The 57,671-nt window shown below is 73.1% G+C and carries 3 protein-coding genes and 5 pseudogenes (2 of these 8 running past the window's edge); all 8 read right to left on the bottom strand.

From position 1 onward, the window contains the following. Positions 1-1,257: the start of an SDR family NAD(P)-dependent oxidoreductase gene (locus ACZ4WQ_RS36225; RefSeq protein ID WP_398375211.1), read on the bottom strand. It extends 28,443 nt beyond the left edge of the window; only the first 1,257 of its 29,700 coding nucleotides appear in the window; it begins with the start codon at positions 1,255-1,257; its stop codon lies off the left edge, out of view. Positions 1,258-1,411: 154 nt separating this feature from the next. Beyond that, on the bottom strand, positions 1,412-2,467 hold the full coding sequence (locus ACZ4WQ_RS36220) for a DegT/DnrJ/EryC1/StrS family aminotransferase (RefSeq protein WP_358849045.1): 1,056 nt from the start codon (positions 2,465-2,467) through the stop codon (positions 1,412-1,414). A 113-nt stretch (positions 2,468-2,580) separates the two neighbouring features. After that, positions 2,581-13,260 (bottom strand): annotated as a pseudogene (locus tag ACZ4WQ_RS36215) (type I polyketide synthase); the annotation flags it as partial. Positions 13,261-13,519: 259 nt separating this feature from the next. Then, a pseudogene (locus tag ACZ4WQ_RS36210) lies at positions 13,520-18,724 on the bottom strand (type I polyketide synthase); the annotation flags it as partial. Then, positions 18,713-18,763 (bottom strand): annotated as a pseudogene (locus ACZ4WQ_RS36205) (hypothetical protein); the annotation flags it as partial. The pseudogenes ACZ4WQ_RS36210 and ACZ4WQ_RS36205, both read right to left, overlap by 12 nt. A gap of 1 nt (position 18,764) precedes the next feature. Next, positions 18,765-19,187, bottom strand: a pseudogene (locus ACZ4WQ_RS36200) (acyl carrier protein); the annotation flags it as partial. A gap of 401 nt (positions 19,188-19,588) precedes the next feature. Beyond that, a pseudogene (locus ACZ4WQ_RS36195) lies at positions 19,589-29,489 on the bottom strand (SDR family NAD(P)-dependent oxidoreductase); the annotation flags it as partial. A gap of 85 nt (positions 29,490-29,574) precedes the next feature. Then, on the bottom strand, positions 29,575-57,671 hold the 3' portion of the coding sequence (locus tag ACZ4WQ_RS36190) for a type I polyketide synthase (protein WP_398374973.1). It continues 4,501 nt past the right edge of the window; the window shows 28,097 of its 32,598 coding nt (coding positions 4,502-32,598); its start codon lies beyond the right edge, outside the window — the gene reads right to left on this strand; it ends in the stop codon at positions 29,575-29,577.

Raw genomic sequence — 57,671 nt, 5'->3', positions numbered from 1 at the left:
CGCCACGGCGGGCGTGGTGGACCCGATGGGCGCGGCGTCCGATACGACGAGGTGGCAGTTGGTGCCGCCCATGCCGAACGAGGACACCCCGGCGAGGATCGGCCCGTCGTGGCCGGGCCAGGGGCGCGCCTCAGACACCACGTCGAGGCGCCACTCGTCGAAGCGGATCCGCGGGTTGGGCCGCTCGAAGTTCAGGCTCGCGGGCAGTGTCCCGTGGTGGAGCGAGAGGGCGACCTTCAGCAGCCCGACGATGCCCGCCGCGCCCTCCAGGTGGCCGACGTTGGTCTTCGCGGAGCCGACCAGCAGCGGCTCGTCGGCGGGGCGGCCGTCCCCGTACACCGCGCCGAGGGCCTCGGCCTCGACGGGGTCGCCGACGCGGGTGCCCGTGCCGTGCAGCTCCACGTACCGTACGGCGGTCGGGTCGGCGCCAGCGCGGCGGCAGGCCGCGCGCAGCACGGCCTGCTGTGCCCGCGGGTCGGGGATGGTCAGGGCCTCGCCGCCGCCGTCGTTGTTGACCGCGCCGCCTTCGATGACGCAGTAGATCTCATCGCCGTCGGCCACGGCCCGCGCCAGTGGCTTGAGCAGGACGAGCCCGCCGCCCTCGCCGCGGACATAGCCGCCTGCGCGCTCGTCGAAGGTGAAACACCGGCCGTCCGGGGACAGTCCGCCGAACCGCGCCGCGGCCTGTGTGCTGTCGGGCGTGAGGTTCAGCTGGACGCCGCCGGCCAGCGCGGCGCGGGACTCGCCGCGGCGCAGGCTTTCGCAGGCGAGGTGGACGGCGACGAGGGACGACGACTGGCCGGTGTCGACCACCAGACTGGGGCCGCGCAGGCCGAGGAAGTAGGAGACGCGGTTGGCGATGATGCCGCGGTTCAGTCCGGTGAGAGTGTGGTGGCCGATGCCCTCGATGCCCCGGCGCCGGTCCAGGGTGCTGTAGTCGTCGGCGGTCACGCCGACGAACACGCCGATGTCGCCGCCGTGGACGGAGTCCGGTGGCAGTCCGGCGTCCTCGAGCACCTCCCAGCCCAGCTCCAGCATGAGGCGCTGTTGCGGGTCCATCGCCCGGGCCTCCCGTGGGGAGATCCCGAAGAACTCGGCGTCGAATCGGTCGACGTCCTCCAGATAGCCGCCGTGGCCGCGGTGGCCACCGTGGCGGCCGCGGGGTGGCTCGGACACCGCGCTCACCCCGTCGCGGAGCAGCTCCCAGAACCGCGCGGGGTCCGGCGCGGACGGCAGTCGGCAGGACAGCCCGATCACCGCGATGGCGTGTTCCCGGTGCGTACCGGGGCGGTCGGCAGGACTGGACTCGGATGGACTCAACGCTCCGCTCCCCACGCACAAGTTGTCTCGTCCGGCCCGGTGCCGGCGCGGTGCCGACCCCGTGTCGGCCCGGTGTGCCCGGCAGGCCGGGTCAGCGCCCGTAGAACTCCACGACCTTGCCGATGATGTAGTCCTGGTCCGCTTCGGTCAGTCCGGTGTGGGTGGGCAGACACAGCCCGTCCGCGGTGAAGCGGCCGGCGTTCAGGGAGGCCCAGTCCGGATCGAAGTAGAGGGGCTGCCTGCTCATCGGCTGGAAGAACCGCCTGGTCTCAATGGACTCTTCGGCCAGAAACGCGCACAGTTCATCGCGGCGTTCGGCCCGTAGGTCGTACATCCACAGCACATCCCGCGGCGGCATGCGGGTGATTTCCCGGATATCCCGGAGTCCGGCGTCGTAATACGCCTCGATCTTCCTGCGCTGGGCCAGGAATTCATCTATCTGCTCCAGCTGCCCGAGGGCGACCGCGGCCTGTAGATTGGTCATGCGGAAGTTGTAGGCCAGCTTTTTGTGCAGGAAGTCGTGCTCGGGGCCGATGGCCATCCCGCGCAGATGCGCCATCTGCTCGGCGAGCCTGCGGTCGTCGGTCAGACAGACGCCGCCCTCACCGGAGGTGATGATCTTGTTGGCGAACAGGGAGAAGCACGCCACGTCGCCGACCGGCCGGATGCCGTGCGCCTCGGCGCAGTCCTCGACCACCCGCAGGTTGTAGTCGAACGCGATCCTCGTGATCACGTCCATGTCGCAGCGACGCCCGTGCACATGGACGGGCATGACGGCCTTGGTGCGCGGCGTGATCCTGGACTCGATGAGAGCCGTGTCGATGTTGAGGTCGTCGCCGCAGTCGACGAATACGGGCGTCGCGCCCGTGTAGGTGACCGCCCACGCGGACGCGACGAAGGTGAATTCGGGGACCAGCACCTCGTCGCCGGGGCCCACGCCGAGGGCGCGCAGCGCCAGGGTGAGCGCGGCCGTACCCGAGGAGCAGGACACTCCGTGCGCCACGCCGTTGTAGCGCGCGAATTCGGCTTCGAACTGCCGGACATAGGGCCCCGCGGCCGATATCCACCCGGAACTGATGGCCTCGGTGACGTACTTCAATTCCGCGCCCACCAGATTTGGTTTCGCGGCCTGATATCTGAAGGTCATGCCATTCCTCATTCAGCCGGGGGCCGAGGGCACGGTCGCTCACTTCACTGTATCGGCGCCCCAATTCAGAATCACTAAGGGAAGTACCAGAGCCCTTCGGCCCGGGGTCCGCTTCACTCCCCCGTGGCGATCCAGTCCTCGATGGCACGCGCGGTGTCCGCCGCCTTTTCCTCGATCACCGAGAAGTGATTGGCCGCTATGGGCCGTACGGTGTGCGAGGGGTCGAGCGGGGAACTGCGCCAGCGGTCGAACTCGGCCTCGCCACCGGGGAACGCCTCCGCGCACTGGAGGAACAGGACGGGCACCGGCACCGGGTCGTACTCCAGGTGTGCGGCGATCTCGAACCAGTGGGCCATGCCGGACAGCCTCGCGCTGTGGAACACCCCGAACTCCGACTCGGACCGGAAGATCTGGTCCAGCAGCCCGCCGACGAGAGTGCCCTGCGACTCCACACCGGTGGGCCGGAAGGTGTCCATCATGACGACCGACTCCGGCAGGCGTGCGCCGGTCCGTGCGAGATGGCCCGTGACGGAGTAGGCGAGCGCGCCCGCCGAGGAGTGGCCGACCAGGACGAAGGGGTCGTGGTCGGCGGCCTGCTCGATGCTCGCCGCCAGCGTACGGAGGGCGACCTCGGCCGTGGCGGGCAGGCTCTCCCCCGCGGCGTAGCCGGGCAGCGGGATCGCCGACACGGGGCGGGTGCCGCGGAAGTGGGCGGCCAGCCGGGCGTACTGGTGCACACCGCCGTTGACGACCGTCGAGCTGAGGCAGATCAGTCGGGGTGTGGCGGGCCCGTCGGCGAGGGACACCGGCCGGGCCATGTGCCGGGGGTCGTCCGGCAGGTCGTAGGTGGGCCGGATTTTGGCGATCGCCTGAAGCATATGGAATCCGTCGCCCACCTTGTCCGCGATGACCGCGGCGCGGAACATCGCGCTGACGGTGTCCTGCCCGCCGGGCGCCTCCTCCCGAGTGGCCGGCTGGGGGCCGGTTCCGCCGTGACCGGCGAACTCGTGCCGCACCCAGCGGGCGAGTTCGGCGGGTGTCTTCTTGTCGAACACCAGCATCGGGGACAGCCGCAGCCCGGTCAGCTCGGTGAGCCTGTTGCGCAGCTCTATCGCACTGAGCGAGTCGAATCCCAGCTCCAGGAAGTCGCGTTCGGGGTGGACGGCCGCGGCCTCGCCGTGGCCCAGGAGCGCGGCCGCGTGGCCGCGCACCAGTTCCTGTACGGCGGTGTCCTGCTCGTCCTCGCTGAGCCCGGCGAGGTGCCTGCGCAGCCAGTCCGGGCCGGTGTTCTCCGCGCCGGCGGCGGTGGCGGTACGGCGCACCGGTGGCACCAGTCCGCGCATCAGCGGCGGCAGTTTGTCGGCGTGGGCGCGCAGGGTCGCCATGTCCATCCGGACGGGCACCGGGTTGGCGTGCCGCAGCGGGATCGCGGCGTCGAACAGGGCCAGGCCCTGTGCCACGGACAGCGGTGGCAGGCCCGTCCGCGCGCTGCGCCGCAGCTCCGTGCCGGCCAGGGTGCCGGTCATCCCGGCGCTCTCCTCCCACGCGCCCCACGCCAGGGAGGTCGCGGCCTGGCCGCGCGCGGCGCGGTGTGCGGCCAGGGCGTCCAGGAAGGCGTTCGCCGCCGCGTAGTTGCCCTGCCCGGCCGCGCCGCTGACCCCGGCCAGTGAGGAGAACAGGACGAAGGCGGCCAGGTCGAGGTCGCGGGTCAGCTCGTGCAGATGCCACGCCGCGTCCACCTTCGGCCGCAGCACGGCGCTCAGCCGCTCGGGCGTCAGCGCCCCCACCACACCGTCATCGAGCACACCCGCCGCGTGCACCACCGCCGTGAGCGGATGCTCCGCCGGGATCGACGCCAGCACCCCCGCCACCGCGTCACGATCCGACACATCACACGCCACCACCGACACCTCGGCGCCCAGCGCCGACAGCTCCGACCGCAGCTCCCCCGCACCCGGAGCGTCCGGCCCGCGACGGCTCGTCAGCAGGAGTCGGCTCACTCCGTGTCCGGTCACCAGGTGGCGGGCCAGTTCGCTGCCCAGGCCGCCGGTCCCGCCGGTGATCAGTACCGTGCCCGAGCCGTCCCACGGGTGGGTGGCGTCCTCCTCCGGGGCCGGCCGGGCGAGGCGCCCGACGCGCAGCACGCCGTCCCGCACGACGGCCTGCGGCTCGCCCGACGCCAGCAGGACGGGCAGGTGGGCGGAGAGCGTTCGAGGGTCCTCCGCCGATGTGCCGTGTGCCGCGCCGAGGTCGAGCAGGACGAACCGGCCGGGGTTCTCCGACTGGGCCGAGCGCACCAGCCCCCACACCGCGGCCGCGGCGAGGTCCGCCACGGGTGCTCCGTCGTCGGCGGCGACCGCGCCCCGGCTCACGAACACCAGCCGGGAGTCGGCGAACCGGTCCTCGGCCAGCCAGGCCTGGATCAGTTCGAGGGCCTGCGCGACGGCTCGGTGGACCTCGGCAACATCCATGGGCCCGGACGGGCCGACCGCGACCGACACCACGTCCGGTACCGGCTCGAGCGACGTGAGCCCCGCCGCCGTGGCGTCCGTCAGCTCGACGACGCCCGTGGCGCCCTCCGCGGCCTCGCCGTGCGGGACGGCAGCCCACTCCAGTCGGAACAGGTCGCGTGCCACCGCGGCGTCGCCGCCCCCGGCCATCGCGTCCGGGGACACCGGGCGCAGCACCAGTGAGTCCACCGAGAGCACCGGAGCACCGGCCGGATCGTTCGCCGTGAGCGCCACCGTGTCGGTGCCGACCGCGGCGAGCCGGACGCGCAGTATGGAGGCGCCACCGGCGTGCAGCGACACTCCGTTCCAGGAGAACGGAAGCCGGCCGGCCCCGCCCGCCCCCAGGTCCACGAAGGACACCGCGTGCAGGGCGGCGTCCAGCAGCGCCGGATGCAGTCCGAACGAGGCCGCGTCCTGCGCCTCCTCCGGCAGGGCGGCCTCCGCGAACACCTCGTCGCCGCGCCGCCACACCGCCCGCAGCCCCTGGAAGACCGGCCCGTATCCGAATCCCTCCGCGGCGGTGCGCTCGTAGAAGCCGTCCACCTCGACGGGCTCGGCGCCCGGCGGGGGCCACGCCGCGCTGTCCGGCCCGCCATCCGGGGCGGCGTACGGCTCCTCCGGGGCCAAAGTGCCGGTGGCGTGCCGGGTCCACGGCTGGTCGGGCGCCTCCGCAGGGCGCGAGTACAGGCTCAGCTCCCGGCGGCCCGACGCGTCGGGTGCGCCCGCCCACAGCTGTACGACGGCCGTGTCCCGCTCCCCGAGGGCCAGCGGTGCGGCCAGGGTGAGCTCCTCGACCCGGGAGCAGCCGACCTGGTCGCCCGCGCGGGTGGCGAGCTCCAGGAAGCCGGTGCCCGGGAAGAGCGCCGTGCCGCCCACCACATGGTCGGCCAGCCACGGGTGGGTGCGCACCGACAGGCGGCCGGTGAAGAGGACGCCCTGCGAGTCGGCGAGTTCCACCTCGGCGCCGAGCAGGGGGTGCCGGGCGGCCGTCAGGCCGAGACCGGAGACGTCGTGGGCCCCGGGGAGCGCCGCCGACCAGTAGCGCTCGCGCTGGAAGGCGTACGTCGGCAGCTCCACGCGGCGCGCGCCGGTGCCCTGGAAGTACGCCTCCCACCGCACATCGGCGCCCGCGGCGTGCAGCCCGGCCAGCGCCGCGACGACCGTGGCCGTCTCGCCGCGGTCCTTGCGGCAGACGGGCACCACGACCGCCTCCGAGGTCCGCTCGCCCAGGATCTCCCGGGCCAGCGCGGACAGGACCGCGTCCGGACCGATCTCGACGAAGATGCCCACCCCCTGATCGCCGAGTCGGCGCACGGCGTCGTCGAACCGCACGGCCTCCCGTGCGTGCCGCGCCCAGTGGCCGGGCGAGCACAGCTCCTCCGCCGTGGCCGGGTGGCCGGTCAGGGTGGACACGAGCGGGATCCGCGGGGCCTGGTAGTCGAGGGATTCGGCGACCCGCCGGAACTCCTCCAGCATCGGCTCCATGAGGGGCGAGTGGAAGGCGTGGCTGACCGACAGCCGCCGGGTCTTGCGGCCCTCGGCGGTGAACCGCGCGGCGAGTTCCAGCACCACGTCCTCGGCTCCGGCGATCACCACCGAGCGCGGGCCGTTGACGGCGGCGACGGACACGCGGTCGGCGCGGTCGGCCAGCAGGGGCATCACCTCCTCCTCGGTGGCCTGGAGCGACACCATCGCGCCGCCGGTGGGCAGCGCCTGCATCAGCCGGCCACGCGCGGCCACCAGGGCGCAGGCGTCGGCGAGGGACAGCACACCCGCGGCATGGGCGGCCGCGATCTCGCCGATGGAGTGGCCCGCCACCTGGTCCGGGGTGACACCCCAGGACTCCAGCAGCCGGAACAGCGCGACTTCGAGGGCGAAAAGGGCGGGCTGGGTGTACGCGGTCCGGTCGAGCTCGGCCGCCTCGGGGGTGTCCGGCTCGGCGAACACCACCTCCCGCAGCGGCCGGTCCAGAAGGGTGTCCAGATGCGCGAACACCGCGTCCAGGGCCCGCGCGAACTCGGGGAAGCGGTCGTACAGCTCCCGGCCCATGCCGGGCCGCTGTGAGCCCTGGCCGGCGAACAGGAACGCGGTCCTGCCGCCGCCGCGGGCCGTGCCCCGGGCCAGCTCCGCCACACCGTCGCCGGTGGCCAGCAGGGCCACGCGGTGTTCGAGCGCCGAGCGGCTCGTCACCAGCGAGTACGCCACGTCCAGCGGCCGGAGGCCGGGGTGGTGTTCCAGGTGTCGCAACAGCCGGTCGGTCTGGACGCGCAGGGCCTCCTCGGTGGCGCCGGAGACGAACCAGGGCGCCGGCCGGTCGGACGCCGTGGTGACGTCGCCGGGTCCGCGCTCCAGGGTCGGGGCCGGTGCCGGGGCCTCTTCGAGGATCACATGCGCGTTGGTGCCGCTGATCCCGAACGACGAGATGCCCGCCCTGCGGGACCTGTCGCCCCCCGGCCAGGGCACCGGTTCGGTGAGCAGCCGCACCGCCCCCGTCGACCAGTCCACGTGCGAGGACGGCGCGTCCACGTGCAGGGTCCTGGGCAGCATGCCGTGCCGGAGCGCCATCGCCATCTTGATGACCCCGGCGATGCCTGCGGCCGCCTGGGCGTGGCCGAAGTTGGACTTGACCGATCCCAGCCACACCGGCGGCGCCTCGGCGGGCCGGCGGCCATATGTCGCGAGCAGGGCCTGGGCCTCGATCGGGTCGCCCAGGGGTGTTCCCGTGCCGTGCCCCTCCACGGCGTCCACATCCGCGGCCGACAGCCCGGCGTCGGCCAGCGCCTGGCGGATCACCCGCTGCTGGGACGGGCCGTTCGGCGCCGTCAGGCCGTTCGACGCGCCGTCCTGGTTGACGGCCGAGCCGCGCAGAACGGCCACCACCTCATGCCCGTTGCGCCGGGCGTCCGACAGCCGCTCCAGGGCGATCAGCCCCGCCCCCTCGGCCCAGCCGGTGCCGTCCGCGGACTCCGAGAACGCCTTGCAGCGGCCGTCGGCGGCCAGCCCGCCCTGCGCGTTGAAGGCCAGGAACGGCCCGGGGTTGGCCATCACCGCCACGCCACCGGCCAGGGCCAGGGAACACTCGCCCGAGCGCAGCGCCCGCGCGGCCCAGTGCAGTGCCACCAGCGAGGCCGAGCAGGCCGTGTCCACCGTCACCGCGGGGCCTTCCAGGCCGAGGGTGTACGACAGCCGGCCGGAGATCACGCTGGTGGCCTCGCCCGTGAGATAGCGGCCCTGAAGCTCCGGGGGCGGGGTGTAGCCGCTCCCGGCGGCGCCGATGAACACGCCGGTGTCGCTGCCGCGCAGACCGGCAGGGTCGATGCCCGCCCGCTCCAGGGCCTCCCAGGCGACTTCCAGCAGCAGGCGCTGCTGCGGATCGGTGGCCAGCGCCTCGCGCGGGGAAATGCCGAAGAAGCCCGCGTCGAAGTGGCCCGCGCCGGTGAGGAATCCGCCCTCCCGCACATGGTCCCCCTCCAGGGGCCACCCGCGGTCCGCGGGGAACGGGGACAGCGCGTCCCGGCCGTCGGCCACCAGCCGCCACAGGTCCTCCGGCGAGGCGACGTCCCCGGGGTAGCGGCAGCCCATGCCCACGACCACGATCGGGTCGTCGGCCGTGTCGCGGGGGTCCGCGCGATGGTGGCCCGCGGGCGCGGACGTCTCCTCCTCGCCGCCGAACAGCTCGGCGAGCAGGTGGTCCGTGAGGACGAGCGGAGTGGGGTAGTCGAAGACGAGGGTGGACGGCAGGCTCAGGCCGGTGACGGCGTCCAGCACGTTGCGCAGCTCCACCGCGGTCAAGGAGTCGAACCCGAGCTCCCGGAAGGCGCGGTCGGCGCCGATCGCGTCCGCGTCGGCGTGTCCCAGCACGGCCGCGGCCTGATCGCGGACCAGGCCGAGCAGCAACTCGGTGCGCCCGGCGTCCGGCAGGCTCTCCAACTCCTCCCGGAACGCGGCGACGGCCGACCGCTCCCCCTGCCGCGCCGCCAGGGCCCGTTCGACGACGCCCCGGACCTCGGGCAGACCGGACAGCAGGGGGCTGGGCCGGGCCGACAGGAAGGAGGGGGCGAAGCGCTCCCAGTCGACATCGGCCACGGTCACGGCCGCGTCCTGCCCGGTCACCGCGTCCCGCAGCGCGCTGATGGCCAGGTCGGGCGCGAGAAGGCCGAGCCCGCGGCGCAGCAGATACTCGGACATCGCGTCCTCGGTGGCCATTCCGGCCCCGGCCCAGGCGCCCCAGGCCACCGAGGTGGCGGTGGCGCCGCGAGCCCGCCTGGCCTCGGCCAGGGCGTCCAGGTACGCATTGGCCGCCCCGTACGCGCTCTGCCCACCGCTCCCCCATACCCCGGCGATGGAGGAGAACAGCACGAACAGATCCAGGGGCCGGTCGCCGAGCAGCGCGTCGAGGTTGGCGGCGCCCGCCACCTTGGCGGACAGGATGTCGGCCACATCCGCGGGGACCGTCTCCGCCACCGGGACCGACCTGCCGACACCGGCCGTGTGGACGACACCGGTCAGCGGGGTGTCGGCGGGGATGTCGGCCAACACGGCGGCAAGCGCCGGGCGGTCCGCCACATCGCAGGCCACGACCGAGACCTGGCAGCCCGCCTCCTCCAGCTCCGCCGCCAGCCGGGCCGCGCCCGGCGCGTCCGCCCCGCGACGGCTCGTCAGCACCAGACGCTCGGCCCCGCTGCGGGCCAGCCAGCGCGCCACTTCCGCGCCCAGCGCCCCGGTGCCGCCGGTCACCAGCACGGTTCCCGTCACAGAGAAGCCCGGCTCCTCGCGCTCGGTACGGCCGGGTGCCAGCCTGCGGCCGAACAGGCCGGACGCACGGATCGCCACCTGGTCCTCGCCGGGCCCGTCGCCGTCACCATCGCCGACGGGCCCGGCGGCCAGCACCCCGGCCAGCCGCCGGGCGGCCCGCGGGTCGATCTCCTCGGGCAGGTCGACCAGGCCGCCCCAGCGTCGCGGGTGCTCCAGCGCGGCCACCCGGCCGAAGCCCCACACCTGGGCCTGGACGGGGCAGGCCACCCGGTCCGAACGGCCGATCGACACCGCGCCCCGGGTCACACACCACAGCGGCGCCTCGATCCCGGCGTCGCCGAGTGCCTGCGTCAGGGCCACGGTCAGCGCCAGGCCGACGGGCACGGCGGGGTGGTCCGCGAGCGGCGACTCGTCCAGCGCGAGCAGGGAGAGCACCCCCGCGACGGGCGCCCCGTCCGTCGCCGACCGGGCCAGCCGCCCGGCCAGGGCCGTACGGTCCGCCTCGCTCGCTTCGAGGACAACAGCATCTGTTCCGAGGGCGGCGAGGACGGAGATCACCCACGCGTCCTCGGCACACCCCGCGGGTACCACCGCCAGCCAGATCCCGGAGGCGGCGTCCACCGCGGTATCGGCCAGTGGCGTCCACGCCACCCGGTAGCGCCAGCTGTCGACCAGCGAACGCTCCCGTCGCTGTCGGCGCCAGGACGACAGCGCGGGGACGACGGGGGTCAGCGCCGCGCCGTCGACGCGCAGGCTCGACGCCAGGGCTTCGACGTCCTCGCGCTCCACGGCGGTCCAGAACTCCGCGTCGGCCGGGTCCGCATGCGTCGCGCTCCGTGTGTCGGCTTCCTCCTCACCGGCGGCCTCGGGCCAGAAGCGCTCGCGCTGGAAGGCGTAGGTGGGCAGCTCGGCCCGGCGTGCCCCGGTGTTCGCGAAGAACGCAGGCCAGTCCACCGCGACCCCGGCGACATGCAGCCGCGCCACCGCGGTGAGCAGGGCGGTGTCCTCGTCCCGGCCCGCGCGGAGCGCCGGAACCACGACCGTGGCGCCGGACCGCTCCGGCAGGTTGTCCTGCACCATGGCGGAGAGCACGCCGTCGGGGCCGATTTCGAGGAAGGCGGTCACTCCCGCCGCGCCCATCGCGGCCACCCCGTCGGCGAACCGAACGCTCTCCCGCACATGCCGCACCCAGTACTCGGGCGAACACACCGATTCCGCCTGCGCGGGCGCGCCGGTGACATTGGAGATGAGCGGGATGCGCGGCGCCTGGAAGGACATCCCCGCCACCACCCGCCGGAACTCCTCCAGCATGGGCTCCATCAGCAGGGAGTGAAACGCATGGCTGACCGCCAGTCGTCTGGTCTTACGGCCGTCCTTCGCGAACCGCGCCGCGACCTCCGACACGGCGGAAGCGTCACCGGAAACGACGACCGAACGGGGCCCGTTCAGCGCCGCGATCGACACCCGCTCGCCCAGATACGGGATCACCTCGTCCTCGGTGGCCTGGAGCGACACCATCGCACCGCCCGCCGGCAGCGCCTGCATCAGCCGCGCCCGCGCCGCCACCAGCGTGCACGCCTCCTCCAGCGACAGCACACCGGCCACATGAGCGGCGGCCACCTCGCCCACCGAATGTCCCGCCAGGTGGTCGGGGCGCACGCCCCACGACTCCACCAGCCGGAACAGCGCCACCTCCAGGGCGAACAACGCGGGCTGCGCCCATCCCGTCTCGTCCAGCAGCGCGGCCTCGGCCGACCCGGTCTGCGCGAACATCACCTGGCGCAACGGACGGTCCAGGTGTGCGTCGAGGTGACCGAACACCTCGTCCAGGGCCTTCGCGAACACCGGGAACCGCTCGTACAGCTCCCGGCCCGTCCCCGCCCGCTGACTGCCCTGGCCTGAGAACAGCATGCCGAGCCCGCCGCCCGGCCGCGCCACGCCCCGGGCCGTCCGCGCCACACCGTCCGGGCCGGCCAGCAGCACGGCACGGTGCTCGAACGCCGGCCGGCCCGTCGCCAGCGAGAAGCCGACGTCCAGCGGGTCGGGGCCGGTGTCCGCCATGAGCGCTGTGACGCGCTCGATCTGACCGTCCAGCGCCTCCTCGGTCTTCGCCGACACCGGCCACGGGACGACGCGGGGCACATGGGTGCCCGGGTCCGGCTCCCGCTCGGCCGGTGGCGCCTGTTCGACGATGACATGCGCGTTGGTGCCGCTCATCCCGAACGACGAGATCCCCGCCCGACGCGGACGCCCGGTCTCCGGCCACTCGACCGGCTCGGTCAGCAGCTCCACCGCCCCCGCCGACCAGTCCACATGTGACGACGGCCGGTCGATGTGCAGCGTCCTGGGCAGTCTGCCGCACCGCAGCGCCATGACCATCTTGATGACGCCGGCCACCCCCGCCGCGGCCTGGGAGTGTCCGATGTTCGACTTGATCGACCCCAGCCACAGCGGGCGCTCGGCGTCCCGGTCCTGGCCGTAGGTGGCGAGGATCGCCTGGGCCTCGATGGGGTCGCCCAGTGTGGTGCCGGTGCCGTGCGCCTCCACCGCGTCCACGTCCGATGTCGTCAGCCGGGCGTTGTCGAGGGCCTGCCGGATGACGCGCTGCTGCGACGGGCCGTTGGGCGCCGTGAGCCCGTTGGAGGCCCCGTCCTGGTTCACCGCGGAGCCGCGTATGACCGCCAGCACCTGGTGGCCGTTGCGCTGTGCGTCGGACAGCCGCTCCAGTACGAGGATGCCGACGCCCTCCGACAGGCCGGTGCCGTCCGCGGCCTCGGCGAACGCCTTGCACCGGCCGTCCTCGGACAGCCCCCGCTGGGCGCTGAAGTCGATGATCACCCCGGGGGTGGACATCACCGTGACGCCGCCGGCCAGCGCCAGCGAGCACTCGCCCGTCCGCAGCGACTGCGCTGCCCAGTGCAGGGCGACCAGCGACGACGAGCACGCGGTGTCAAGGGTGACGGCGGGCCCCTCCAGCCCGTAGAAGTAGGACAGCCGCCCGGAGGCGATGGAGCCCGAGGCCCCGTCGACGCCGTAGTCGTGGTACATCAGCCCCATGAAGACGCCGGTCCGGCTGCCCTTCAGCGAGGCCGGGTCGATCGCCGCCCGCTCGACCGCCTCCCACGACGTCTCCAGCAGCAGCCGCTGCTGCGGATCCATCCGCAGGGCTTCGCGAGGCGAGATCCCGAAGAAGCCGGGGTCGAAGTCGGCCGCGTCGTAGAGGAAACCTCCCGAGCGCGTATACGACTTGCCCGGTACGCCCGGCTCCGGATCGTACAGCTCGGACAGGTCCCACCCCCGGCCCACCGGGAAGCCGGAGGGCCGGCCGCGGTCCGTGGGAAACGCCGAAATGGCATCGGTGCCCTCGGCGACCAACCGCCAGAGATCCTCCGGCGACATCACCCCGCCCGGGTAACGGCAGCTCATCCCGACGATCGCGACCGGCTCCTGCTCTCCCGCCTCCAGCGCGAGCACCCGCTGACGGGTCTGGTGCAGGTCCGTCGTCACCTTCCGGAGATATTCGAGAAGCTTTTCGTCGTCCATAAGAAGCCTTCACCCGTCTTCGGTCAGATGGTCGCCGGTCGTCGGCTCAGTGGAGGTCGAGCTCGTTGTCGATGAAGGCGAAGATCTCTTCCGCCGAGGACGAGCCGATCCGGGATTCCACGGAGACCGAATCGGGTTCGCCACCGGTCCACTTGAGCAGCAGGGATTGCAGTCGCACGGTGACGGCGCGGCGTCGGTCGTCGTCGGACACCGAAGACAGCAGCTGTTCCAGCCTGTCGATCTCGGTCAGGGTCGGATCCGCGGTGTCGGTGTCGTCGGTCAGCTGCGCCGCCAGGTACCCCGCGGCGGCCTGGGCGGTGGGGTAGTCGAAAATCAAGGTGGCGGGGAGCCGGAGCCCGGTCGCGGCGTTGAGCTGATTGCGCAGCTCCACGGCGGTCAGCGAGTCGAACCCGAGCTCGTTGAAGTTGCGGTCCGCCTCGACCGTGTCAGCTGACGCGTGGCCCAGAACGACGGCGACGTGGCCGCGCACCATGTCGATCAGCAGGTCCAGCCGCTCCTCGGGGCCGAGTCCGGCGAGCCGTCGTTTGAGTCCTTCGGCGTCGCCGCCGCCCGCGGCCTCCCGGCTCAGCCTGCGCGACATCGGGACCAACCCGCGCAACAACGCCGGGATCTCGCCCCTGCGGGTCCGCAGGGCGGCGGTGTCCACGGGTGAGGCCGTCACGGTCGCCGCACCGGAGACGAGCGCGGCGTCGAACGCCCGCAGCCCCTCCGCGGCCGACAGCGGCAGCAGGCCCTGACGCCGCAGCCGGGCACGGTCCACCTCGCCCAGCATGACGCCCATGCCGGTCTCCGACCACAGGCCGAAGGCCACCGAGGTGGCGGGCAGGCCCTCCGCCCGGCGGTGCTGGGCGAGCGCGTCGAGGAACACATTCGCGGCCGCGTAATTCGCCTGACCCGCCGCCGCCACCGAACCACCGATCGACGAGAACATCACAAACGCCGACAACGGCAGACCCCGCGTCAGCTCATGCAGATGCCAGGCTCCATCCGCCTTCGGCCGCAACACCATGTCCCACTGCTCCGGCGTCAACGACCCCACCAGGCCGCTGTCGCCGACACCCGCCGCGTGGATAACGGCGGTCAGCGGATGCCCGGAGGGGACGGAGGCCAGCAGCTCCTCGACCGCCGCCCGGTCCGCGACGTCACAGCCCGCCACGGTGACCGACGCACCCAACTCCACCAGCTCATCCCGCAGCGCCTCCGCACCCTCCGCCGCCAACCCCCGGCGCGAAACCAGCAACAGCTGCCGCACACCGTGCTCCACCACCAGATGACGGGCCACCACCGCACCGATCCCACCGGTACCGCCCGTCACCAACACCGTTCCCTCGCCGTCCAAAGGTGCGAGGCCCGGCTCCTCGACCGGCTCCATACGCCTCAGCCGGGGAACCAACACCTCGCCCTCGCGCCAGGCGACCTCCGGCTCACCGCACCCCAACACCGACGGCAACACCCCCGCCACATCCTGGTCCTGTGCCACATCCAGCAGCACAAAACGCCCCGGATTCTCCGCCTCCGCCGCACGCACCAACCCCCACACCGGAGCCTGCGACACCTCCACACACTCCCCCGACGACACCGCAACCCCACCCCGCGTCACCACCACCAACCGCCCACCACCCGCCAACACACCCCGCACCGCACCCAACACCCGGTCCACCACCGACCGCACCACCAACGGCACCCCACCCTGCACCGGACCACCACAGTCCAGCACCACCACCCCGCCGGCACCCTCGGCGTCCTCAGCCACCGCATCCCAGCCGACCCACGTCACCTCGCCACCCGGTTCCACCGCAACCGGACGCCACTCCACCTCCAACAACCCACCACCACCAGCCGCCGAACCCAACCGCTCGGCCGTCACCGGACGACTCACCATCGACCCCACCGACAACACCGGCCGACCACCCTCATCAGCCACCTCCAACCCCAAGCCATCCTTCACCGGATGCGTCAACCGCACCCGCAACCGCGTCGCACCCGACGCATGCAACGCCACCCGATTCCATACGAACGGGAGCAGCACCCCACCGGCTCCCTCGCCGCCGCCCACGGCCGCGCCGTCCTCACCCGTCGCCGCGGCGAGACTGTTCGCGTGCATGGCGGCGTCCAGGAGGGCGGGGTGCAGACCAAAGCGGCGCGCGTCCGCATGAGCCCCCTCTTCCAACGCCACCTCGGCAAAGATCTCGTCCCCACGCCGCCACGCCGCCCGCAACCCCCGGAACGCCGGGCCGTAGTGGTAGCCGGCGCCGTCGAGGAAGTCGTAGACACCCTCGACGTCCAGCTCGGTGGCTTCGGCGGGCGGCCATTGTGTGAGGTCGGCGGCCGGTGACAGCGACCCAGGAGCCACCGTCCCCTCCGCATGCATCACCCACTCCTCACCCTCACCCACCCGCGAAAACACCCGCACCGAACGCCGACCCCCGTCCCCCTCATCACCCACCACCACCTGCACCTGCACCCCACCCCGCTCCGGCACCACCAACGGAGCCCCCAACAACAACTCCTCCACCACCCCACAACCCACCTCATCCCCAGCCCGCACCACCAACTCCACAAACCCCGTACCAGGCAACAACACCGAACCCAACACATCATGATCAACCACCCACCGCTGCCCCTCCCGAGACAACCGACCCGTCAACACCACACCACCCGAACCCGCACACACCACCACCGCACCCAACACCGGATGCCCCACCCCACCCAACCCCAACGCCACCGGATCGCCGGAACCGGTCTCGCTGTCGAGCCAGTACCGCTGCCGCTGGAAGGCGTAGGTGGGCAGGTCCACGCGGCGCGCACCGGTGTCCGCGAACACGGCCGGCCAGTCCACGGCCACCCCGCCCATATGCGCGGTGGCCAGCGAAAGCACCATCCGGTCCCAGCCGCCCGCGTCGCGGCGCAGCGAGCCGGTGGCCACCGCTCGTACCTCGGCGCGGTCGATCGACTCCTGCACTCCGACCGTGAGCACCGGGTGGGCGCTGATCTCGACGAAGCCGCGGAACCCGTTGTCCAGCAAGGCCCGCACCGCGGGTTCGAACCGCACCGGCCGGCGCAGATTGCGGTACCAGTACCCGGCGTCCAGCCCGGCCGTGTCCTGCCATCCGTCGTCCACGGTGGAGTAGAAGGGGATGTCCGAGGACCGGGGGCGGATCGGTGCGAGGGCCTCGGCGAGCCGGCCGGCGATCTGTTCCACCTGTGCGGAGTGCGAGGCGTAGTCCACCTCGATGAGCCGGGCGCGGACACCGTCCTCCACCAGGGCCGCGTGCAGCTCCTCGACCGCCCCGCTCTCGCCGGAGACCACCACGGACGACGGTCCGTTCGCCGCCGCGATCGACACGGCGTCCGCGGAGTCGGCGGCCGAATCCGCGAGTCGCCGCTCGACCTCGTCCAGCGACAGGGGAACCGACATCATCCGCCCCTGTCCGGCCAGTTCCTCGGCGATGATCCTGCTGCGCAGGGCCACCACCCGCGCGCCGTCCTCGAGTGACAGCGCGCCCGCCACACAGGCGGCGGCGATCTCGCCCTGGGAGTGGCCCACCACCGCGCCCGGCTCGACACCACAGGAGCGCCACACCGCGGCCAGCGACACCATCACGGCCCACAACGCCGGCTGCACCACGTCCACCCGGTCGAGCGCGTCCTGATCGTCCAGGACTTCCGGCAACGACCAGTCCACGACCGTGGAGAGTGCCTTCTCGCACGCGAGCATCGTCTGTTGGAAGACGGCGGAGGTCTCCAGCAGATCCTTCGCCATGCCGGTCCACTGCGCGCCCTGGCCCGGGAACACGAACACGACCCTCGGTGCCTCGCGGGCGGCCCCGGCCACCAGCCCGGTGGCGGGTGCGCCGGCGGCCAGTGCGCCGAGCCCCTGTACGAACTCCTCCCGGTCCCGGCCGACCACGGCGGCGCGGTGCTCGAACCTGGTCCGGCCGGTGGCCAGCGAAAGCCCGACATCGGCGGGGGCGGGCCCGTCGCTCCCCGACACGGTGGCCAGCAGCCGGGCGGCCTGGGCGCGCAGCGCGTCCGGTGTCTTGCCGGAGAGCACCCAGGGCACCGCCACAGGCCGCTCCGGACGGGGGCTTACGTGTTCCTCCGCGGGCGGGCTCTGCTCCAGGATCACATGCACATTGGTGCCGCTCGCGCCGAACGCGGAGACACCCGCGCGGCGCAGATGTCCCGTCTCCGGCCAGACCACCGGCTCGGTCAGCAGCCTCACATCCCCGGCCGACCAGTCGACCTGCGTGGAGGGCGCGTCCACATGCAGCGTTCGGGGCAGCGTTCCGTGGCGCATGGCCATGACCATTTTGATCACCCCGGCGACCCCGGCGGCCGCCTGGGAGTGCCCGATGTTCGACTTGATGGACCCCAGCCACAGCGGGTGTTGGCCTTCCCGGTCCCGCCCATACGTCGCGAGCAGGGCCTGGGCCTCGATCGGATCGCCCAGTGTCGTGCCGGTGCCGTGTGCCTCCACCGCGTCGACGTCGGCGGCGGACAGGCCCGCGTTCGCCAGGGTCTGGCGGATCAGCCGCTGCTGCGCCGGGCCGTTCGGCGCGGTCTGTCCGCTGCTGCGGCCGTCCTGGTTGACGGCGCTGCCGCGGATCACGGCGAGCACCGGGTGGCCGTTGCGGCGCGCGTCGGACAGCCGCTCCAGGAGCAGCATTCCCGCGCCCTCGCTCCAGCCGGTGCCGTCGGCGGCGTCCGAGAAGGACTTGCAGCGGCCGTCGGGCGACAGTCCACGCTGCTGGGAGAAGACCATGAAGAGCTGGGGGGTCGCCATCACCGTGACGCCACCGACGAGCGCGAGACCGCACTCCTCCCGGCGCAGCGCCTGACAGGCCAGGTGGACGGCGGCGAGCGAGGACGAACACGCGGTGTCGATCGTGACGGAGGGACCCTCGAGACCGAGCGTGTAGGAGATCCCGCCGCTGAGCAGGCTGCCCCCCGAGGTGGTGCTGACGGCTTGGCCGAGTGCGTAGTCGTGGTGCATGGCACCGGTGAACACCCCGGTGGTGCCGCCTTTCAGGGACAGCGGATCGATACCGGCGCGCTCGAGCGCTTCCCAGGAGCACTCCAGCAGCAGCCGCTGCTGCGGGTCCATGTGCAGGGCCTCGACCGGGCTGATACCGAACGGGCCCGGGTCGAACTCCCCGCCGTCGTGCAGAAAGCCGCCCTCACGGGCGTAGAACTTCCCTGCCTTGCCCGGTTCCGGGTCATAGCCGCCGTCGATGTCCCAGCCGCGGTCGTCCGGGAAGTCCGACACCGCGTCGACGCCGTCGGCCACCAGCTGCCACAGCTCCTCGGGTGAGGTGATGCCGCCGGGGTAGCGGCAGCTCATCGCCACGATGGCCACGGGCTCCCGCGTCGCGCCGGAAAGCTTGGCGTTCTGCACCCGCAGCCGCTCGTTCTCCTTCAGCGACAGGCGAAGCGCACTGACCAGCTTCTCATCGGAGTCGGTCATGTCAGTTACCCTCTTCCCAGGTGGCACCCTCAAGGCCAAGGCTGTTGAACGCCATGTCGATCAGATCGTTCTTGTCCATCGCGTCGATCGAGTCGGGCTGGTCGGACCGCTCCGCGTCCTCGGCCCCGTCCCGCGGCGCGGCGGGGGCTCCGCCGAGTTCCAGCAGGGTCTCCAGCAGGCCGGCGTCGCGCAGCCTGCTGAGCGGGATGCCGTTCAGTACGCGGCGCACCCGCTCCTCGTGTCCCGCACCGTCGGTGTCGGCCGTCTCGGGTACGAGCTCCGAGCCCACGAACGCGGCGACGTCCTGTGCGGTGGGGTAGTCGAAGATCAAGGTGGCGGGGAGCCGGAGTCCGGTCGCGGCGTTGAGCTGATTGCGCAGCTCCACGGCGGTCAGCGAGTCGAACCCGAGTTCACCGAAGCCGCGGTCCGGCTCGATCATCTCGGCGGACCCGTGTCCGAGCACCATGGCGACGTGGCCACGCACCATGTCGGTCAGCACGCGCGCCCGCTCCGGTGCGTCCAGCCCGGCCAGCTGTCGCTTGAGGCCTTCGGCGTCGCCGCCGCCCGCGGCCTCCCGGCTCAGCCTGCGCGACACCGGGACCAACCCGCGCAACAACGCCGGGATCTCACCCTTGCGGGTCCGCAGGGCGGCGGTGTCCACACGTACGGCCGTCACGGCCGCCGCACCGGAGGCAAGCGCGGTATCGAACGCCCGCAGCCCCTCCGCGACCGACAGCGGCGGCAGACCCTGACGCCGCAGCCGGGCGATGTCCACCTCACTGAGTGCCTGCCCGGCACCCGCGCCGGACCACAGGCCGAAGGCCACCGAGGTGGCGGGCAGGCCCTCCGCCCGGCGGTGCTGGGCAAGCGCGTCGAGGAACACGTTCGCGGCCGCGTAGTTCGCCTGACCCGCCGCCGCCACCGAACCACCGATCGACGAGAACATCACAAACGCCGAGAGCGGCAGACCCCGCGTCAGCTCATGCAGATGCCACGCCCCGTCCGCCTTCGGCCGCAACACCATGTCCCACTGCTCCGGCGTCAACGACCCGACCAGACCGCTGTCGCCGACACCCGCCGCATGGACCACGACGGTCAGCGGATGCCCGGAGGGGACGGAGGCCAGCAGCTCCTCGACCGCCGCCCGGTCCGCGACGTCACAGCCCGCCACGGTGACCGACGCACCCAACTCCACCAGCTCATCCCGCAGCGCCTCCGCACCCTCCGCCGCCAACCCCCGGCGCGAAACCAGCAACAGCTGCCGCACACCGTGCTCCACCACCAGATGACGAGCCACCACCGCACCGATCCCACCGGTACCACCCGTCACCAACACCGTCCCCTCAGCGTCGCCGAACGACGGCACGCCTGCTTCCGCCGCCTCCCGACGCCTGAACCGAGGCACCAGCGCCGTGCCCTCGCGCCAGGCGACCTCCGGCTCACCGCACCCCAACACCGACGGCAACACCCCCGCCACATCCTGGTCCTCCGCCGCATCCAGCAGCACAAAACGCCCCGGATTCTCAGCCTCCGCCGCACGCACCAACCCCCACACCGGAGCCTGCGACACCTCCACACACTCCCCCGACGTCACCGCAACCCCACCCCGCGTCACCACCACCAACCGCCCACCGCCCGTCAACACACCCCGCACCGCACCCAACACCCGATCCACCACCGACCGCACCACCAACGGCACGTCCTCATCCCCCACGTCGGCACCACAATCCAGCACCACCACCTCGCCCTCGGCCACCTCATCACCCGGCTCCGCCCCCACCGGACGCCACTCCACCTCCAACAACCCACCACCACCAGCCATCGAACCCAACCGCTCGGCCGTCACCGGACGACTCACCATCGACCCCACCGACAACACCGGCCGACCACCCTCATCAGCCACCTCCAGCCCCAAGCCATCCTTCACCGGATGCGTCAACCGCACCCGCAACCGCGTCGCACCCGACGCATGCAACGCCACCCGATTCCACACGAAGGGCAGGTGTGTGCCGTCGCTGCTGCCACTTCGGTCGGCGAGCACCATGGGTGCGTGCATGGCGGCGTCCAGGAGCGCGGGGTGCAGACCAAAACGGCGCGCGTCCGCATGAGCCCCTTCCTCCAACGCCACCTCCGCAAAGATCTCGTCACCACGCCGCCACGCCGCCCGCAACCCCCGGAACACCGGGCCGTAGTGGAAGCCGAGGTCCCGGAGCCGGTCGTACGCGCCCGCCACATCGGCCTCGACCGCGCCGGCGGGCGGCCATTGTGTGAGGTCGGCGGCCGGTGACAGCGAGCCAGGAGCCACCGTCCCCTCCGCATGCATCACCCACTCCTCACCCTCACCCACCCGCGAAAACACCCGCACCGAACGCCGACCACCATCCCCCTCATCACCCACCACCACCTGCACCTGCACCCCACCCCGCTCCGGCACCACCAACGGAGCCCCCAACAACAACTCCTCCACCACCCCACAACCCACCTCATCCCCAGCCCGCACCACCAACTCCACAAACCCCGTACCAGGCAACAACACCGAACCCAACACATCATGATCAACCACCCACCGCTGCCCCTCCCGAGACAACCGACCCGTCAACACCACACCACCCGAACCCGCACACACCACCACCGCACCCAACACCGGATGCCCCACCCCACCCAACCCCAACGCCACCGGGTTGGCCGCGCCGCCGCGCCTCTTGGCCCAGTAGCGCTCGTGCTGGAACGGATAGGTGGGGAGGTCGATCCGCCGGGCGCCGCTGTCCGCGAAGAAGGCGGTCCAGTCCACCGGTGTGCCGTGGACATGCAGACGGCCGAGCGCGGTGAGCGCCGCGGCGGGCTCCGGCCGGTCCTTGCGTACGAGGGGGACGAACACCGCCGTATCGGAGGTCACCGACTCCTGGGCCACCCCGCTCAGCGACCCGTCCGGGCCCAGCTCCACGAAGCGCGAGACGCCCTGGTCCGCCAGGAAGCGGACGGTGTCGGCGAACCGTACGGTGGCCCGGACATGCCGCACCCAGTACTCGGCGGAGCACATGTCCTCCGGGCCCGCGGCCGCGCCGGTGACACTCGAGACGAGCGGGATCGTGGGCGTGTTGTACGTCAGGCTCTCGGCAACGGCCCGGAACCCCGCGAGCATCGGCTCCATCAGCACTGAGTGGAAGGCGTGCGACACCCGCAGCATGCGGGTCCTGCGCCCCTCGGCGCCGAATCGCGCGGCGATCTCCTCGACCACGCCCTGGTCTCCGGACATCACGACCGACCGGGGCCCGTTGACCGCGGCGATGCTCACCCGATCGCTGACCAGGGAGGACACCTCGTCCTCTGCCGCCTGGAGAGCCACCATCGTGCCGCCGAAGGGCAGTTCGGCCATCAGCCTGCCGCGCGCGGCCACCAGGGCACAGGCGTCCGCGAGGGACAGCACACCGGCCACATGCGCGGCGGCGATCTCCCCGATCGAGTGCCCCGCCACGTAGTCCGGTCGAAGCCCCCACGACTCCGCCAGCCGGAACTGGGCCACCTCGACGGCGAAGAGCGCGGCCTGGGCGAAGTCCGTGCGATCGAGCAGCTGGTCGTCCGAGCCCCACAGCACTTCCCGGAGCGGCCGGGGAAGGTGGCGGTCCAGCTCGTCGAGCACCTGTTCCAGCGCGGTGGCGAACGCCGGGTACCGGTCGGCCAGTTCCCGCCCCATCCCGAGCCGCTGGGAGCCCTGCCCGGCGAAGAGAAACGCGGTCGCGCCCCCCGTGCGCGTGTCGCCCACGAGCAGTCCTGCCGCGGTCTCGCCGTGGGACAGCGCGGTCAGCGCCCGCACGGCCTCCTCGGGATCCTCGGCGAGGACCACCGCGCGATGTTCGAACGCCGCGCGCGAGGTCGCCAGCGCGTACCCGATGTCCAGTGCGCGCGGGCCCGGGTCGGCCGAGCCGGCCACGAGGGGCAGCAGCCCGGCGGCCTGTGCCCGCAGCGCCTGCAGTGTCTTGGCCGACAGCAGCCACGGTACGACAACGGGGTCCGGCCGCTCTGCCGCGTCATGCCGCACGTCCGCGTCATGGCGTGGTGCGGGCTCATGTGCGGGCAGCGCCTGTTCCAGGATGACGTGTGCGTTCGTTCCGCTGATCCCGAAGGACGACACCGCCGCGCGGCGCGGTCCGCCGGTCTCCGGCCACGGCGTGGGATCGGTGAGCAGCGCCACGTCCCCGGCGGCCCAGTCCACATGGGTGGACGGCTGGTCCACGTGCAGGGTGCGCGGCAGCAGGCCGTGGTGCATCGCCTGCACCATCTTGACCACCCCGGCCACCCCGGCGGCCGCCTGGGTGTGGCCGATGTTCGACTTGATCGAGCCCAGCAGCAGCGGCCGGTCGGGGGCGCGGCCCTGCCCGTAGGTGGCGAGCAGGGCCTGGGCCTCGATCGGGTCGCCCAGGGTGGTGCCGGTGCCGTGTCCTTCCACGGCGTCGATGTCGGCGGGCGACAGCCCGGCGCTCGCGAGGGCCTGTCGGATGACCCGCCGCTGGGCCGGGCCGTTGGGCGCGGTCAGGCCGTTGGACGCGCCGTCCTGGTTGACGGCGGAGCCGCGGACCAGGGCGAGCACCGGGTGGCCGTTGCGGCGCGCGTCGGACAGCCGCTCCAGGACCAGGACGCCGACCCCCTCGGCCCAGCTCACCCCGTCGGCCGCGTCCGCGAAGGACTTGCACCGGCCGTTGGCGGCCAGGCCGCCCTGCGTTCCGAAGTCGAGGAAGGTCTCGGGGCCCGCCATCACCGTCACGCCGCCGGCCAGCGCCATGGAGCACTCGCCCTGCCGCAGCGCCTGGGCGGCCAGATGGAGGGTGACCAGCGACGAGGAGCAGGCGGTGTCCACCGTCAGCGCCGGTCCCTGGAAGCCGAAGGTGTAGGAGATCCGGCCGGAGAGCACGCTCCCCGAGGATCCGGTGCCGAGGAAACCCAGGGATTCCGGGGGGAAATCGGCGTCGCCGCTCGCGTAGTCGTGGTACATGATCCCGGCGAAGACACCGGTGTCGCTGCCGCGCAGGGACACCGGGTCGAGCCCGGCCCGTTCCAGTGCCTCCCAGGAGGTTTCCAGCAGCAGCCGCTGCTGGGGGTCCATGGCCAGGGCCTCGCGGGGCGAGATGCCGAAGAAGCCCGCGTCGAAGGCGCCCGCGTCCTCGAGGAAGCCGCCCTCCCGGGTGTAGGTGGTGCCCCGGTGTTCCGGGTCTGGGTCGTAGAGGGACTCCAGGTCCCAGCCCCGGTCCTCGGGGAACCCGGAGATCCCTTCCCGGTCCGCGGTGACGAGGTCCCACAGGTCGGCTGGCGACCGTACGCCGCCGGGATAGCGGCAGCTCATCGAGACGATGGCGATCGGGTCGTCGTCCGCGGGCGCGGCGGTGCGCAGCGGCCCGGCGCCCCCGGCGGTGTGCACCGCGCTGCCGGGCGCCACCAGCTCGTCGTGCAGATGCCCGGCGAGCTCGCGGATCGTCGGATAGTCGAAGATGAGGGTGGCGGACAGCCGCAGCCCGGTGGCCGCGTTGAGGGCGTTGCGCAGTTCGAGTGCGGTGAGCGAGTCGAAGCCGAGGTCCTTGAACGCCTGGTCCTCCTCGATCTGGGAGGTGGCCGCGTATCCGAGGACCGCGGCCACCTGGCCGCGCACCAGCTCGACCAGGATGCGGGGCCGTTCGCCCTCGGCCGCGCCGGCGAGCCGGGCCGCGAGCTCCGTCGGTTGGGGCGCGCCGCGGTGTGCCGCGCGGCGGGCCGGGCCCCGTACGAGATGGCGCAGGATCGGCGGGACGTCGGACAGGTGCTCCAGCATCGCGGTGTCGAGCCGGAACGGCGCCACCACGGCGCGGTCGGTGGCCATCGCGGCGTCGAGGAGTGCCATCCCCTGCTCGGCGGTGATCATCCGGGTGCCGAGGCGGCTCATCCGGTCGAGGTCGGTGTCGGTGAGGGTGGCGGTCATGCCGTCCTGGGGCGCCCAGGCGCCCCAGGCGAGGGAGACGGCGGGCAGTCCGCGGGCCCTGCGGTGCTGGGCGAGCGCGTCGAGGAAGGTGTTGGCGGCCGCGTAGTTCCCCTGGCCGAGTCCTCCGAGGAGGCCGGCGGCCGCGGAGAAGAGGACGAAGGCGGACAGCTCCCCGGTGAGCTCGTGCAGATTCCAGGCGGCGTCGACCTTGGGCCGCAGCACGGTGTCCATCCGCTCCGGGGTGAGCGATTCAATGGTCGCGTCGTCGAGCACTCCGGCCGTGTGCACCACGGCCGTGAGGGGGTGGTCGGCGGGTACGGAGTCGAGCAGGTCCGCGAGTGCGGCCCGGTCGGACACGTCGCACGCGGCGACGGTGACCTGTGCGCCCTCGGCGGCCAGCTCGTCACGCAGCCTGGTGGCGCCGGGCACATCGAGGCCGCGCCGACTCGTCAGCAGCAGATGGCGCACGCCGTGTCGGGTCACCAGGTGGCGCGCCACCAGGCTGCCGAGGCCGCCGGTGCCGCCGGTGATGAGTACGGTGCCCGCGGTATCGGCCCAGGGCGCCGCCGCCCCGCGCGGGGCGGCGAGCCGGGTCAGCCGTGCGGCGTGGAGCTCGCCGCCGCGCACGGCGATACGGGGTTCGCCGGACGCGAGCGCGCCGCGGAGCGCGGCGAGGCCGGCCGGGCCGTCCTCGGCGGCGGGCAGGTCGGCCAGGACGATCCGGCCCGGGTGTTCGGCCTGCGCCGAGGCCAGCAGACCCCACACCGGGGCGAGCGCGGGTGCCGGGATGTCCTCGTCGGGCAGGGCGGAGACGGCCTCGCGGGTGACCACCACGAGCCGGGAGGCGGTGAACCGTTCATCGGCGAGCCACCCCTTGACCAGCTCCAGCGTGTCGTACAGCGCCTCGCGCACCGCCGTCGGCAGGGCGAGGTCGCCGGGCGGCGTGGAGCGGTCGACGACGACGTGTTCGGGGGGCGGCGCTCCCCGGTCGACCGCCTCGGCGAGTTCGGCCAGGGTCGGGTAGCGGGTATCGGCGGCGCCGGCCAGCGTGGTTCCCTCCGGGCCGATCACCGCCCAGCCCTCGGCGGTCGGCGTCTGACCGGCGCCGACGGGTGTGGTGGTCACGGGCAGCCAGTCGACGCCGAACAGCGCGTCGCGGAGCGCGGGGTGCGACACGCCGTCCGCCGGGGACGCGGGCCGCAGCACCAGCGAACCGATGGTGGCGACCGGTTGGCCCGTCGCGTCGGCGGCCAGCACCGACACGCCGTCGGAGCCGTTGGGGGTCAGCCGTACCCGCAGCGCCGACGCGCCGACCGCGTGCAGCGCCACGTTCTGCCAGGCGAACGGGAGCCTGGCGCCCGGGCCCTGGTTCTGGCGCAGCCCGCCCACGGCGTGCAGGGCGGCGTCCAACAGCGCCGGGTGCACCCCGAAGGACTCGGCCGCGGCGTGGTGTTCCTGGTCCAGCTCGATATCGGCGAACACCTGGTCGCCCAGGCGCCACGCGGCGCGCAGGCCCCGGAACGCCGGACCGTAGTCGGAGCCGGATTCCGCGAGCCGGTCGTAGTAGCCGTCGAGGTCGATGGGGTCGGCGCCGGCCGGTGGCCACGCCGTGAGCGGTTCGGTCACGACCTGCCCGCCCGGCGCGAGCGTTCCCTCGGCGTGCCGGATCCACTCGGCGCCGTGGGGCGCGTCGTCGGGCCCGTCGTCCGGGCGCGCGTACACGGCCAGCGGCCTGCGGCCGGTCTCGTCCGGACCGCTCACCAGGATCTGTAGCCGGACGCCGCCGCCCTCGGGCAGCGGTACGGGCGCCTGGATGGTGAGCTCTTCCAGCAGCGAGCAGCCGACCTGGTGTCCGGCGTGCAGGGCCAGTTCGACGAAGGCCGTGCCCGGGAACAGCACCGAGCCCGTGATCACGTGGTCGGCCAGCCAGGGGGTGGAGCGTGTCGACAGGTGGCATGTGAAGACGTGGCCGTCGCCGTCGGCGAGGGCCAGTTGGGCGCCGAGGAGCGGGTGTGGCGCCGGGGTGAGCCCCAGCCTGTCCGCTCCGGGCTCCTCGGGCGGCAGGTCCAGCCAGTAGCGCTCGTGTCGGAAGGCGTAGGTGGGCAGGTCGACTTGTTGTGCGCCGGACCCGGCGAAGACCGCGGCCCAGTCGGGTGACAGGCCGTTCACATGGAGCCGGGCCACGGCGGTGAGCAGGGTGCGCGGCTCGGGGCGGCCCTCGCGCAGCAGGGGGACGCAGAGCGCGTTCTCGCGGCCGACGGCCTCCTGCGCCATCGCCGAGAGCGTCCCGTCCGGGCCCAGCTCGACGTACCTGGTGACGTCCCGGTCGGCCAGCCAGCGGACGGCGTCGTGGAACCGCACGGTGTGGCGTACATGGGAGACCCAGTACGCGGGGTCGCCGAGTTGCTCGGCGCCCGCCGCCTCGCCGGTGACATCGGAGATCACGGTGATGGCCGGTGGCGCATACGACAGGCCGCGGGCGACCTTCTCGAACTCGGCCAGCATCGGCTCCATCAGCGGGGAGTGGAAGGCGTGGCTGACCTGGAGCCGCTTGGTCTTGCGGCCCAGGTCGCGGAAGTGGTCGGCGAGCCGGTCGACCGCCTCGGCGTCACCGGAGACCACCACGGACTCGGGCCCGTTGACGGCGGCGATCGCCACCCGCTTGTCCAGCAGCGGCAGCACCTCGTTCTCGCGGGCGCGCACCGCCAGCATCGCCCCGTTCTCGGGCAGTGCCTGCATCAGCCGGCCGCGCGCGGCCACCAGTGCGCAGGCGTCGGGAAGGTCGAACACGCCCGCCACGTGTGCCGCCGCGATCTCGCCGATCGAATGGCCCACGAGGTAGTCGGGGCGCACCCCCCAGGACTCCAGCAGCCGGAACAGCGTCACTTCGAGGGCGAACAGGCCCGCTTGGGCGTATGCGGTCCGGTCGAGAAGGCTCTGGTCCGCCCCGTGTACGACGCTGTTCAGGGGGTGGTCGAGATGCTTGTCCAGCTCGGCGGCCACGGCGTCCCACGCCTCGGCGAACACGGGGTGGCTGCCGTGGAGTTCCAGACCCATGCCGACGCGCTGCGCGCCCTGCCCGGTGAACAGGAAGGCGAGGTGGCCGTCGCCCGCGACGTCCTGGACCACGCCGGGGGCGGGTGTGCCGTCGGCGAGGGCGGTGAGGGCGGTGCGCAGTCCGTCCCGGTCGGCGGCGACCACGGCCGCCCGGTGCTGGAGGGCGGCCCGGGTCGTCGCCAGGGACAGTCCGAGGTCGGCGGCGGCCGTCTCGGGGTGGGCGTCCAGGTGTGCCAGCAGCCGGCCGGCCTGTGCCCGCAGGGCCTGGCCGGTGCGCGCCGACAGCGGCCAGGCGAGCACGGGCGGGGCAGCGGTGGCGGCCACCGGGGGCTCCGCGGACACGGACGGCTCGCCGGACCCGAGCGGTTCAGCGGGCGCGGGCTCCGGTGCCTGCTCGACGATGAGGTGGGCGTTGGTGCCGCTGACCCCGAAGGACGACACCCCCGCACGGCGGGGCCGGCCGGTCGGCGGCCACGGCCGCGCGTCCGTCAGCAGCGACACCGCTCCGCCGGCCCAGTCGACGGCGGGCGTCGGCTCGTCGATGTGCAGCGTCTTCGGCAGCAGTCCGTGCTCGATGGCCAGCACCATCTTCATGACCCCGACCACCCCCGCGGCGGCCTGGGTGTGGCCCATGTTGGACTTGACCGAGCCGAGCCACAGCGGGTCGGCGGTGCGGCCCTGCCCGTACGTGGCCAGCAGCGCCTCGGCCTCGATCGGGTCGCCCAGCGGGGTGGCGGTGCCGTGCGCCTCGACCGCGTCCACATCGTCGGTGGTCAGCCCCGCACTCGCCAGGGCGGCACGGATGGCCCGCTCCTGCGAGGGCCCGTTGGGCGCGGTCAGGCCGTTCGACGCGCCGTCCTGGTTCACCGCGCTGCCGCTGACCACGGCGAGCACGCGATGCCCGTTGGCGCGGGCGTCGGCCAGCCGCTCCAGCACCAGCATCCCGGCGCCCTCGCCCCACGCGGTGCCGGTCGCCCCGGCCGCGAAGGTACGGCAGCGGCCGTCCGCGGCCAGCCCGCCCTGCCGGCTGAACCCGATGAACAGGCCGGGGTCCGCCATCACCGTCGCCCCGCCGGCCAGGGCGATCGAGCACTCGCCCTGGCGCAGCGCCTGCGCGGCCAGGTGCAGCGAGACCAGCGACGACGAACACGCGGTGTCCACCGTGAGCGCCGGGCCTTCGAGGCCCAGCACATACGACACCCGCCCGGACAGCGCGCTGGAGGTGGCGGCGGTGGTCATGTAGTCCACGGCGCCCTCGCTGCGGGCCGCGAGCCGGCCGTATCCCTGGCCGTTGCTGCCGACGAACACGCCGGTGCGGCTGCCACGCAGCGACAGGGGGTCGATGCGGGCTCTTTCCAGGGCCTCCCAGGACACTTCGAGCAGCAGCCGCTGCTGCGGGTCCATCACCAGCGCCTCGCGTGGGGAGATCCCGAAGAACGCGGGGTCGAAGCCGCCCACGTCGGTGAGGAACCCGCCCTCCCGGACGTAGGAGGTGCCTCGCTGTCCCTGCTCCGGGTCGTACACCCCGTCGGTGTCCCAGCCTCGGTCGGCCGGGAAGGGCGAGATGGCGTCCCGCCCCTCGGCCAGCAGCTCCCACAGCGATTCGGGGCCGTCCACGCCACCGGGGAACCGGCATCCCATGCCCACGATCGCGACCGGCTCATGCCGCCCGGACTCGGCGTCCCGCAGGCGCTGCCGGGTCTCATGAAGGTCGGCGGTCACCCTCTTGAGAAAGTAACGGAGCTTGTCTTCGTTTTCCATCTGAATCTCTCTCAATCCCAATGGCCGCGGAACCTGGTGCCGACTGTCAGGAGATGCCGAACTCCTTGCCGATGAAGTCGAACACCTCCTCGTCGGAGGCCTGGAGCAGTTGCTCGTCGACTCCGCCCGGGCCGTCGTGCAGGTCCTCGTCGTCCCACTGGGCGAGCAGCTTGGTCAGTCGTTCGCGGACCTGTAGACGGGTCTCCCGCCGGGTGGTGGCGGCGGCCAGCGTCGCCTCCAGCCGGTCGATCTCGGCGAGCACCTGGCCCTGGCCGCCCGCGCCACCGGCCGTGCCCGGCTCGTCGGTGCCGTCCGGCAGCAGCTGCTCCAGCAGGTGCTGCGAGAGCGCGGTCGGGCTCGGGTAGTCGAACACCAGCGCCCGCTTCAGCCGCAGTTGTGTGGCGGCGGCCAGCCGGTTGCTGAACTCCACCGCGGTCAGCGAGTCGAACCCGAGGTCGCGGAACGGCTTGCCGGACTCGACCGCCTCGGCCGAGTCGTACCCGAGCACGGCCGCGGCCGTCTTGCGTACGAGCCCCACGACGGCCGAGACGCGCTCCGGCTCGGGCATCTTCGCCAGCCGCTCACGCAGCGACTCGCCGGTCCCCTCGGCGCCGTCGTCCGCCCCGGCCCGCATGGCGCGCCGGGCCTCCGGGATCTCGCTCAGCAGCGGACTCGGCCGGACGGCGCTGAAGGTCAGCGCGAACCGTTCCCAGGCGAGGGCCGAGACGAAGGCGGTCGGCTCGGTGTCGGCGACCAGCCCGGCCAGCGCCGTCACCGCCAGTTCCGGGTCCATCGCCACCACACCGGCCCGCCGGGACACCGCCTCCACCGGTGTGTCGGCGGCCATTCCGGCGCCGGCCCACAGCCCCCAGGCCACCGAGGTGGCGGCGAGACCCTGGGCGCGGCGCCGCTCGGCCAGGGCGTCCAGTACGGCGTTGGCCGCCGCGTAGTTCGCCTGGCCACGGCTCCCGATCGCGCCGGAGGACGACGCGTACAGGGCGAACACCGTCAGGTTCAGATCACGGGTCAGCTCGTCCAGCAGCAGCGCCGAGGCCACCTTCGAGCGGAAGACCTGCTCGTAGCGTTCGGGGGCGAGCCCTTCGATCAGGCCGTCGTCGAGCACACCCGCGGTGTGGACGACACCGGTCAGCGGATGCTCGGCCGGGACGGCGGCCAGGAGGGCCGTCAGCGCGTCCCGGTCGGCCACGTCGCACGCGGCGATGGTGACCTGTGTGCCCAGGGCGCTCAGCTCGGCGCGCAGCTCCTCCGCGCCGGGGGCGTCGGGGCCACGGCGGCTGGTCAGCAGCAGGTGTTCGGCACCGTGGCAGGCCAGCCACCGGGCGACATGTCCGCCCAGCGCCCCCGTGCCACCGGTGATGAGCACCGTGCCGCTCGGCTGCCACTGTTGGTCCGGGGCCTGGGCCGGGGCCTGCACCAGCCGCCTGCCGAACACGCCGGTGGCGCGGACCGCGATCTGGTCCTCGCCCGTGGGGGCGGTCAGCGCGCCGGCGAAGCGTGCGGTGATCCGGTCGTCCAGCTCGGCGGGCAGGTCGATGAGACCGCCCCAGCCGCGCGGGTACTCCAGCGCGGCGACCCGGCCGAAGCCCCAGACGGCGTTCTGGAGCGGGGCCGTCGCCGGGTCCGAACCGCCCAGCGACACCGCGCCCCTGGTGACCGCCCACACCGGCGCCTCGATCCCCGCGTCGCCCAGGGCCTGCATCAGGGTCGCGGTCAGCACCACTCCGGCCGGAACCGACGGGTACTCGGGAAGGGCGTTCTCGCTCAGCGCCAGCAGGGACACCACGCCCGCGAACTCCCGGCTGTCCGCGCCACCGGCGCGATCCGCGGCGCATGACGCGAGGCGGTCGGCCAGCTCGGCGCGATCGGCGGCCCCGACCTCCAGCGGCACCGAACCGGTGCCCACCGCGTCCACCAGGGCGGACACCCACGCGTCAGCGGCCAGGCCCTGCGGTACGACCACCAGCCAGGTTCCCGACGGGGCGGTGGCGTCCGCGGTCACGGGCTTCCATGTGGTCCGGTAGCGCCAGCCGTCGACCGTGGAACGCTCGCGCCGCTGCCGCCGCCATGACGACAGCGCGGGCAGCACGGCGCCGAGCGAGTCGGCGTCCACCTCCAGCCGCGAGGCCAGGGAGTCCAGTTCCTCTCCTTCGACGGCGGCCCAGAACTCCGTGTCCACCGTGTCCTGGTCACCGGGCAGCGCCTCGGTCTCGGCCGCCTCGGGCCAGAACCGCTGCCGCTGGAAGGCATAGGTGGGCAGCTCCACCCGGCGGGCGCCGGTCGCGGTGAAGAACCCGGCCCAGCCGGTGGGAACACCACGGACGAAGAGCTCGGCCAACGACTGGGCGAAGCGGTCGAGTCCCCCCTGGTCGCGGCGCAGCGTGCCCGCGACCACGGCGACCTCGTCGGCGTCGTCGATGGCCTCCTGGACCGCGACGGACAGCACGGGGTGCGCGCTGACCTCGACGAACGCGCGGTGGCGGCGGGCCAGCAGCTCGCGGACGGCCGGTTCGAAGGCCACCGTCCGACGAAGGTTGCGGTACCAGTACTCGGCGTCCAGTTCCCCACCGTCGAGCCACTCACCGGTCACTGTCGACAGGAACGGCACCTGCACCCCGCGCGGGGTGACCGGCGCGAGCTCCGCCAGCAACTCCTCGTGGACCTCCTCGACGTGGGCGGAGTGGGAGGCGTAGTCCACGGCGATCCGCCGCACCCGCACATCCTCGCGCGTCAGTTCCTCGATCAGCTCGTCCAGTGCCTCGGGGTCGCCGGAGACCACGACCGACCGCGGGCCGTTGACCGCCGCGACCGACACCCGGCCGCTCCACTGCTCCAGCCGGACCTCGACCTCATCGACCGGCAACGGAATCGACGCCATGCCTCCGGCACCGGCCAGCCGTCGCGCGATCGCCTGGCTCCGCAGCGCCACGACCCGGGCACCGTCCTCCAGCGACAGCCCGCCCGCCACACAGGCGGCGGCGATCTCGCCCTGGGAGTGCCCGACGACAGCGTCCGGAATCACACCGTGGGCCCGCCACAGCGCCGCGAGCGACACCATCAGCGCCCACGACACCGGCTGCACCACATCGACCCGCTCCAGCGACACGGCACCCTCGTTCTGCCGCACCACATCCACCAACGACCAGTCGATGTAAGGCGCCAGAGCCATCGCGCACTCAGCCAGCCGCTCGGCGAACACCGGAGACTCGTCCAGGAGCCGGGCACCCATGCCCGCCCACTGAGAGCCCTGTCCCGGGAAGACGAACACCGACTTCCCCTCCACGTCGGCAACGCCACGCACCACGCCGGGCGCGGGATCGTCATCGCCCAGGGCGCGCAGACCTGACAGCAGCGCCTCACGGTCCCCGCCGACCACCACCGCCCGGTGCTCCAGCACCGACCGCGTGGACAGCAACGAGTAGCCGACGTCCACGGGACTCAGCTCCGGGGCGCCCTCCAGCTGGGACAGCAGACCGGCCGCCTGACCGCGCAGCGCCGCGGCCGACTTCGCCGACACCATCCACGGCACCGTCACCGCGTCGACCGTGGGCGTGTCCGACACGCTCTCGGCGTCCACCGCGTCCTCGGGGGCCTGCTCGATGATGGCGTGGGCGTTGGTGCCGCTCATGCCGAAGGAGGAGATGCCGGCCCGGCGCGGGCGCCCGGTCTCCGGCCATTCGGCGGCCTCGGCCAACAGCTCCACCGCACCGGTCGCCCAGTCCACATGCGTGGTCGGCGCGTCCACGTGCAGCGTCTTGGGCAGCACACCGTGGCGCAGCGCCATCACCATCTTGATCACACCGGCGACGCCCGAGGCGGACTGGGTGTGCCCCATGTTGGACTTGATGGAGCCGAGCCGCAGCGGCAGCTCCCGGTCCCGTCCATAGGTGGCCAGCAGCGCCTGCGCCTCGATCGGGTCGCCCAGCGTGGTCCCGGTGCCGTGCGCCTCGACCGCGTCCACCTCCGCCGGAGCCAGACCCGCGTTCGCCAGCGCCTGACGGATCACCCGCTGCTGCGACGGACCATTCGGCGCCGTCAGACCATTCGACGCACCATCCTGATTCACCGCCGAACCCCGCACCACCGCCAGCACCTCATGACCGTTGCGCCGCGCATCCGACAGCCGCTCCAGCACCACCAGACCCACGCCCTCCGACCAGCCGGTGCCGTCGGCACCCTCCGCGAAGGACTTGCACCGGCCGTCCCGCGCCAGTCCGCCCTGCTGCCGGAACTCCGCGAACCCCGCCGGGGTGGACATCACCGTCACCCCGCCGGCCAGCGCCAGCGAGCACTCGCCGCCGCGCAGCGCCTGCATCGCCATGTGCATCGCCACCAGCGAGGACGAACACGCCGTGTCCACCGTGACCGCCGGGCCCTCCAGGCCGAAGGTGTAGGACAGCCGGCCGGACACCACGCTCGTCGCCTGGCCGGTCATCATGTGGCCGAGTGACTCCTCGGGGGCGACATAGCCACCGCCGGTGGCGCCGATGAAGACGCCTGCGTCACTGCCGCGCAGCCCCGTCGGGTCGATTCCGGCCCGCTCGAACACCTCCCACGCGGACTCCAGCAGCAGCCGCTGCTGCGGGTCCATGGCCAGCGCCTCACGCGGCGAGATGCCGAAGAACCGGGCGTCGAACTCGGTGGCGTCGTGGACGAATCCGCCCTCGAAAGCGTTCTCCGCGTCGAGGTTCCAGCCCCGGTCGGACGGGAACGGGGAGATCGCGTCCCGCTCCTCGGCCACCAGACGCCATAGATCCTCGGGCGACCGGACACCGCCCGGGTAGCGGCAGCTCATCCCGACGATCACGATCGGGTCGTCCGCGACGCTCCCGAGGGCGGTGAGGACGGCCGAGCCGCCCGGGCCAGGCTGCTCCCCGAGCAGTTCGGCGCGGAGGTGGTCGACCAGCGCCGCCGGGGACGGGTAGTCGAAGACCAGGGTGGTGGGCAGGGCCAGTCCGGTCGCGGTGGCGAGCCGGTTGCGCAGCTCCACCGCCGTCAGCGAGTCGAAGCCGAGGTCCTTGAAGGCCCGGTCGGCCTCGATGGCCTCCGCGCCCGAGTGGCCGAGCACCAGGGCCACCTGTTCCCGGACGACACCGAGCAGCAGATCGAGCCGTTCGTTGTCCGGCGTGGCCCGCAGCCGTCCGCGCAGCGAGCTGAGCTCCGACGCGTCGTCGTACCGCACGGGTGCGTCCGCGATAAGCGCGCGGCGTACGCCGGGCAGGTCGCGCAGCAGTGCGCTCGGCCGTGCCAGGGTGAACGCGGGGGCGAACTGGTCCCAGTCGACGTCGGCGACCGCGACGGTCACGTCCCGGTTGCGCAGCGCGCGGCTCAGCCCGGCGATGGCGGTCTCCGGCGCCATGAGGATCAGCCCACGGCGCGCCAGGTAGTCCTGGGCGCCGTCGGCGGCCGCCATTCCGCCGTCGGCCCACGCGCCCCAGGCCACGGATGTCGCCGTCAGCCCCCGGGCCGTACGGGCCTCGGCCAGCGCGTCCAGGTAGGCGTTGGCCGCGCCGTAGGCGCCCTGGCCGCCGCTGCCCCAGGTGGCGGCGACCGAAGAGAAGAGGACGAAGAAGTCGAGCTCACGGTCGCCGAGCAGCGCGTCGAGGTTGGCCGCGCCGACCACCTTGGCTGTCATCACCTCGGCCGTCTCGGCGTCGCTCGCGCCGTCCAGCGGGGCGGCCGCCTGGGCGATGCCCGCGGTGTGCACGACGCCCGTCAGGGGGCGGTCGTCGGGGATGTCGGCCAGCACGGCCGCGAGCGCCTCCCGGTCGGCCACGTCGCAGGCGGCGATCGTGACCCGCGCGCCCAGCTCGGCGAGTTCGTCGCACAGTTCGCGGGCGCCGGGTGCGTCCGGCCCCCGACGGCTGGTCAGCACCAGGTGCTCGGCGCCGCCGCGGGCGAGCCAGCGGGCCACATGGCCGCCAAGGCCGCCGGTGCCGCCGGTGATCAGGACCGTTCCGGTGGCGATGAAGCCGGTCTCGTCCGGCTCGCGTTCGGCCGGGCAGTGGACGACGCGCCGGCCGAAGAGGCCGGAGGAGCGCACCGCGGCCTGGTCCTCGTCACCGGCTCCGGCTCCGGCTCCGGCTCCAGATAGCACCGCGGCCAGCCGTCGGCCGGCGGGCCGGTCGAGGGTGTCGGGCAGGTCGATCAGTCCGCCCCAGCGCCGCGGGTACTCCAGCGCCGCGACCCGGCCAAGGCCCCATACGGCCGCCTGCGCCGGGTTCGGCGCGGTGTCCGAGCGGCTCACCGACACCGCGCCTCGCGTGGCGGTCCACAGCGGCGACTCGATGCCCGCGTCGCCCAGCGCCTGCACCAAGGTGATCGTCAGTGCCACGCCGGCCGGTACGCCCGGGTGTCCGCCGACAGCGGGCTCGTACGGTGCGAGCAGGGACAGGACGCCCGCGAACGGGCCCGATTCCGTGGCCGCCTCACGCAGCCGGTCGGCCAGTGCGGCGCGGTCCGGCTCGCCGATCTCGACGCGTACCGTCGGGGTGGGCATGGCCTCGGCCACGGAGGTCGCCCACGGGTCGTCCGCCTGCCCGGCCGGGACGACCACGAGCCAGCTGCCGCGCTGGGCCCGGGGGGTCGGGTCGGCCAGCGGCGTCCAGGTGACCCGGTAGCGCCAGCCGTCCACGACCGACTGCTCACGTCGGCGGCGGCGCCACGTCGTCAGCGCGGGAAGCACCGCGCCGAGCGAGTCGCCGTCGACTTCCAGCCGCGAGGCCAGGGACTCCAGGTCCTCCCCTTCGACCGTGGCCCAGAAGTCCGTGTCCCCGTCCGCGATTCCCGTGTTCGCGGCGGGCGCCGGCGCCGACACGTTCGGCCAGTAGCGCTGGTGCTGGAAGGCGTACGTGGGCAGTTCGACCCGGTGGGCGCCGGTGCCCGCAAAAAACGCCGGCCAGTCGACCTCCACGCCGTGCGCGTACAGCCGGGCCAGCGCGGTGACCACCGCACGCTCCTCGTCCGCTCCCTTCCGCAGCGCCGAGACGACCACCGTGGTGGCGGGCGACTGCTCGGACAGGCTCTCCTGAGCCATCGCCGACAGCACACCGTCCGGCCCCAGCTCCAGATACGTACTCACACCACACTCGTCCAGCCGACGCACGCCATCGGCGAACCGCACCGCCTCGCGCACCTGCCGCACCCAGTACTCGGGCGCGCACAGCAGCTCGGCCGACGCCACCTCTCCCGTCAGGTTCGACACCAGCGGCACCGCCGGAGCCCCGAACGACAGGCCCCGCACCACCCGCTCGAACTCAGCAGCCATCCCGTCCATCAGAGCCGAGTGAAACGCATGCGAGACCCGCAAACGCCTAGTCTTGCGCCCCTCGCCCTCGAACCGGCCGGCCAGCTCGAGCACCGCCGCCTCGTCGCCCGAGATCACGACCGACCGCGGCCCGTTGACCGCCGCGATCGAGACTCCCTCGGTCAGTTGCGGGGTCACCTCGTCCTCGGTGGCTTGGAGGGACACCATCGCCCCACCTCGCGGCAGCTCCGCCATCAGCCGGGCCCGCGCCGCCACCAGCGTGCACGCGTCCGTCAGCGAGAACACCCCGGCCACATGCGCCGCGGCGATCTCTCCGACCGAATGCCCCGCCACGTAATCCGGCCGCATTCCCCACGACTCCACCAGCCGGAACAACGCCACCTCGACGGCGAACAGCGCGGGCTGTGTCCATCCCGTCCCGTCCAGCAGCTCCGCCTCGGCCGAACCCGCCTCGGCGAACATCACCTCACGCAACGGCCGTTCGAGGTGGCCGTCAAGATGCGCGAACACCTCGTCCAGCGCCTCGGCGAACACCGGGAACGCCTCGTACAGCTCCCGGCCCATCCCCGCCCGCTGACTGCCCTGCCCCGAGAACAGGAACGCCACCACCCGATCCTCCCGGGCCAACCCCCGCACCACATCCACGCCCGGCTCACCACACGCCAGAGCCCGCAGGCCTTCCACCGCCCCCTCCCGGGCGCCCGCCAGCACCACACCGCGCCGCTCGAACCCCGACCGCGACGTCACCAGCGAGAACGCCAGATCGCTCCATGCGAGACCGGGCTCTTCCTCGGCACGGGAAAGCACCCGCGCCGCCTGCGCACGCAGCGCCTCCTCCGACTTCCCCGACACCACCACCGGCAGCACACCCGGCTCCCGAGCCGGCGCGGGGGATGCCACCGGGCCGTCGTCATCGGCCTGCGGCTGCGGGGCCTGCTCCAGGATGGTGTGGGCGTTGGTGCCGCTGATGCCGAAGGCCGACACGCCGACCCGGCGCGGGTGCTCCGTCTCCGGCCACTCGGCCTGCTCGGTCAGCAGCTCCACCGCGCCGGACGACCAGTCCACATGGGACGTCGGCTCGTCGATGTGCAGCGTCTCGGGCAGTACGCCGTGTCGCATCGCCATGACCATCTTGATGACGCTCGCGGCGCCGGCGGCCAGCTGGGTGTGGCCGAGGTTGGACTTGACCGAGCCCAGCAGCAGGGGTTGTTCGCGCTCCTGCCCATACGTGGCGAGTAGCGCCTGGGCCTCGATCGGGTCGCCCAGCGTGGTGCCCGTGCCGTGCGCCTCCACCGCGTCGATGTCGTTCGCCGTCAGCCTGGCGTTGGTCAGCGCCTGGCGGATCACCCGCTGCTGCGAGGGGCCGTTCGGCGCGGTCAGACCATTCGACGCACCGTCCTGGTTGATCGCCGAGCCCCGCACCACCGCCAGCACGGGGTGGCCATGACGGCGGGCGTCCGACAGCCGCTCCACCAGGAGCAGCCCCACGCCCTCGGACAGGCTCATCCCGTCGGCCGATTCGGCGAACGCCTTGCACCGGCCGTCCGCGGCCATGCCGCGCTGGCGGCTGAAGGCGAGGAACGAACCGGGGGTGGTCATCACCGTGACACCGCCGGCCAGCGCCAGTGTGCTCTCGCCGTTGCGCAGCGACTGGCACGCCAGGTGCAGCGCCACCAGCGACGAGGAGCACGCCGTGTCCAGGGTGACCGCCGGGCCCTCGAGACCGAACAGATACGAGATCCGGCCCGACAGCACGCTGGGCACCGAGCTGGTGAGCAGGTAGCCCTCGGCCCCCTCCTGGTCGGCGTGCGGTCCGAAGCCGTAGTCCTGGTAGCTGGAGCCGATGAACGTGCCCGTCAGGCTGCCCCTGACCGACGCGGGGTCGATCCCGGCCCGCTCGAACGCCTCCCAGGAGGTCTCCAGCAGCAGCCGCTGCTGCGGGTCCATGGCCAGCGCCTCACGCGGCGAGATCCCGAAGAAGCCCGCGTCGAACTCCGCCGCGTCGTGCAGGAAGCCACCGCGCGTCGAGTACGTCTTGCCGAGCTTGTCCGGGTCCGGGTCGTAGAGCCCCTCGGCGTCCCAGCCACGGTCGGCGGGGAACTCGGAGATGACGTCCTGTCCGCCCGCGACCACCTCCCACAGCTGCTCCGGCGAACCGATCCCGCCGGGGAAGCGGCAGGCCATGCCGATGATCGCGACCGGCTCGTCGGAGGCCGCGGACACCACGGGCGCGGGCGCGCCCGGCACCGCCGCGGCCGAGCCCACGATCCGCGACCGCAGGAACTCCACCAGGGCCACCGGGCTCGGGTAGTCGAAGACCAGGGTGGACGGCAGGGTCAGACCGGTGGCCCTGGCCACCCGGTTACGCAGGTCCACCGCGGTCAGCGAGTCGAACCCGACATCGCGGAACGCCCGGCGCTCCGAGATCGCCTCCGGGGAGGTGTGTCCCAGAACCGCTGCCGCCTCGGCGCGCACCAGGTCCAGCAGCGCGCGCTCCTGCTCGGTGGCGGACAGCGCGCGGATCCGCGCGGCGAACTCGCCGTCCGCGGAGGTGGCGACGGTGTTCTCGGCCTTCTCGAGGATCCCGCGCACCTCGGGCACCTCGCCGAACAGCGGGCTGGGGCGCACCGAGGTGTAGACCGGGTAGTAGCGGCCCCAGTCGATGTCGGCGATCGTCAGCAGGGTCTCGTCGTCCTCCAGTGCCTGCCGCAGCCCGATGTGGGCGAGGTCGGGCTGCATGAAGCGCAGACCGCTGCCGAGGATCTGCTGCGGATCGACCCGCACCTGGTCGTCCCGCCAGATGCCCCACGCGATGGAGGTGGCGCGCAGCCCCTGGGCGCGCCGGTGTTCCGCCAGCGCCTCCAGGTAGGAGTTGGCCGCCCCGTACGCGCCGTGGTCGCCGCTGCCCCAGATGCCGGCGATCGACGAGTAGTACACGACAGCGTCGAGCTGCTCTTCGTCCAGCAGCTCGTGGAGATGGCGGGCGCCCGCGACCTTGGCGTCGACGACCGAGGCGAACGTCTCGTGGTCCATGGTGGTCAGCGAGCCGAGGTCTATGTAAGCGGCCACATGGACGGCGGTGCGAATGACCCGCCCCTCGGCCGTGAGCCGGTCGATCAGCGCGGCCACCGCGGCCCGGTCCGCCACGTCGCAGGCCACGACCTCCACGGCGGTGCCCAGCTCGGTCAGCTTGGCCACCAGCTCGGCCGCGCCGGCCGCGTCCATGCCGCGCCGACTGGTCAGCACCAGGTGCTCGGCCCCGTTGTGCGCGAGCCACCGGGCCAGATACTGGCCCAGCACACCGGTGCCGCCGGTGATCAGCGTGGTGCCGCGCGGCTCCCAACCGCCGTTGGGGCCACGGTCGTCGAGGGGCGCGCGCACCACGCGGCGTACGAACACTCCGGAGGACCGGATCGCGAACTCGCCCTCGCCGTCCTCGCCTTCAGCGCCGGCGAGCGCTCCGACCAGCCGCTGCGCGGCGCGCTGGTCGAGTTCGGCGGGCAGGTCCACCAGGCCGCCCCAGCGGCGCGGGTGCTCCAGCGCGGCCGTCCGGCCCAGGCCGATGACCTGCGCCTGCGCCGGGCTGGTCAGGCCGTCCGAGCGGCCGGTGGACACGGCGCCCCGGGTGAGGCACCACAACGGCGCCCCGGTGTCGAGGTCGTCCAGCGCCTGCACCAGCGCGAGGGTCAGCGCGAGCCCGGAGGACAGCGTCGGGTGGGTGGCGCTCGGCTGCTCGGCGAAGGCCAGCACCGACACCATGCCGCGCAGGTCCTCGACGCCCTCGACGCCCTGGAGCCGGGACGCGAGTTCGGCGCGGTCGACACACGACTCGTCCAGCTCCAGCCGCCGGACCTGAGCGCCGTGTCCGGCGAGCGCCGCGGTCACCTCGTCGTCCGCGACGCCGTCGGCGGTGACGACCAGCCAGGTGCCGGTGAGCACGGGCACCGAGGACATCCGCAGCGGCCGCCACTCGGTCCGGTAGCGCCAGGAGTCCACGGTGGACTCCTCACGGCGCCTGCCCCGCCAGGCGGAGAGGGCGGGCAGCACCGCGCCCAGCGAGTCTCCGTCGATCTCCAGCCAGCCGGCCAGGGACTCCAGGTCCTCCTGTTCGACGGCGGACCAGAACTCGGCGTCCACCGGGTCGGTCTCCGTGGCCTGCGCGACGGGCCTGGCCTCGTCCGCCCAGTAGCGCTCGCGCTGGAACGGGTAGGTGGGCAGCTCGGTCCGGCGGGCCCGGGTGCTGGCGAAGCAGCCCGCCCAGGCGACCTCGACACCGCGGACGAACACCTCGGCCGCCGAGGTCAGGAAGCGCCCGAGGCCGCCCTCGTCCCGGCGCAGCGTGCCGACGGTGACGGCGTGGTCGCCTGTCGCGTCGATGGTCTCCTGGACCCCTACAGTGAGCACGGGGTGCGCGCTGACCTCGATGAACGCCCGGTGGTGCTGGGCGAGCAGCCCCCGGACCGCGGGCTCGAAGCCCACCGTCCGCCGCAGGTTGCGGTACCAGTAGTCGGCGTCCAGTTCACCGCCGTCGAGCCACTGACCGGTCACGGTGGAGAAGAACGGCACCTCGGCGGCGCGGGGGCGCAGCGGTGCCAGACGTTCCAGGAGTTCGTCGTGGATCTCTTCGACGTGTGCGGAGTGGGAGGCGTAGTCCACCGCGATCCGCCGGACCCGGACGTCCTCGCCGGTCAGCTCCTCGATCAGCTCGTCCAAAGCCTCACGGTCACCGGAAACAACCGCCGAGCGGGGGCCATTGACGGCCGCGACCGATATCCGGCCGTCGCAGCGCTCCAGCCGCGCCTCGACGTCGCCCACCGGCAGCGGTACCGAGGCCATGCCACCCGCACCCGCAAGCCGCCGGGCGATCGCCTGGCTGCGCAACGCCACCACCCGGGCCGCGTCCTCCAGGGAGAGCGCGCCGGCCACACAGGCGGCGGCGATCTCACCCTGTGAGTGACCGACCACCGCGTCCGGCTCCACGCCGTGGGAGCGCCACAGCGCGGCGAGCGAGATCATCATCGCCCACGACACCGGCTGCACCACATCCACGCGCTCCAGCGACGCGGCACCCTCGGCCTGGCGTACGACGTCCATCAACGACCAGTCCGTGAAGGGCGTCAGAGCGGCGGCACACTCCGCCATCCGCCCGGCGAACACCGGAGACTCCTCCAGCAACCGGGCGCCCATCCCGGCCCACTGCGACCCCTGCCCCGGGAAGACGAACACCGTCTTCCCCTCCACATCGGCGATGCCGCGGACCACGCTCGCCCCCGGCTCGTCCTCGCCCAGGGCACGCAGACCCGACAGCAGCTCTTCGCGGTCCCCGCCGACCACCACGGCCCGGTGCTCCAGCACCGCCCGCGCCGACACCAGCGAGTGGCCGACGTCGGCCGACGTCGCCTCGGGGAGGTTCTCCAGGTGGGAGGACAGGTTGACCGCCTGCTCGCGCAGCGCGCGGTCGCTCCTGGCCGACACCACCCAGGGCAGGGCGGCCGGGGTCGCGGCGGTGGTGTCGGGGTCGGCCGGCTTCGGTTCGGCGTCCTCGGGCGCCTGCTCCAGGATGGCGTGCGCGTTGGTGCCGCTGACGCCGAACGCGGAGACACCGGCCCGGCGCGGACGCCCGGTCTCCGGCCACTCCGTCGACTCGGTCAACAGCTCCACCGCGCCCGCCGACCAGTCCACATGCGTGGTCGGCTGATCCACGTGGAGGGTCATGGGCAGCACACCATGGCGCAGCGCCATCACCATCTTGATCACACCGGCAGCGCCGGCGGCCACCTGGGCGTGGCCGATGTTCGACTTCACCGACCCCAGCCACAGGGGCAGCTCGCGGTCCTGACCGTAGGTGGCGAGCAGCGCCTGCGCCTCGATCGGGTCGCCCAGCGTGGTGCCCGTGCCGTGCGCCTCCACGGCATCGACGTCGCGTCCGGACAGCCCCGCGTTGGCGAGGGACTGGCGGATGACCCGCTGCTGCGACGGGCCGTTCGGCGCCGTCAGCCCGTTGGACGCGCCATCCTGGTTGACCGCCGAGCCCCGCACGACGGCCAGCACTTCATGGCCGTTACGGCGCGCGTCCGACAGCCGTTCGAGTGCCAGCAGGCCGACGCCCTCGGACCAGCTGGTCCCGGCCGCCGCCTCGGCGAACGCGCGGCACCGGCCGTCCGGGGCCAGCCCGCCCTGCTCGTTGAACTCGCTGAAGCCGACCGGCGTCGACATCACCGTGACACCGCCGGCCAGCGCCAGCGAGCACTCGCCCGAGCGCAGCGCCTGGGCGGCGAGGTGCATCGCCACCAACGCCGACGAGCAGGCGGTGTCCACGGTGACGGCCGGGCCCTCGAGGCCGAAGGTGTAGGACAGCCGGCCCGAGATCACGCTGGTGGCCTGGCCGGTCATCTGGTGGCCGCGGGACTCCTCCGGCGGTACGTAGCCGAAGCCGGTCGCGCCGACGAACACGCCCGCGTCGGTGCCGCGGACGGAGGTGGGGTCGATGCCGGCGCGCTCGAACACCTCCCACGCGGTCTCCAGCAGCAGCCGCTGCTGCGGGTCCATGGCCGCCGCCTCACGCGGCGAGATCCCGAAGAAACCCGCGTCGAAATCGGCGGCGTCGTAGAGGAAACCGCCCCGAAAACCGGCGTCTCCGTCGAGCCGCCAGCCGCGGTCGGTGGGCAGTTCGGCGATGGCGTCGCGCCCCTCGGCGACCAGCCGCCACAGGTCCTCCGGGGACCGGACGCCGCCCGGGTAGCGGCAGGCCATCCCGACGATCACGATCGGGTCGTCCGCGAGACCGGCGGTGGCGACGGCCGTCGGCGTGATCGCGTCGACGTGCTCGTCCAGCAGCTCACGCAACAGGAACTCGGCCAGCACGGTCGGGGTGGGGTAGTCGAACACCAAGGTGGCGGGCAGCCGGAGCCCGGTGGCCGTGTTCAGCCGGTTGCGCAGCTCGACGGCGGTCAGCGAGTCGAAGCCCAGCTCGCGGAACTCGCGCCGGACCTCGACCGCGTCCGGCGACGGGTGCCCCAGGACGGCGGCCGCCTGGCCGCGTACGAGATCCGTCAGGAGGCGCAGCCGGTCGCCGTCGCGCAGCCCGGCGAGCCGGCGGGCCAGCGCGTTGGCCGCGCCCGAGTCGGAGTCGCGGACGCCGCCCGCGGCCCTGCGGGCCGTACGCACCAGGCCGCGCAGCAGCCCGGGGGTCTCGCTCTGGGCGCGCAGCGCCGCGAGGTCCAGGCGCACGGGTGCGACCACGGGCTCGTCGCAGGCGACCGCGGCGTCGAACAGCGCGGCGCCCTGTTCCTCGGTCAGCAGTGGCATGCCGGCCCCGCTGATCCGCTGGATGTGGGTGTGGCTGAGCTCGCTGGTCATGCCGCTGTCCTGGACCCATGGGCCCCACAGCAGCGACTGGCCCGGCAGGCCGAGGGCCCTGCGGTGGTACGCCAGCGCGTCGAGGAAGGAGTTCGCGGCGGCGTAGTTGGCCAGCCCCGCGGCGCCCAGCTGGCCCGCCACCGAGGAGTACGTCACGAAGGCGGCCAGGCCGAGATCGCGGGTCAGCTCGTGCAGATGCCAGGCGGCGTCCGCCTTCGGTCCGTAGACCGTGGCCAGCCGCTCGGGCGTCAGCGACGCGAACACTCCGTCGTCGAGCACGGCCGCGGTGTGGACGACCGCGATCAGCGGGTGCTCCGCCGGAATCCCGGCGAGCAGCGCCTCCAGCGCGGCGCGGTCCGCCACATCGCACGCGGCGATGGTGACCTCGGCGCCGTGCGCGCTCAGCTCCGCCCGGAGGTCCGCCGCGCCGGGCGCGTCCGGCCCGCGGCGGCTGACCAGGAGCAGATGCCTCATGCCCCGGTCGGCGGCGAGATGACGGGCGAGGCTGCGGGCGAGACCGCCGGTGCCACCGGTGATCAGCACGGTGCCCTCGGGGTCCCACTCGCGCGGCATGGTCAGCACGATCTTGCCGGTGTGCTTGGCCTGGCTCATGCACCGGAACGCGTCCCGCGCCCGCCGCACATCCCAGGCCGTCACCGGCAGCGGCCGCAGGACGCCCGCCTCGAACAGCTCCATCAGCTCGACCAGCATCTGCTGGAGGCGGCCCGGCCCGGCCTCCGCCAGGTCGAAGGGCCGGTAGCCGGCGCCCATCGCCTCCGCGTCGCGGATGTCGGTCTTGCCCATCTCGATGAACCGGCCGCCGGGGGCAAGCAGCCGCGCGGACGCGTCGATGAACTCGCCCGCGAGCGAGTTGAGCACCACGTCAACGCCCCGGCCGCCGGTCACCTCCCGGAACCGCTCCTCGAACTCGGTCGTACGGGAGGAGGCGACGTGGTCGTCCGGGATACCCAGCGAGCGCAGCGCGTCCCACTTGCCCTCACTCGCCGTGGCGAACACCTCGGCGCCCAAGTGCCGGGCGATCTGGATCGCGGCCATACCCACACCACCGGCACCCGCGTGCACCAGCACCGACTCACCCGCCGACAGGCCGGCCAGATCCACCAGGCCGTAGTACGCGGTCAGGAAGGCGACCGGCACGGACGCGGCGTCCTCGAACCGCCAGCCCTCCGGGATCGGCACGAGCTCGTTCTGGTCGACGACGACGGACGGGCCGATGCCGCCCTGGACGGCGCCGAGCACCCGGTCGCCGACGCGCAACCCGGTCACCTCGGGGCCGGTCTCCACGACCACCCCGGCCGCCTCGCTGCCCATCGCTCCGGCGTCCCCGGGGTACATGTCCAGGGCGTTGAGCACGTCACGGAAGTTGACTCCGGCGGCGCGCACCGCCATCCGTACCTCACCGGGGGCAAGCTGCTCCCGAGGCGTCTCGGTGATCAGGTCGAGGGCGTCCAGGCTGCCCTTGCGCCGACTGTCCAGCCGCCACGGCACCCCGTCGGCCGGGGGCAGCAGCCGGGAGGAGGTGGCGACGGAGGCCAGTCGGCCGACGAGTACGGCGCCGTCCCGGACCGCGACCTGCGGCTCACCGGACGCAAGCACATCGGCCAGCACCTCGGCGGTCTGCTGCCGGTGGTCGAGATCGGCCAGGACGAGGTGTCCCGGGTACTCCGTCTGCGCGGTGCGCAGCAGCCCCCATACGGCCGCCGCGGCGAGATCGGTGAGGGTGTCGCCGCTCCGCGCCACGACCGCGCCGCGCGTGATGAACACCAGACGGGATTCGGAATGCCGCTCGTCGGCCACCCAGTGCTGGACCAGCTCCAGGACCCGGGCCGTCACGTGGCGCATCGAACCCGCCGGGTCGTCCGGGGCCCCGGTGCCGTCGGCGGGGCCGGTGGCACCGAGCGAGCCGACCTCGACCACCACCACGTCCGGCACCGTTTCGAGGGACGCCAGGTGCCCGAGCGCGTCCGTGGACAGTTCGAGCGTGTCCGGCTCGCCGTCGGGTCGTGAGGCGGCCGGAGCCGGCACCCAGTCCAGCCGGTAGAGCGAGTCGTACACGTGGCCGACGGGGTTCCCGGCGGCCAGTTGCCGCGCGGACAGTGGGCGGGTGGTCACGGACTCGATCGAGACGACGGGCGCACCGGTCGGGTCGGCCGCCTCCAGGGTCACCGCCCCGGCGGCGCCGTGGGCCAGCCGCACCCGCAGGACAGAGGCGCCATGGGCGTGCAGGGAGACACCGCTCAGCGAGAACAGCAGCGAGGTCTGTCCCGCGCCCGAGTCGGCCCCTGCCACCTCGGCGAACCACATGGCGTGCAGGGCCGCGTCCAGCAGAGCCGGGTGCATCGCGAACGACTCGGCGTCATCCGTCTGATCGGGCAGGGCGACCTCGGCAAACACCTCGTCGTCGGTCTGCCAGACCGCGCGCAGCCCCTGGAAGACCGTGCCGTATTCGAGGCCGACGTCGGCGAACCGCTCGTAGAAGCCCTCCAAGTCGGCGACGACCGCACCGGTGGGCGGCCACACGGTCGCGTCGAAGTCCGACGTCCGCTCGCCCGCCGCCAGCACACCGGTGGCGTGGTGCAGCCACGGCTGCTCGGTGGCGTCGGCGGGCCGTGAGTAGACGTTGAAGCCGCGGCGGCCGGACTCGTCCGGCACGCCCACCCACACCTGGAGGGCGACCGCGTCGCGCTCCGGCACCACCAGGGGCGCCGCGAGGGTGAGTTCGTCCACCAGGTCGCAGCCCACCTGGTCGCCGGCGCGGATCGCCAGCTCCAGGAAACCGGTGCCCGGGAAGAGCACCACACCGCCCACCGCGTGGCCGGCCAGCCAGGGGTGCGATCGAAGCGACAGGCTGCCGGTGAACAGCACTCCGCCCGCGTCGGCCAGCTCCACCGCGGCGCCGAGCAGCGGGTGTTCCGGGGACACCAGGCCGGCGGCGGTCACATCGCCCGCTCGCGCGGGCTCGGAGGGCCAGTAGTGCTGCCGCTGGAAGGCGTAGGTGGGCAGATCGACGCGGCGCGCGCCGGTGTCCGCGAACACACCTGCCCAGTCGACCTCGCCACCACGGACGAAGAGCTCCGCCAGCGAGGCAAGGAACCGGTCGCTGCCGCCCTGGTCACGCCGCAGCGTGCCGGTGACCACAGCGGTCACCTCGGCGTCGTCCACGGTCTCCTGGACCCCGACCGTCAGCACCGGATGGGCGCTGACCTCGACGAACGCGCGGTGGCGCCCGGCCAGCAACTCCCGCACGGCCGACTCGAAACCGACCGTCCGACGAAGGTTGCGGTACCAGTACTCGGCGTCCAGCTCGCCGCCGTCGAGCCACTCACCGGTCACCGTCGACAGGAACGGCACCTCCACCCCGCGCGGGGCGACCGGCGCGAGCTCCGCCAGCAACTCCTCGTGGATCTCCTCGACGTGGGCGGAGTGGGAGGCGTAGTCCACCGCGATCCGCCGGACCCGGACGTCCTCCCCTGTCAGCTCGTCGATCAGCTCGTCCAGTGCCTCCGGGTCGCCGGAGACCACGACCGACCTGGAACCGTTGACCGCGGCGACCGACACCCGGCCGTCCCAGCGCTCCAGCCGCGCCTCCACCTCGCCCACCGGCAGCGGCACCGACGCCATTCCCCCGGCACCTGCCAGCCGCCGGGCGATCGCCTGACTGCGCAACGCCACCACCCGGGCACCGTCCTCCAGCGACAGCGCGCCGGCCACACAGGCGGCCGCGATCTCACCCTGCGAGTGGCCGACCACCGCATCCGGCTCCACGCCGTGAGAGCGCCACAGCGCGGCGAGCGAGATCATCATCGCCCACGACACCGGCTGCACCACATCCACCCGCTCCAGCGACGCGGCACCCTCCACCTGCCGCACCACGTCCATCAAGGACCAGTCCGTGAACGACGCCAGGGCAGCGGCACACTCCGCCATCCGCCCGGCGAACACCGGAGACTCGTCCAAGAGCCGGGCACCCATCCCGGCCCACTGCGACCCCTGCCCCGGGAAGACGAACACCGTCTTCCCCTCCACATCGGCAACCCCGTGCACCAGGCCCGAGCCGGGCTCATCATCAGCCAGGGCACGCAGACCCGACAGCAGCTCCTCGCGGTCCCCGCCGACCACCACGGCCCGGTGCTCCAGCACCGCCCGCGCCGACACCAGCGCATGACCCACATCCACCGGCCGCAGCTCCGGGTCGGTCTCCACGTGCGACAGCAGAGCGACCGCTTGCCCACGCAGCGCCGCAGCCGACTTGGCCGACACCACCCACGGCACCGCCGCCACGTCAACGACAGGCGCCTCGGCCGCCCCCTCGACGTCCACCGGCTCCTCGGGCGCCTGCTCCAGGATGGCGTGCACATTGGTGCCGCTGACGCCGAACGCGGAGACACCGGCCCGGCGCGGACGCCCCGTCTCCGGCCACTCCGTCGACTCGGTCAACAGCTCCACCGCGCCCGCCGACCAGTCCACATGCGTGGTCGGCTGATCCACGTGAAGGGTCATGGGCAGCACACCATGGCGCAGCGCCATCACCATCTTGATCACACCGGCCACACCGGCCGCCAGCTGGGTGTGTCCCACATTGGACTTGATGGAGCCCAGCCGCAGGGGCAGCTCGCGGTCCTGACCGTAGGTGGCGAGCAGCGCCTGCGCCTCGATCGGGTCGCCCAGCGTGGTGCCCGTGCCGTGCGCCTCGACCGCGTCCACCTCCGCCGGAGCCAGACCCGCGTTCGCCAGCGCCTGACGGATCACCCGCTGCTGCGACGGACCATTCGGCGCCGTCAAACCATTCGACGCACCATCCTGATTCACCGCCGAACCCCGCACCACCGCGAGCACCTGGTGTCCGTTGCGCCGCGCGTCCGACAGCCGCTCCAGGATGACCAGGCCGACCCCCTCCGACCAGCCCGTTCCGGCGGCCGCGTCGGCGAATGGGCGGCAGCGGCTGTCCGGGGACAGCCCGCCGTGCTGGTCGAACTCCCCGAAGGCCGCCGGGGTGGCCATCACCGTCACACCGCCGGCCAGTGCCAGGGAGCATTCGCCCGAGCGCAGCGACTGCGCCGCCATGTGGATGGTCACCAGTGACGACGAACACGCGCTGTCCACCGTCAGCGCCGGACCTTCGAGGCCGTAGGTGTAGGACAGCCGGCCGGACGCGACGCTGGTCAGCAGGCCGGTCATCTGGTGGCCGCGGGACTCCTCCGGCGGTACATAGCTGCTGCTGGCGGCGCCGATGAAGACACCGGTGTCGGTGCCGCGCAGGTCGGCCGGATCGATGCCCGCGCGCTCGAAGACCTCCCAGGAGGTCTCCAGCAGCAGCCGCTGCTGCGGGTCCATGGCCACCGCCTCACGCGGCGAGATACCGAAGAAGCCGGCGTCGAACTCGGGGGCGTCGTAGAGGAAGCCGCCTTCGAAGTCGATGTCCCCATAGACCTGCCAGCCGCGGTCCGTGGGGAGTTCGGCGATGGCGTCCTTGCCCTCGGCGACCAGCCGCCACAGGTCTTCCGGGGACCGGACGCCGCCCGGGTAGCGGCAGCTCATCCCGACGATCACAATCGGGTCGTCCATGGATCCGGAGGTCGCGGCGGCCGGGACCACCACCTCACCGCGTTCGCCCACCAGCTCGGAGAGCAGGTGGTCCGCCAGGACGAGCGGCGTGGGGTAGTCGAAGACGAGCGTGGACGGCAGCCGCAGCCCGGTGGCCGTGTTCAGCCGGTTGCGCAGTTCGATGGCGGTCAGCGAGTCGAACCCCAGTGCCCGGAACTCCCGGCGCGCCTCGACCGCGTCGGCCGAGGCATGTCCGAGGACCGCGGCCGCCTGGGCGCGGATGACGTCCACCAGAATCCGGGGGCGCTCGGCCGGTGCCACCGCCGCCAGCTGCCGGTTGAGTTCGGCCGCCGCGCCCGACGCGGACACCGATGCCGACGCCGCCACCCGGCGGGTGGTACGGACCAGCCCGCGCAGCAGGCCCGGCACCCCGGGCTGGGCACGGAGCGTGGGGATATCCAGGTGCACCGGTGCCACCACCGGCTCGTCGCAGGACGTCGCCGCGTCGAAGAGGGCCATGCCCTCCTCGCCGCTGATCGGCGGCAGGCCGGCGGCGCTCATGCGCTGGATGTCGGTGTCGGTGAGCTTGCCGGTCATGCCGCTCTCGTGCGCCCACAGGCCCCATACGAGCGACTGGCCGGCGAGGCCCGCCGCCCGGCGCGTGCGGGCCAGGGCGTCGAGGGCGGAGTTGGCGGCGGCGTAATTGGCCTGGCCCGGGTTGCCCATCACTCCGGCGAGCGAGGAGAACATCACGAAGGCGGCCAGGTCGAGGTCGCCGGTCAGCTCGTGCAGATGCCACGCCGCGTCCACCTTCGGTCGCAGCACCCCGCCCAGCCGGTCCGCCGTCAGCGTTCCCACCACGCCGTCGTCCAGCACACCCGCCGCGTGGACCACCGCCGTGAGCGGATGCTCGGCCGGGATCGAGGCCAGCACTCCCGCCACCGCGTCACGGTCCGCGACATCGCAGGCCACGACGGACACCTCGGCGCCCAGCGCCGACAGCTCCGCCCGCAACTCCTCCGCGCCCGGGGCAGCCGCACCCCGACGGCTCGTCAGCACCACACGCCGCGCCCCACGCGCGCCCACCACGTGCCGCGCGAGCAAACCGCCCAGACCACCCGTGCCACCGGTGATCAGCACGGTGCCCTCGGGGTCCCACTCGCGCGGCATGGTCAGCACGATCTTGCCGGTGTGCTTGGCCTGGCTCATGCACCGGAACGCGTCCCGCGCCCGCCGCACATCCCAGGTCATGACCGGCAGCGGCCGCAGGACGCCCGCCTCGAACAGGTCCATCAGCTCGACCAGCATCTGCTGGAGGCGCTCGGGGCCGGCGTCGAGCAGGTCGAACCAGTGGTACGTCGCGTCGGTGAAGCTGTCGGCGTCGCGGATGTCCAGCTTGCCCATCTCGACGAACCGGCCGCCGGGAGCCAGCAGCCGCGCGGACGCGTCGATGAACTCGCCCGCGAGCGAGTTGAGCACCACATCCACGCCCCGGTCGCCGGTCACCTCCCGGAACCGCTCCTCGAACTCGGTCGTACGGGAGGAGGCGATGTGGTCGTCCGGGATGCCCAGCGAGCGCAGCGCGTCCCACTTGCCCTCACTCGCTGTCGCGAACACCTCGGCGCCCAAGTGCCGGGCGATCTGGATCGCGGCCATACCCACACCACCGGCACCCGCGTGCACCAGCACCGACTCACCCGCCGCCAGGCCGGCCAGGTCCACCAGGCCGTAGTACGCGGTCAGGAAGGCGACCGGGACGGACGCGGCGTCCTCGAACCGCCAGCTGTCCGGCATCCGGGTCACCGCCTGCTCGGCGGCCACCACAAGGGGCCCGAAGGAGCCGTCGACCAGTCCGACCACCCGGTCGCCGACACGCAGCCCGGTCACCTCGGGGCCGGTCTCCACGACCACACCGGCCGCCTCGCTGCCGAGCGCCCCCACCTTGTCCTGGAAGGAGCCCAGGGCGTTCAGGCCGTTGAGGAGGTCCCGGAAGTTGAGCCCGGCGGCGCGTACGGCCACCCGGATCTGCCCGGGCGCCAGCGGCTCGGCCGCTTCGGGGTAGCTGAGCAGTTCCAGGTTGTCCAGGCTGCCCTTCTCCCTGCTGTCCAGCCGCCAGGGCGCTCCCCCGGGCGGCGGCATGAGCCCGCCGCCCGAGGCCACGGTGACCAGCCGGCCGACGCGTACGCCGCCGTCGCGCACCACGGCCTGCGGCTCTCCGGACGCCAGCGCGGTCCGCACCTCGTCCGGGGAAGCCGCGTCCACGAGCACGAACCGCCCGGGGTTCTCGCTCTGGGCGCTGGACACCAGCCCCCACACCGCCGCCGCCACCATGTCCGGCGAGTCGACGGCGACCGCGTCGCGCAGGACGAAGACCAGCCGGGAGTCCTCGAACCGGTCGTCGGCCAGCCAGTTCTGGATGAGCTGGAGCGCCCGCGTGGTCTCCGTGCGCACCGCTTCGGCAGGCGAGGCGGCGTCGGCCGGTGCCCAGATGACCGTCGCCACCTCCGGCACGGTCTCCAGCGACGCCGGGTCCGTCGCCTGCTCCACGGTCAGCTCCACCATGTCGAGCGCGCCGGCCGCCGCCGTGTCGACGTGGACCGGCACCCACTCCAGCCGGAACAGCGATTCCCGCTCACCGGCCCGGGCTCCGGCCAGCTGCTCGGCCGACACCGGGCGCAGCACCAGTGAGTCCGCGGAGAGGACGGGCGCGCCTTCGGTGTCCACGGCCGCCAGCGAGACGGACTCCGCGTCCCGCCGGGTCAGTCGGACGCGCAGTATGGAGGCGCCCGAGGCGTGCAGGGACACCCCGCTCCAGGAGAAGGGCAGGCGTCCGCCCTCGGCCGCTTCGAGGTTCACGAACGACACGGCGTGCAGGGCCGCGTCCAGGAGGGCCGGGTGCATCGCGAACGACTCGGCGGCCTCACCCGTCTGATCGGGCAGGGCGACCTCGGCGAACACCTCGTCCTCGCGCCGCCACACCGCCCGCAGCCCCCGGAAGACCGGTCCGTAGGCGAACGCGCCGTCGGCGAGTCGCTCGTAGAAGTCCTCCATGTCGGCGACGACCGCGCCCTCGGGCGGCCATACGCCGGCGTCGAAGCGTGCCGCGCGCTCTCCTTGGGCGAGCACGCCGGTGGCATGGCGCACCCATGGCTGCTCGGCAGCGTCGACGGGGCGCGAGTACACGTTCAGGGTGCGGCGGCCGCTCTCGTCCGGCGCCCCCACCCACAGCTGGACGGCGACGGCGTCGCGCTCCCCCAGCACCAGCGGTGCGAGCAGAGTGAGTTCGTCCACCAGGTCACAGCCCACCTGGTCGCCGGCGCGGATCGCCAGCTCCAGGAAGCCGGTGCCCGGGAAGAGCACCACACCGCCCACCGCGTGGTCGGCCAGCCAAGGGTGCGACCGAAGCGACAGCCTGCCGGTGAACAGCACACCGCCCGCATCGGCCAGCTCCACCGCGGCGCCGAGCAGCGGATGCCCGGCGGCCACCTGGCCCAGGCCCGTGACATCGCCCACCCGCATGGCGGCCTTCGGCCAGTACCGCTCGTGCTGGAAGGCGTAGGTGGGCAGATCGATGCGGTGCGCGCCGGTGTCCGCGAACACACCCGCCCAGTCGACACCGCCGCCACGAACAAAGACCTCGGCCAGGGAGGTCAGGAATCGGTCGCTGCCACCCTGATCGCGCCGCAGAGTGCCCGCGACAACGGCGGTCACCTCGGCGTCGTCCACGGTCTCCTGGACCCCGACCGCCAGCACCGGATGGGCGCTGACCTCGACGAACACGCGGTGGCGCCCGGCCAGCAACTCCCGGACCGCAGGCTCGAAGCCCACCGTCCGACGAAGGTTGCGGTACCAGTACTCGGCGTCCAGTTCCCCGCCGTCGACCCACTCACCGGTCACCGTCGACAGGAACGGCACCTCCACCCCACGCGGAGCCACCGACGCCAGCTGCTCCAACAGCTCGTCGTGGATTCCCTCGACGTGGGCGGAATGGGAGGCGTAGTCCACCGCGATCCGCCGGACCCGGACGTCCTCGCCGGTCAGCTCCTCGATCAACTCGTCCAACGCCTCGCGGTCACCGGAAACCACCACCGAGCGGGGGCCGTTGACGGCCGCGACCGACACCCGGCCGTCCCAGCGCTCCAGCCGCGCCTCCACCTCAACGACCGGCAGCGGCACCGAGGCCATTCCCCCGGCACCCGCAAGGCGCCGCGCGATCGCCTGACTGCGCAACGCCACCACCCGGGCGCCGTCCTCCAACGACAGCGCACCGGCCACACAGGCGGCCGCGATCTCGCCCTGCGAGTGACCCACCACCGCATCCGGCGCCACACCGTGAGAGCGCCACAGCGCGGCAAGCGACACCATCATCGCCCACGACACCGGCTGCACCACATCCACCCGCTCCAACGACGCGGCGCCCTCCACTTGCCGCACCACGTCCATCAACGACCAGTCCGTGAAGGACGCCAGGGCAGCGGCGCACTCCGCCATCCGCTCGGCGAACACCGGAGACTCCTCCAGCAGTCGGGCACCCATACCCACCCACTGTGAACCCTGCCCCGGGAAGACGAACACCGTCTTCCCCTCCACATCGGCAACCCCGTACACCAGGCTCGAACCAGGCTCATCGGCGCCCACGGCACGCAGACCGGACAACAGCTCCCCGCGATCCCCACCGACCACCACGGCCCGGTGCTCCAGCACCGCCCGCGCCGACACCAGCGAGTAGCCGACATCGACCGACGTGGCCTCGGGGTGGGTCTCCACGTGGGACAGCAAGCGGGCCGCCTGGCCGCGCAACGCGGCAGCCGACTTCGCCGACACCACCCACGGCATCGCCGCCACGTCAACGACAGGCGCCTCGGCCGCACCCTCGACGTCCACCGGCTCCTCGGGCGCCTGCTCGATGATGGCGTGGGCGTTGGTACCGCTGAGCCCGAAGGAGGAGACAGCAGCCCTCCGTGGCCGGTCGTGCTCGGGCCATGCCACCGACTCGGTGAGCAGCTGGATGTCCCCCATGGACCAGTCCACATGCGTGGTCGGCTGGTCCACGTGGAGGGTCTTGGGAAGCACACCGTGGCGCAGCGCCATTACCATCTTGATCACACCGGCCACGCCGGCGGCCCCCTGGGTGTGCCCCAGGTTGGACTTCACCGAGCCCAGCCACAGCGGGCGTTCGCGGCCCTGCCCGTAGGTGGCGAGGAGTCCCTGCGCTTCGATGGGGTCGCCCAGCGTGGTGCCGGTGCCGTGCGCCTCGACCGCGTCCACCTCCGCCGGAGCGAGACCCGCGTTCGCCAGCGCCTGACGGATCACCCGCTGCTGCGACGGACCATTCGGCGCCGTCAAACCATTCGACGCACCATCCTGGTTCACCGCCGAACCCCGCACCACCGCCAACACCTCATGGCCGTTGCGCCGCGCGTCCGACAGCCGCTCCAGCACGACCATGCCCACGCCCTCGGACCAGCCGGTCCCGTCGGCGCCCTCCGCGAACGGCTTGCAGCGGCCGTCCTGGGCCAGCCCACCCTGGGCGCTGAAGTCGATGAACGGCCCGGGGGTGGCCATCACGGTCACACCGCCGGCGAGGGCCAGGGCGCACTCCCCCGACCGCAGCGACTGCACGGCCAAGTGCATGGCCACCAGCGAGGACGAGCAGGCCGTGTCCACTGTGACCGCCGGGCCCTCGAGCCCCAGGGTGTAGGAGATCCGGCCCGACATCACGCTGCCCGCCGTTCCGGTGCCGAGGAAGGACCGGGCGTCCGGCGGGAACTCCATCCGCTCGGAGGCGTAGTCGTGGTGCAGGCTTCCGGCGAAGACGCCGGTCTGGCTGCCCCGCAGCGAGGTCGGGTCGATTCCGGCCCGTTCGATCGCCTCCCACGAGGTCTCCAGCAGCAGCCGCTGCTGCGGATCCATCGCCAGCGCCTCGCGCGGCGAGATCCCGAAGAAGCCCGCGTCGAATTCCCCGGCCTCGTGCAGGAACCCGCCCTCACGCACATAGCTGGTGCCCCGGCGATCGCGGTCGGGGTCGTACAGGGAGTCCAGGTCCCAGCCGCGTGCGGTCGGAAACTCCGTGATGCCGTCGGCTCCGTCGATCACCAGTCGCCACAGGTCCTCCGGCGACGCCACCCCGCCCGGGTAGCGGCAGGCCATCGACACGATGACCACGGGGTCGTCGTCCACCCGGACGGCCCCGGCCACGGGGGCCGCGGCATCGCTGTCGGTGCCGACCAGTTCGGCCACCAGGAAGTCGGCCAGCACGGCCGGCGTCGGGTAGTCGAACACGAGGGTGGACGGCAGGCGCAGCCCGGTGGCCGTGTTCAGCCGGTTGCGCAGCTCGACGGCGGTCAGCGAGTCGAAGCCCAGCCGGCGGAACTCCCGCCGGACGTCCACCGCGTCCGGTGACGCGTAGCCCAGGACGGACGCGACTTCGGCGCGCACCAGATCCACCAGGATCCGGACCCGGTCGGCGCCGCGCAGCCCCGCCAGGCGCCGGGTGAGTTCGGCGGCGGCGCCGGAGGCGGGCAGCCCCGCGGCCGCCGTACGGCGCGTCGCCCGGACGAGCCCGCGCAGCAGGGGCGGCACCTCGCCGCTCGCCCTCAAGGCCGCGAGGTCGAGCGGTACGGGGACGACCACGGCATCGTGCAGCGCGGTGGCGGCGTCGAAGAGCGCCATGCCCTGCTCGGCGCTGATCGGCGGCAGGCCGGCGGCGCTCATCCGCCGCAAGTCGGCCTCGCTCAGACCAGCGGTCATCCCGCCGTCCTGCGCCCACGGGCCCCACACCAGCGACTGCCCCGCGCACCCCTCCGCCCGTCGGCGTGTCATCAGCGCGTCGAGAAAGGCGTTGCCCGCCGCGTAATTCGCCTGCCCCGGAGCGCCCATCGAGCCCGTCACGGACGAGAACACCACGAAGGCGGCCAGGTCAAGGCCGCGGGTCAGCTCGTGCAGATGCCACGCCGCGTCCACCTTCGGCCGCAGCACGGCGCTCAGCCGCTCGGGCGTCAGCGCCCCCACCACGCCGTCGTCAAGCACGCCCGCCGTATGCACCACCGCTGTGAGCGGGTGCTCCGCCGGGATGGACGCCAGCACCCCCGCCACCGCGTCACGATCCGACACATCACACGCCACGACCGACACCTCGGCGCCCAGCGCCGACAGCTCCGACCGCAGCTCCCCCGCACCCGGAGCGTCCGGCCCGCGACGGCTCGTCAGTACCAGGTGGCGCGCCCCGCGGTCCTCCACCAGATGCCGCGCCAGCACGCTGCCCAGACCACCCGTACCCCCGGTGATCAGCACCGTGCCTTCGGAGTCCCACTCCCGCGGCATGGTCAGCACGATCTTGCCCGTGTGCTTGGCCTGGCTCATGAACCGGAACGCGTCCCGCGCCCGCCGCACATCCCACGCCGCCACCGGCAACGGCCGCAACACACCCGCCTCGAACAACCCCAACAGCTCGACCAGCATCCCCTGGACCCGGTCCGGCTCCACATCCGCCAGATCGAAGGGGAGGTAGCGGCCGTCCACCGCCTCCGCTTCACGGATATCGGTCTTGCCCATCTCCAGGAACCGCCCACCGGGGCGCAGCAACCGCGCGGAGGCGTCGATGAACTCACCCGCGAGCGAGTTGAGCACCACATCCACACCACGCCCGCCACTCACCTCCCGGAAACGCTCCTCGAACTCCGTCGTACGCGACGAAGCGATGTGGTCGTCCGGGATGCCGAGCGAGCGCAGTGTGTCCCACTTGCCCTCACTCGCCGTCGCGAACACCTCAGCACCCAGATGCCGGGCCAGCCGAATCGCGGCCATACCCACACCACCGGCGCCCGCGTGCACCAGCACCGACTCACCCGCCGCCAACCCCGCAAGGTCCACCAGGCCGTAGTACGCGGTCAGGAACACCAGCGGCACCGCCGCCGCATCCTCGAACGACCACG

This window comes from Streptomyces sp. NPDC028305 (assembly GCF_055569495.1).
This window is presented reverse-complemented; position numbering and strand designations above follow the sequence as displayed.

What these genes read in the sequence shown, in the direction of transcription:
- ACZ4WQ_RS36220 (WP_358849045.1), bottom strand. Translation starts at nt 2,467, where the DNA reads ATGACCTTCAGATATCAGGCCGCGAAACCAAATCTGGTGGGCGCGGAA.